The following is a 57,671-nucleotide window of genomic DNA, read 5'->3' on the forward strand; positions in this document are numbered from 1 at the left end:
GCGTTCTACTTGCATGTATTAGGCACGCCGCCAGCGTTCGTCCTGAGCCAGGATCAAACTCTCATTAATGCTAGTTCGTCCGGCTAAGCACTTCTGGCTTATCCGTTTATTGTTTCTTGACAGGTTAATTCCTTAACCCGCACGCTTGGTTTCTTGTCTATTCAGTTCTCAAAGGTCTTTCCTGCCGCTAAAAGCAACTCTTATAGTCTACTACCTTTTTAATCACTTGTCAACACTTTTGTCATCTTTTTGTGATGTTTCTTGCATTGCTTTCATCAGCTTTATTAGTGTATCAAAGTCAACATATACTGTCAATACTATATCGTAAAAAAACTCTGGATAATCCAGAGTTTTTAATTTATTTTGCTTCAATCAGCCCATAGTCTCCATCTTCACGCCGATAGATAACATTAGTTGTCCCATCATCAGCATCCGTATAGATGAAGAAATCATGGCCAAGTAAATCCATTTGTAAAATTGCTTCTTCAGCGTCCATCGGTTTTAAATCAATATTTTTGGTACGTACAATCTTTGCTTCTGGTACTTCTTCTGCTTTTTCAGCTGAAAATTCTGCCGAAAAAACTTCCCCTGTTGCAACTTTTTCCCGATGCTTTTTAGCAATCTTTGTTTTATTTTTACGAATTTGTCGTTCAATTTTATCTGACACTAAATCAATTGAACCATAAAGATCCTGCGATACATCTTCTGCACGCAAAGTAATGGAGCCTACAGGAATTGTTACTTCTACTTTAGCTGTTTTTTCACGATAAACTTTCAAGTTAATTTTTGCATTTAATTCTTGAGTTTGGTTAAAGTATTTTTCAATTTTAGCTAATTTTGACTCTACATAAGTACGGATAGCTTCTGTGACTTCAATATTTTCACCACGGATACTAAATTTAATCATAGACTACCTCTTTCTTGCGTTAAAACGCTTTCTTCTATTTCATTTTACTATATTTGAAATATTTTGCAAGGTTTTTTAGCGTGCTAATGAAAAGCTTTTAATAGTTTTCACACCCTTTTCACTTAATGCTTCCTTGGCTAGCATTAGTGTTTTTCCGGTAGTATATATATCATCCACCAATAAAATATTTTGAGGCAGTTTGCTCTGTCCCTTGAGAGAAAAAAATTGCGGTGTCTGCAATCTTTCCTTCCGTGACTTATCAGATTGTCTGGCCTTTTTATTTTCGGTTATCAAAAGTAAATCTTTGTAAGGCAAATTTGCCGCGTCCAACAACCCTTGTACCTGATTAAACCGTCTTTCCTTATAACTCATTTGACTCAGAGGAATTGGCACAAAAATATAGTTTCGATACTTAGCCAATCTTGTTCTAAGAATTTCCGAAAAAACTTTTCTTAATAAATAGTCTCCCTGAAATTTATAAGCAGAAAAATAATCTTTCATAGCTTGATTGTATGTAAAAATGGCCTCATGGCTGACCTGTTGCCCTAAATTTTGCCAATACTGACAGTCTTGACAAATACTATTTTCTCCTGCTTTCCAACATAGCGGACAGTGACAAGAGCTGATTTGTTCAAAGCTAGACCAACAAGCCGTACAAAGCCCACTTTTTTCATTTGGTAGTAAAAGTAAATCTGTAAATTTTCTTTTTTCCACCGCATTGTTGCCACATATTAGGCAAAGCATCAGAAGTCACCCCTCTTGTTCATTTTTTTGATTTCTACTATGGATTTTTTCATCTGTTTAGTGACACCATCATGGTAGAAGACTAATTCACCTGTTGGACGTTCCTTACTTCTACCAACGCGTCCACTTATTTGGATAAGAGAAGAGCTCGTATAAAGTCGATGATTTGCCTTTAGAATAAAGACATCAACCTCTGGAAAAGTAACTCCCCTTTCTAAAATGGTTGTGGCTACCAATATCCCTATGTCTCCATCGCGAAAAGCTTGTACCTGCTTGAGCCGATCGGCTGTTTGACTAGATACAAAGCCGATATTTTCTTTGGGAAAATAGTGTTTAAGCAATTTGGAAACCAGCTCTCCTTCTTGGATAGTAGGATAAAATATCAAGAGCGGATAGTGACTTTGTCTTTGCTTTCTAATGTCGGCAAGAAATTTTTGAGGTAATCGATTTTTAGTCAGCATTTTTTCCAATCCTGACAACCAAACTAATTTAGGAACGACTAAAGGATGAGCGTGAAAGCGTCGACTTAGTTGTAGTTTTTTCAATCTCTTTTTCCTAACTTGTTTCTCCAGATTATTTGTCGCCGTCGCAGTTAAAAAAATTCTTGAGCCATTTGGTTTCAAGGCATTCGTCACAGCTTGATAAAGAATTGGATTATCAACGTAAGGAAAAGCATCAACTTCATCAATGATAATTAAATCAAAGGCTTGGTAAAATCTAAAAAGCTGGTGGATCGTTGAAATAAGGAGGGGAGCTCTTTTGTAAGGGGCAGAATCCATGTGGAGCAAGGTAATAGGACAGGAAAAATCTCGGCTAAAGCGCTGATAGAGCTCTTGACAGACATCTATTCTAGGACTGACAAGCGCAACTCCCTGCCCTTGACTTAGGGCCGTAGCGACTACTTGATAAATCATCTCTGTTTTGCCTGATCCTGTAACAGCATGAACCCAGACATCTTCTTTTTTACCAACAGCAGTTACCAGGTTGTCAGAGATTTCTTTTTGCTGAGGAGTCAGTTGACCTTGCCACTCTAGATAGTTTCTTATTGAAAAATCGTTTTGGGGAAAATAACATATTTGATCATTAGTCGTTATACGTCCAAAAACCAAACAATTACGGCAATAATAAGAATTATCCGGCAGTCGCCAAGCTTTGTGCAAGCGACTTTGACAGCGGCGGCAATAATATTTTCCTTCCTTTTGGTAAGTAGCTGGAATACTGGTTGCTTCTTGCTTTATATCAGCAGGCAGCTGATAACCTAAAAATTGGCGGCCATAGTAATTTTTTAAATACTTCATTTATTTATCTATTCGCAGTTTCAATGAAATATGGTAGAATTTTTTTATGAATTATAAAACTATTGCTAGGGATAATATTATTGAAGATGTCATAAAAAAATCACGCTTTATCTGCCACGTTAAACGTGTCACCAGTGAGAGCGAAGCTAGAGATTATATCGCCCAAATTAAAAGAAAGCACTATAAAGCCAGCCATTCTTGCTCAGCAATGATTCTTGGCGAAAAATCTGACATAAAACGATCAAGTGATGATGGTGAACCTAGCGGAACTGCTGGCATACCCATGCTAGGGGTCTTAGAAAAACAAGAGTTGACTAATATTGTTGCCGTTGTTACTCGTTATTTTGGCGGTATTAAACTGGGGGCTGGTGGACTGATTAGAGCTTATGCCGGAATTGTTGCTCATACGATTTCTGAGACTGGGCTAGTCCAAATTAAAGAACAAGAAGGGCTGCAACTTGAATTAAGCTATCCACAGTACCAGACTTTCGCTAATTTCTTAGCCGCTGAAGGTTTACAAGAATTTCATACAAGTTTTTCTGATAAGGTAGAAACCGTACTCTACGTTGACCCTGAAGATCTGGCAGACTGCCTCGCTCATTTGCGGGAATTTTATAGTGGTAAGGTAATCGCTAACAGAGCTGGCAGACAAGTGGTAGAAGTTCCTATAAGTTGATAATGATTGCCTATCAACTTATAAACAATTTGTATTTTACAGATAAACGCTGGAAGTCTATACTAGCCATATACTAAACTTAATGATTTTTAGAGGTGGATTTATGGTAGCAATTTACAACAACATTACTGAGTTGATCGGACGTACCCCGATTCTTAAGCTAAATAATAGTGTACCAGAAGGAGCGGCCGATGTTTATGTAAAGCTGGAATCTTTTAACCCAGGCTCTTCTGTAAAGGATAGAATTGCTCTGGCTATGATTGAAGATGCCGAGCAGCAAGGACTTATCAAGCCTGGTGACACCATCATTGAGCCGACTAGTGGCAATACCGGTATTGGTTTAGCTTGGGTAGGAGCAGCCAAGGGTTATAAAGTTATTATCACTATGCCTGAAACTATGAGCGTTGAGCGTCGGAAAATTATTCAGGCTTATGGCGCTAAGTTGGTCCTGACCCCTGGCAGTCAAGGAATGAAGGGAGCTATTAGCAAGGCACAAGAGATTGCGCAGGAAATTGGCGGTTGGGTTCCCCTTCAATTCAATAATCCAGCTAATCCCGCTATTCATGAGAAAACAACTGGAGCTGAAATTATTGAAGCTTTTCCAGATGGACTAGACGCTTTTGTAGCTGGTGTCGGAACAGGCGGAACAATCTCTGGTGTTTCTCATGCACTTAAAAAACGCAATCCCAGCATAAAAGTCTACGCAGTAGAAGCCGATGAATCTGCGGTCCTATCCGGTGATAAGCCAGGTCCTCACAAGATTCAGGGTATTTCGGCTGGTTTTATTCCGGAAACTTTAGACACTAATGCTTACGACGAAGTTGTTCGTGTGAAGTCCGATGATGCGATTGCTACCGGACGTATTATTGGCGGACAAGAAGGTTTCTTAGCTGGCATTTCTTCTTCTGCCGCTATTTACGCTGCTATTCAGATTGCTAAAGAATTGGGAGCCGGCCAAAAGGTTTTGGCTCTCCTGCCTGATAATGGGGAACGCTACTTATCAACAAGTCTATATGATTTTGATTAAACCATTGATAAGTAAGGACATCAACATTAACGATTATAATTAGGAGCCGGACACATTCTGGCTCCTAATTTTTTAGAGCTCATTGTCAACTGTAGTGGGTGAAATCCCCACTAGGAGTTTATAGAGCCTTTTTAGGCACCTGATTTCCGTAACCCTGCTTGCGATTGGACTGGAAATAAGCGGTACCGCTCCTCATAAATGTCATTACAAAAAAGCGCAGAACAACAATACACATGTACTGAGTACCACGCTTTTCAGCTATTTACTTTAAATACTCTAGCCCTTCTTTAACCCATTGCTCCATATTATCTGCCAACGGCTTGAAACCAATTTTATAGTGACTGTTTGAGAAACGGTACCGATGGGAAAAGTGGTGCCTTTCTTCCTCCAAGGTTCGCATAGAAAGACTGGCTTTGTGGCTAAATTCATCATAATCAAGAACTTGAACTAAGACTTCTTGCCCCTGTTTGAGGACTTGGTAGATGTTTTCAATAAAGCCTGTCTTTATTTCAGAAATATGAATCAATCCTGTTGTTCCATTTTCTAAATTGACAAAAGCACCGTAGGGCTTAATGCCTGTGACAGTTCCTTTATACTTTTCTCCAATTTTCATTCGTCAAAAACCTCAACCGTTTCGATGACAACATCTTCAAGGGGCCTGTCTTGGGCTCCTGTTTCGACTGCAGCAATCTCATCCAAGACTGCAAACGACGCCTCATCTGCTAACTGACCAAAGACAGTGTGACGACGATCCAAATGAGGAGTCCCTCCAGCTACGTAAGCTTCAGCAATCTTTTCTGGCCAGCCACCCTGCTGTAATTCTTGAGTCGAATAAGGAAAATTCTTATTTTGAACAATAAAGAACTGACTTCCGTTCGTGTTAGGACCTGCGTTGGCCATGGAAAGAGCGCCGCGTAAGTTGTAAAGTTCTTCGGAAAATTCATCTTCAAAACGATCGCCATAAATGGATTCACCACCCATACCTGTACCAGTCGGATCACCACCTTGGATCATAAAATCTGGGATAATGCGATGAAAAATAATGCCATCATAATAGCCTTTTTTAGCTAAAGCGATAAAGTTGGCTACCGTTTTAGGGGCCTGTTCTGGAAATAGCTGTAAAACCAAATCACCATGATTGGTTTTTATCGTGGCGACTGGTCCTTCAACATTTTCTAAATCCAATTGTGGAAAGTATAATTCTTTTTCTACCAAACCTAACTCCTCTAAGGCATATAAAATGCCATCTTCCTCTACATTTTTTGTTACAAAATCTGCCTTTTCTTTTAATTCAGGGACGGCATTTCTCATTGCTACTTTAAGCCCGGCGTAATCAAAAATTTCCATATCATTAGGACCATCGCCAAAAATTAATAAATTTTCAGGAGTAAGTTCCAGTTTTTCCATGATATGAGCGACACCGGAGGCCTTTGATGTATTATAAAGAACAACATCTGATGAATGAGGGTGCCAAGGTACTAAGCGCAACTTCTCAGCAAGTTCATCAGGCAAAATCAAATCAGAGTTTCTATCTGCAAATGTCCACATATGATAAACATCATTATAACGGTAAAAATTAGGATCTACACGACAGCTTCCATAAACAGGGACTATCGCTTGCTCAATGAGTTCAGAACGCTCTGACACAATTGCTTCATTTCTACCAGCAAAACCGTAGGCGATTCCTTGTTCCTTCGCCCAAGTCACGTAGGCTTCCTTCAGCTCTTCCGGCATAGGATTGTCATAGATAATCCTTTCTTTGTTATCAAGAACGTAGGCGCCATTGATAGTGACAAAGAAATCAGGATTGAGATCTCTGATTTCAGGCACCACACCATACATAGCACGGCCAGAAGCGATACCTGTTATAATTCCTTTATCCTTTAGTCTGCGAAAAACCTTTGTAACAGAGGGCGGCATATAGCCTGTCTCTTTAATCCTTAGTGTATCATCAATATCAAAGAAAACTACCTTGATTTTTTTCGCACGATACTTTATTTTAGTATCCATACCTCATCATAGTCTTTCTATTTTTAATTTGAATTAACAGCCACTGGATGCCTTAGCATTCAGCTAATTTACTGATCACCTTGATATTATTATAGCATTATTGTTCATTCTGCGGAACAAGGTTGTGTTGAAAAGCGTAAACAACAGCCTGAGTGCGGTCTTCGACATTTAACTTGGATAAGATGTTAGAAACATGTGTTTTGACTGTTTTAAGCGAAATAAAGAGCTCGTCAGCGATAGTCTGATTATCATATCCTTTTGCTAAAAGGCTCAGAACATCACGTTCACGTGCTGTCAAGTCATCATGTAAATCCGGATGCTGGTCATGGTACTTGATCTTTTTGTCAACCTCAGTTTCAATCGCAACATCCCCTTGTGCGACTTTACGGATACTATTAAGGATTTCGGCTGCGCTGGAAGTCTTAAGCATATAGCCTTTGGCACCTGCTTCAATAACTGGATAAATTTTTTCATTATCCAAATAAGAGGTCAAAACCAAGATTTTAGCCTGCTTCCATTCTTTTAAAATGGCTAATGTTGCCTCTACTCCATCCATCTCAGGCATGACTAAATCCATAACCACGACATCAGGACGTAGAGCTAAAGCCATTTCAACGCCAGTACAACCGTTATCAGCTTCACCTATTACTTCGATATCTGGCTGCATGTTAAAAAAACTTTTCAGACCTAAGCGAACCATTTCATGATCATCTACTAGAATAATTTTAGTTTTCTCTGTCATTTTCGTCCTCATCTTTCTTTTCTTCATCATAATCATCTAAAATTGGCAAACGAATATCCATCGAAACCCCCTTGCCTTTACTGCTAAGCATATTGACCGTCCCAGCTAAATCATCAACCCTGTCTTGAATATTTTTAAGACCATAGCTCAACTCTCGGCTAGCATCCATATCAAATCCCTGTCCATCATCAATCATTTTGAACTGGACCTCATTATCCACCTGATAGAGATAGACTTCCAAGCGGCTGGCGTGAGCGTGCTTGAGGGTATTAGAAATAAATTCTTGGGCGATTCTAAAGAGATTATCCTCTATGATTTTGGGTAATTGTACTACATCCTTCTTAAAGACAACTTCGATATTGCTTTTATCGCGCAGTTCCTTTAGAAGCATAGAGATTCCTTCCGCTAAAGTGCGATCTTGAAGCTCTGTCGGCCGCAAATGCAAGAGCATAATTCGCAAATCATTCTGAGCACTAATCAGAGTTTGTTCTATTAAAGTTAGTTGTTCTTGCAGCTGCTTAGCATCCAAATGTTCCAAATTCTGGGCTACGCCTGATAGCATCATAGAGGAGGCAAAAAGCTCCTGACTAACAGTATCGTGCAAATCACGAGCAATTCGTTTGCGCTCCTGAGTTACAATAGCTCGGCTGTTAGAAATGTAGGCGTTCTCTGTTTTTTGCAAATTGGCTGTAACTCGGCCCATCTTTTTAGACAGGCGTTCAAGATTCTTTCCTACTTCAGTCTCAGCCTGCTTACCGACAGGCTGATTATTGATAATGCGTCGCAAGCTCTGATTAATATGGCGCTTACTGTTGTCATCAACAACCAGCCAGACTAAAATCAAGAGAAAGCTGACTGAAAACATCAAGAGAATAACAGAAAAAAGAAACTGCTCTAAGACAATCGGATTGGCAAAAACAGCTCGAGTATCGAGATTTAAGCTGTCAAAAATGATAAAGATGATGAATCCAACAGTGACACTAACATATAAAAAGATTAGCAGGAAATCGTTACGTTTCATGAGCGCACCACCTCAACAGAACCTGCAAAAATATTGATAACAACCTTAACTGAGCGCAAAAGTTCCTTATCATCTTCTTGCTTTAATTTGATCGACTGATTGCGCAAGTCATACTCAGGAAATCCTAGATAAGAGACACTGGCATAGATGGCGCTGACATCTAGTTTAACAGCCACATCTCTAGGAACTAGAATTTTAGTAGGGCCGTAGATTTTCCGAATAATAACGACATTATCACGACCCGATACAATGACCTTGGTCAAATCAATGGTATCAGAACCACTAACTCTGATGACATTGATATCATCGAAGGTATAAAAATCCTGACTGATATGACGGCTGGCCCCTAACCATTGGTTGGGAAGCGGAGTTACAGATAAGTTATCCTTTTCAAACTCTAATACGGCATATTGGTTGCGATGCTTGACCTCAGAAAAATGGTTAATGACAGTGTAAGCAACAGCTAATAATACTGCTGCAATGATATATGGATTGAGCATAAATACTAAAAAGAGAAAGAGGGAGCTGACTGTCAGCAAAAAACTGCCACGGTTATCCTTATTATAAAAGAAGAGAACCAATAGAGTCAGTGCTAAAATTAAAATAAAAGCAGTCAGACTATCCGACAAGATGGTCACTAATGCCATTGTTAGTAGGCAGGCCTCGACTAACAAGAAAAATTGAAATTTTTTCATGGTTTCCTTTTGAGAACCCTCCTTTTGGGAGCAAAAGAGGTCTAATTTTCATTTACCTGCTCATTGTATCAAAAATCCCTTGAAATTTCAGCTGCCTTGGCCTTAGCAGTGAATAAGATAGGCCTTAGGACCTAAGAAGGACAAGATATAAAGCAAAGAAATATCCATCCTATTCTTATTTCAAACACATCCGACTCTTAATACTGGAAGACTTTAAACATCAATTATAACCATTCTTTTAACGGATAATAGCTTGCTAGCAAGAGGAAGCGAGAGTGAGCTCCAAAAAAGGATTGAAGCGGCGCTTCAATCCCTTAATATTTATTATTCCTCAGAGCTCTGATCAGCCGTTCCGCCGTCAGAACTACTGTCCGGTTGCTCGGAGCTCGATGTAGAAGAGCTTGACGAACTCGACTCAGAACTTGAGCTTGAATCAGAATCTTGACTGTACCATTCAGAAGTTGAGCTTGAGCTATAGACAGCTACCGTAAATTCAATTTTGTCTTTACCAGAAGGATCGAACTCAGAACCCTCTGTAGGTGTCTGTTCGATAATCGTCCCTTCAGTATAGTAGGCAGTTTCATATTCGGTAATTTCAATCTGTGACTTGGAGACGCCATAGCGTTTGGCTAAATCATCAATGGCATCCTCGTAGTTTTCACCAGTGTAGTCTTTCATTTTGAAACTGCCTTTACCGGTAGATACATAGATATTAACTTTTTGCCCCTCTTTTTTAGATGTCCCAGCTTCAGGTCCAGTTCGAATGACCTGTCCCTCATCTACCGAATCACTTTCCGATTTGATGACCTCTCCGACTTCAAGTCCGGCATCCTCAATAGTTCTCCTAGCTGTAGCTAAGTCCTGTCCAGAAACGTCCGGCACTGTAATCGTAGAGGGGTGACGCAGCATGAGAAAGGCAACAATAACAATAATAGCTAATAAAAGTGCAACAGCGATCTTGCCGAACACACCTGCCTTATGCTTACGCTTAGGTTTAACTTTCTTAGGGGCTTCAGGCTGGGCGGTTACTTCCTGTTTTTTGGTTTTATCTGTCGCTTTCAAAAGTTGTTCCGCAGAAGCGTTGGCGGTGCTGCTGTCGATTTTTGGTAAGGTCTTAGTATCCGCTACATCCGAAAAAATTAACTTGGCTTCACGACTGCGATTATAGCTCAAACTAGACATGAGATCACGACTCATTTCATAGGTTGATTTATAGCGGTCATCGAGACGTTTAGCCGTTGCTTTTATAACAACATTTTCCAAGGCCTGGGGAACATCTGGGTTAATTTCCAGAATAGATGGCAAGGGTTTCTGAAAATGCTGAAGGGCAATAGTAACAGCACTGTCACCATCATAAGGAATATGCCCTGTCAGCATTTCAAACAGCATGATCCCCATAGCGTAGATATCAGATTGAACTGTCGCTTTAGATCCACGCGCTTGCTCGGGGGATAGATAATGAACACTTCCCAACATGGAATTGGTCTGAGTCAAGCTGGTCTCCGCAAAAGCTACCGCTATTCCAAAATCTGTAACCTTAACTGTTCCATCTTTAGTTAGGAGAATGTTTTGTGGTTTTAGATCGCGGTGGATAATTCCTTTTTCGTGCGCTAATGTCATGGCTGACAGTACTTCTTCCATGATACGCACGACTTCGCTATTGGATAAAGGGGCATTATCTTGAATATAGTGTTTTAGGTCTGAACCATCCACATACTCCATTACAAGGAACTGCTGGCCATCTTCTTCACCGATGTCCCTGATTGAAACGATATTAGTATGGCTGAGCTCTGCCATGGCTCTGGCTTCCCGCTGAAAACGGGTAACCGCAACCTGATCGGTTTGATAGTTGGTTCGAAGTACCTTGATGGCTACTTCTTCTCCCTCTAAAATCAAATCATTAGCCAGATATACATCCGCCATACCGCCTCGTCCTATGGACTTAAGAATACGATAGCGACCAGCAAATAGTTTGCCAATCTGAATCATGATGCTGCCTCACCTTCTACGTGTAGCAGTCCCACGGTAATATTATCTAGGCCACCAGCTTTATTAGCTTCGGCGACAAGCTGCTCAGCTTTGTCAGAAAGATTCCCATCATCAGCCAACAGGATATTAACGATGGTTTCACTAGAAATCATATTAGTCAGACCATCGCTATTCATCAGGATGAAATCGCCAGCTTCCAGCTGTTGTACACCCAAGTCTAACTCAATTGGGCTTTGTTGGCCAATTGATTGCGTGATGATATTGCGCTGGGGATGGGTAGCCGCTTCCTCTTCAGTAATCTGACCAGCTCTCAGCAATTCATTGACTAAGGAATGATCCGTTGTCAATTGTTGGTACTGGCCATTTCTGATAAGACCGATACGAGAATCCCCCAGATGAGCATATAGGGCAGCATTATCAACAACAGCGACAGCCTCAATAGTTGTTCCCATGCTGCGGTACGATTCCTCTTTGCCCAGCTCGTGAATCTTTTTATTTTCCTTTTCAATGATATCAATCATCCAGTCACGGATTTGGCTAAGATCGGTGAAGTCTAACGCTTCCCACGCCTTACCTAAATCGGTTACCGTCAACTCGCTCGCGATATTACCGGCACGATGTCCTCCCATACCGTCCGCTAAGATGATAAGGGGAATATCTGCCTGATTGTAATATTGATTGATGAAATCCTGATTATCAGAACGTTTCTGCCCGATATCAGTCCGTAAAGCAATTTCCATGAATTGTTTAACTGTCCTTTCACGCTAATACATACGCTTCACTTGAGCAATAAAGAATCCATCGGTCTGATGGCTCTCAGGAGTGATGCATATAAAACCATCCTCCACAATATCTGTCTGCTCATGTTCCAGTTTTACCTGTTCAAAATTAGGATGGGTATCTAAGAAAGCTTGAATAACTTCTTGATTTTCTTCCTGAAAAATAGTGCAGGTACTGTAGGTTATTATACCATTTTTACGCAGGGTTTGACAAACACTGTCTAAGATCTCTAGCTGTATGGTTTGCAGCTGTTCAAAGTCCTGAATGTCCTTATTATATTTGATGTCGGGTTTACGCCGGATCAAACCGATTCCCGAACAGGGGGCATCAACCAAAATTTTGTCAAAACTATCAGGAGCAAACTGCTGGTGGACTAAACGGGCATCCAGTTTTTGCGTATCTATTTTATCAGCTAGGCGGAGACGCCGAGCATTCTCTTTCACCAAATCTAATTTATGATCATAGAGATCTAAGGCAGTGATGTGTCCTGTCGTTAGGTAGGCTGCCATATGAGTAGTCTTTCCGCCGGGAGCAGCACAAGCATCAAGAATTTCTTCTGTCCCTTGAATTTTTAAGGTTGGTGCAACCAGCTGACTGGATTCGTCCTGAATGGTGATATCCCCGTTTTTAAAATAATCTGTTCCTGCAAAGTAGCCCGACTCTTTTACCAGACCAACTGGAGATAACTTAGAGATGTTAGCACCTGTTGAGATCCTAATTTCGTCGAATTTCAGCGGAGTCGTCACTCGAACGCTGGCTTTATTACGAATAAAAAGACTTTGGAAGATTTTTCTTGCACGTTTCTCACCATATTGGTCAATTATTTTTTTAACCAGCCAGACAGGTAGGGAATATTCAATCGAATAGCGCTTATTCTTACGCTTAATATCTGCTGGTTTTGGCAAGGAATCTTGCGATAATCTACGCAAGACAGCATTAACCAGCTTATCTGCTCCCTTATGGCTACGTTTCTTAGCTAATTTTACTGCCTCATTCACGATAGCATGCCGAGGCAGCCTATCTAAATAGAGCAACTGGTAAAGACTAAGCATAAGTAGAATATAAACCCAAGACTCCAGCTTGTTTCGATCATCAACAACATGAGCCAAATGCCATTCCAATGTAATCTTTCGTGCAACTGTCCCGTAGACAATCTCAGTAGCCAATCCCTTGTCTTGATCGGATAAAGGTGTAGATGACAGCACCCTGTTGAGGGCGACATTGGAATAGGCCCCCTGATTGAACACCTCCTCCAATACCTGCAAAGCAGCGCTGCGGGCTGTCCCTCGAAACTTAGTCACCAAAATAATCACCTACTTCAAGCTGACGTCCAACACCATTAAGAAAATCCCTTACAGACATTTTAGGTTTACCAGCTGGTTGAACTGTTTTGAGCGACAGAGCCCCCTGACCAGCGGCAACCACCAAAGTCTTTTTGGTTTTTTCAATAATTTCTCCTGGCTGCCCTTGACCAGTTACCGATTGAGCTTCGTGGATTTTAAAACGCTGACCCTTGAGCAAGGTATGGGCAATCGGCCAAGGATACATACCACGCACCTGGTTAAAAAGCATCCGAGAAGACTTAGTCCAATCCAGCCGTTCTTCCTCAGGCTGAATATTAGGGGAAAAAGTTACCTGAGTGTTATCTTGAGGTTGAGGTTTAATTGTACCATTCAGGTAATTCGGTAAGGTCTCCAACAATAAATCGCGCCCTAGCACGGCTAACTTATCAAAGAGGGTTCCTACATTATCACGATCTGTAATAGGCAGGCTGTCCTGACTAATCATATCGCCAGCATCCATCTCCTTAACCATTTCCATGATGGTTACACCCGCTCTCTCATCACCGTTAATAAGGGCATAGTGGATAGGGGCGCCGCCGCGATACTTAGGCAAAAGAGACGCATGAACGTTAACCGCAAAGCCAACCTTATCTAGGAGCTTGGTCGGCAAAAATTGACCGAAAGCGGCCGTCACAATTCCATCGGCACCAAGATCCATCAGCTGCTCCAATTCCTTTGATCCTGACAACTTTTCAGGCTGATAAATAGGTAAACCATAGGCTAAAGCAACCTCTTTGACTGGTGTCAAATGGATTTCTTTTTTACGGCCGACAGCTCGATCGGGCTGAGTTACAACTGCTAAAATCTCGTAATTTTCACTGGCTAATAAGCCTTTGAGGACTGTCGCCGAAAAGTCGGGGGTTCCCATAAAAATTATTTTTGTCATCTATTTACCACGATTGCTCAAAACTCAGAGCAATCTTTCCTTTACTTAAATTTCACAACAAGCTTCCAGTCTTAGACAAAACTTTGCGGCTCATGATCAATGATCAGACGTAAATCCTTATTGTCTTTTTCTTGCGTCAAATCTAAAATCTGATTAAGCACCGTTTCTAATCTGTCTTCAAACCGATACTTGATAATAATTTGATAATGATAGAGGTTGTGGGTACGAGCAATAGGCTTAGGTGTTGGCCCCAAGATTTTTATCTTGTTGCTCAGCTGCTTCTTAAGCAGGTTAACAACTTCAAAGGACTTCTGGATAACCCTCTCTTCATTTTTATGAGACAGGGTTAAACCGACAGTATAGTAATAAGGCGGATAGGCTAATTGCCTGCGAACTGCCATTTCATAGGTATAAAAGGCTTCATAATCCTGTTGTTGCGCCAGCTGAATAGCGTAATTATTAGGATTATAGGTTTGAATCAGGACTTCGCCAGCTTTTTCTGCCCGACCAGCTCGTCCCGCTACTTGGGTCAAGAGCTGAAAGGTTCTTTCAGCTGAACGAAAATCTGGAAGATTCAAGGACGTATCTGCATTGAGTACCCCCACTAGGGTAACATTAGGAAAATCTAGCCCCTTGGCGATCATTTGGGTTCCCAGCAAAATATCTGCCTCCCCTCGACCAAAAGACTCTAAAATCTTTTCATGCGCACCTTTTTTCCTAGTTGTATCGACATCCATGCGAATAATACGGGCTTCTGGTAGTATTTCCTGAAGCTCGTCGAAGGCTTTCTGCGTACCTGTTCCATAGTAACGAATGCTGGAGCTGCTGCAATTTGGACAGGTGTGAGGGATTCCCTTTTGAAAGCCACAGTAGTGGCAATTCATTGTCTTAGTGTCCATGTGCAGGGTCAGAGAAATATCACAATTAGGACAATCATCGACATAGCCGCACTCTCGGCACATAATAAAACTTGAGAATCCGCGGCGGTTAAGCATGAGGACAATCTGTTCTTTTTTGTCCAAGCGATCCCTGATTTTATCCAATAGAAGCGGGGTGAAATTGCTAATTTCTTGCTTACCTAGATAATCCCTAAAGTCAATAATCTCGACCTTGGGAACTTTTGCTAAAGGATTAGCCCGCTGGGTTAAACGAATAAAATGATAAACCTCACGGCTAGCACGCGCCCGACTCTCAATGCTAGGAGTAGCAGACCCCATGACCAAGACAGCCTTATGATAGCGGGCACGCAGGAGTGCTACATCTCGAGCGTGATAGCGAGGATTAGATTCCTGTTTGTAGGTTGCCTCATGCTCCTCATCAATGATAATCGCTCCGATATTAGTCAGCGGACTGAAAATAGCCGAACGGGCACCAACTACAACCTTAGCCTGACCCGATTTAATCTTGCGCCACTCATCGTATTTTTCTCCATCTGACAGTCCCGAATGCATGATTGCAACCTGCTCACCAAAACGTGAGATAAAGCGGTTAGTCATCTGGGGGGTCAGAGAAATTTCAGGCACTAGGACAATAGCCGTTTTTCCTATCTTCAGGACATGATCAATAATGTGGAGGTAGACTTCTGTTTTTCCAGAACCGGTAATCCCCTCCAGCAGGTAAGGCTTATTATCTCGTCCTATGTCAGCTGTAATGCTCTCAACAGCATAGGCCTGCTCGGCATTAAGCTTTAGAAAGTCGCTCTTTTCAACATGAGCAAAATAGGACTGACTGCGGTTCACCTCAACCTCCTCAATTGCGAGTGCACCAGCGTCCCTAAAAAAGTTAATTTGATCACGCGAAAACTGTTTCTGTAAGTCAGAAAGTAAGGCTGAGTTCGGGTGAGTCAGTAAAAAATTCTTAAGCTCTTGGCGTTTTTTAGCTCTCTTGGCAATTTCCAACTCTTTAAGCTTATCAAAGACAGGACGATAGTATTTCACTGTCTTTAGAGTTTTTTTATCCTTAGCCGAATAACGAATCCTAATCTGCCCTGCCCTAACCAACCTAGTCACCTGACCTTCTAAACTGCTATCCAAAGCAGAATAATAAATTTGATCTTGCTTACCAAAAATAAGCTCTCTATCCAAATCAGACAAGGCATCAGTTGCCTCCAAAATACGGTCATAGTCAGAATTGAGGAGACTCGGAATCATAGATTTGAGAATAGAAATTTTGTAGGAAAAAACAGTATGACGCATGTAATCCGCCAATTCTAGCTGCTCTTGGTTGAGAACTGGTTCAAAATCCAAGACAGCTACTAATTTTTTCAAATCTTGAGGATCGCCTTCATCAAATCCAACAACAAAACCTTGCAGGAGACGATTGCTCCTACCAAAGGGAACATGCACCCGACTGCCTAGGCTGACCAGGTCTGTCAGTTCGGCTGGGATTCGATAGGAAAAAGGTTTATCCGTCTGCATCAAAGGTACATCAACAATGACCTTGGCTATCTTTTCCATACTGCCCCTCCTTTAGAATGCTTGACAACAGCTGAAAAAATTAAGGAAGCTGAGATTACCAAATCCCAGCTCGTGCTTTTTCTTTGATTATCTGGCAAAATCTTAAATCTTTTCACCTTCTTCTTCTTTTTCCTTAGCAATTTGTTCTTTAATCTTACGTTCTTCTTCTTCCTTAGCCCGACGCTCGGCTTCTGCACGTGCAATAACAGCAGCACGCTTGGCAGCAGGATCTGGATGAATCGTCACTTTGCCAGCTTCAATTTCTTCTAAAGCCTGCAAGGTTGCTTTAACAGATTTAAAGCTTTGAGTTGGCTTGGCTCCTTCTTCTAGTTCATGAGCACGTTTGGCCTGTAAAATGCAGAGAGAATATTTTGAAGGTATCTTATCCAAAAGGGTATCAATAGAAGGTTTTAACATCATAAAGCAGTATCTCTTTTCTAACTTAAATATCTTGAATCATCTTATTATAGCGGCCAATAACCCGATCGACGCGACAGTGCTCCGCTTCAATAATACGTTTGACACGTTCTGCTGCTGCAGGTACTTCATCATTGACCACTGCGTAGTCGTACTCACGCATAAGGGCAATTTCCTCTTTGGCCCGTTCAATACGCTGAGCAATAATTGTGTCGCTATCTGTTCCGCGACCAACCAAACGATCTTTTAGTTCCTCTAAATCAGGCGGTGTCAGAAATATAAAAACCCCGTCTGGTACTTTTTTCTTAACTTGGAGCGCTCCTTGAACCTCAATTTCCAGAAAAACGTCAATGCCTTTATCTAGCGTTTCATTAACATAGGTTAGGGGAGTACCATAGTAATTACCGACATATTCAGCGTACTCCAGCATCTGTCCTTGGCGAATCAACTCTTCAAACTCTTCACGGGTTCGGAAAAAATAATCAACACCATTCTGTTCTCCAGGGCGTTGAGCACGGGTCGTCATCGAGACCGAATATTCAAATTTATGGTCTGGCGTTGAAAATATTTCCTGACGAACCGTTCCCTTGCCGACCCCAGAAGGTCCAGAGAAAACAATCAACAATCCGCGTTCGGACATAGCAGGCTCCTTATCGTAAACTATCAAGGACATTCAACCAACAACAGAATCCGCTACTTTCACTTGATAAAACTATCAGTCAAAAGTCGTATCACTCCGCATACGTTCGTCCCGATTCTCATGCTTAAGTTTAACAAAAATAGAGGCTTTTATCAAGAGGGGTATCATAAGTTTACCTGTTAACAACTGAACCAACTTTCCTCTCAAGAGCTAAGAATTTTTTATAAAAAGCTACCCACAAACCCAGCTAATTATAGTATAATGGTAAGGTGTGCCTTGGAGCAAATTATCACTATGAGGAGGGGTTCTTATGGAACAAATGTTTCTTTCTGCCAATAATCAACTCAACGAAATAGAAACATTCGAGCCTGGGGCTTGGATCAATCTTGTGAACCCTTCCCAGGAAGAATCTGTCAAACTTGCTGAGCAGTTCAGTATTGACATTACCGACCTAAGAGCACCCCTAGATGCCGAAGAAAGTTCGCGGATCAGTGTTGAGGACAACTACACCCTGATTATCGTTGATGTGCCAACTCAAGAAGATCGCAATGGCAAGAGCTACTATGTGACCATCCCTTTAGGGATTATCGTCACAAACCAAGTCGTTATTACTACTTGTTTGGAACCATTGATCCTCTTTGATAATTTTCTTAATCGACGAGTACGAGGCTTCTACACTTTTATGAAGACACGATTTGTCTTTCAACTTCTCTATCGCAATGCCGAGCTCTTTCTAACTGCCCTGCGCTCGATCGACCGCCAAAGCGATCGTATCGAAGCCCAACTAGAGGATGCAACAAGAAATGAGCAGCTTATTGATATGATGGAGTTGGAGAAGTCTATCATTTACCTAAAGGCTTCGTTGAAAATCAATGAACGTATTGTCAAAAAGCTGACAGGCAACGCCTCCAGTTTGAAAAAATATATCGACGATGAAGATTTACTAGAGGATACCTTGATTGAAACGCAACAGGCCATCGAGATGGCCAGCATCTATGAAAATGTCCTCAATGTCATGACTGAAACATCAGCTTCTATTATTTCTAACAACCAGAATTCTATTATGAAGACACTGGCGCTAATGACCATGGCCTTAGATATCCCAACTGTTGTCTTCTCGGCTTATGGGATGAATTTTAAAAACAACTGGTTGCCTTTAAATGGTCTGCCACACGCCTTCTGGTTTATTGTTTTTATTGCTTCAGTCATGAGTTTGACTGTCGTTATCTATTTCATTCGTAAGCGCTGGTTCTAATTTCAAATATTTCAAAACTTATCAAAACAGGAGACTACCACCCTATGGATTTACAGGAATTGACCAAAAAAAATCGGGAATTTATTACGATTGCCAGCCATCAACTTCAAAAGGATGGCAAAAGTCAAGAAGAGATTGAGGCTATCTTGGCCGATGTCCTTCCAACTATTATTGAAAATCAAAAGGAAGGACATACAGCCCGTTCTCTCTTTGGAGCGCCTACTATCTGGGCTAAAACATTTACAGAGTCCAGCTCTACCCAAGCCAATCAAGCGCAGAGGGATGATACAAATAAGAATCCTTGGCTGATGTGGCTGGATAGCAGTCTGATGCTTCTAGGATTTTTCGGTCTTATCTATGGTCTCACATCTCTTGCTAACAAACATTACTACCAGCAAGGTTATGGTATTGTGACCACTATTGTTACTGCCCTGACTGGCGGTGCTGCTCTTTATGCTCTTTATCACTTTGTTTACCGATATGCAGGAAAACCTAAAAGCGAGCGGCCTAGTCTATGGAGATCCCTAATGTATATGGCTGTCTTTACGCTGATTTGGATTGGTTTTGTTGGAGCTACAGCCTTGATTCCTAAGGCATTAAATCCTGTTCTCCCTGGACTTGTTATGATTGTTATCAGCGGACTTAGTTTCGCTCTTAAATACTTCCTTAAGAAACAATATAATATCCAAAGTGCCTTGGCAACTCAGAAGCCCTAGTCCTGCTCAAAAATAAAATCTTAGAAATTTCAGTCTGCATAAGCCTGGGATTTTTTCTTAGTGAGATGAATAAGGGCACTTATTTGTCTTCCTGTTTCACACAAAAGAGAATACTCTTATTCTTCTGTTTTTAAGGGTAAAAAAAACGACCTCTTTCGGTCGGTTTTTTGCTAAGCGGTCAATAGACCCGATTAGTCTTCGTTTACAAATGGCATAAGAGCCATAACGCGAGCACGTTTAATTGCTGTCGTTACCTTACGTTGGTTCTTAGCAGATGTTCCAGTTACGCGGCGTGGCAAAATTTTCCCACGCTCAGAAACAAAGCGGCTAAGCAGTTCAGTATCTTTGTAATCAACGTATTCAATCTTGTTAGCTGCGATATAATCAACTTTTTTACGGCGTTTGAATCCGCCACGACGTTGTTGAGCCATATTTATTCTCCTTTATATTATTTTTTGACTTGTCTGCAAGCCCTTGTCTTTTTTCACTTAGAATGGAAGGTCGTCGTCAGAAATATCCATTGGGTTAGAGTTGCCAAATGGACTTTCATCACGGCCGAAGTTTGGTGTTGGCTGCGAATCCTGTGAAGCAAAGCCTGAGGGATTGTTACCACCAGCATTGTAAGAACTACTGCTATTAGCTTCACGCGTTGCACGACTTTCCAACAGTTGGAAATTATCAGCGACTACTTCAGTTACATAAACCCGTTGACCTTGCTGGTTCTCATAATTACGGGTCTGGATACGACCAGTAATCCCAATCAAGGCTCCTTTTTTAGCCCAGTTGGCCAAGTTTTCAGCTTGCTGACGCCAAATCACACAGTTAATGAAATCAGCCTCACGCTCACCATTTTGGTTTTTAAAATTACGATTCACAGCTAGGCTGAAAGTCGCAACGGCTTGATTAGACGGGGTGTAACGAAGTTCCGCATCACGGGTCATGCGGCCAACTAGTACGACGTTATTTATCATAAGCTACCTTCTTAAGCGTCAAGCTTAACAATCATGTGACGAAGAATGTCGTTGTTGATTTTTGACAGACGATCAAATTCATTAAGAGCATGAGCGTTATCAGATTCAACATTAACGATATGGTAGAGACCTTCTGTGAAATCTTGGATTTCATAAGCCAAGCGACGTTTTTCCCAATCTTTTGATTCAGCAACAGTTGCACCGTTGTCTGTCAAGATAGCGTCAAAGCGTTCTACCAAAGCGTTCTTAGCTTCTTCTTCAATGTTTGGACGAATAATATAAAGAATTTCGTATTTAGCCATTGATGTTTTCCTCCTTTTGGTCTAATGACCCCCAGTCTCTGCAAGGGGTAAGTGAGGGATACTCACAAGGTAATATTATACAGGAATATAACTACCAATGCAAGGAAAAACGGTCAATTTTCACTGTTGATTTTCTCTATAGGGTAGGCTGTCCGATTCAGCTCCCCACCTCAAAAAGTCAACTTAGAATAATACTAAAAAGCCTGTCTATCCCTAGTAAAGAATAGATAGGCTTTGAGTATCTCAATAGAAAGTTGTTTAATCACTAGTTTTTAATGATTTAGTCTTAAAATCAGTCAGACTACTGAAATAAATCCGCGCCAGACTAACCTTGTCTTAGCTATTGACTCTTAATAGTCTGAAAGAGCTCCGACAGCAGCTCCTACCTCTGCACCTACACCCACTGGTGGCAAAAGAGCGCCAACAGCTGCGCCAGCAACTGCTCCAATACCAGAATATGGATCTAGACCTGAACCTGGATATGGAGGAATTGGTGGGAATGGTAAAAACCCTCCTGAAACAGCTGTCAAGCTATCTGCCTTCATTGTTTCAAATTCTTCAAATGCAATTGTATTCATGTTGAATACCTCCTTATTTTAACTTAGTCTTTCATTACTCCGTGTAAATCTGACCTGATTTTACTCATCAATCGAAAATCTTTTCAATTGACAGTAGTCATTGTAAAGGATGAAAAACCTAGAATCAAGCGATTTTTAACGATTTAATCAGATTAAAAGATCTCTGATAACACTTGTTAAACTTTCTATTTATTTTCATTTGAATATAAATAGAAAATTCGATCCTAGGAATCTAGAATCGAACTTAGCTATTTTTTAGTCTTATTTTGATCAATTACTGAAAGCATGATTTCAGAACTAACCTTCAAGTTTCCTTAGCCAAATGCACACTGATCTATTACGAAATGATGATTGCATCTTTTGCAATTGAATATGCATTTTCAACAGCGGTAATAACTGTATCAACTGTATTAACGAAATCTGTGACACTATCAAAGAGGCCGCCGCCGGTGATTTCTTGAAGCTCCTCATCTGTTAACTCAGCATAATTCATCATTGCAGTATTTGCTTTCATGTGAATATCCTCCTCATTTTTTACTTGATCATCTACTGCTTCACGTAAATCTGAGCAGTTTGTTTATTTGTCAATCGAATTTTTTCAACTGACAGTGACCATTGTAAAAGATAAAATGCTTATAAGCAAGCGATTTCTAGCGGTTTAATCAAATTATAAGACCCCTGATAACAGCCACTAAATTTTCTATTTATTTTCATTTGAAAATAAATAGAAATCCAACTCAGTTGGAGTTGGATCAATGATGCTCAGAGTAAATTTTATAGAATCACAGAGTATTGAGTTTGATTAACAAACCTCTTGTATAGCTATCCTGGGACTGAAGAGCAAGCATCTGCACTACCAAATGCCAACGAACCGCCACCAGCAGCTCCCAGCAAGGTAACTCCTGCAATAAGAGCTCCAGCACCCCAACCAACTGGTCCGCCTGCAGCAGCCACTAAACCAGCTGTCCCGAGGCCTGCTGCCAAGCCACCGCCAATTACGCCGCCTTCCGTAGCTGCCAAGCAACGACCGTAGTCTTTATACTCTCCACCTGCAAAAGTTGTCAAGGCTTCTGTTTCTAAGTTGTCAAATTGTTCAAATGCCAATGAATTCATATAAATGGTCTCCTTATTTTTGTTTCGTCTCTTACTGATTCAGTAAATCGACCTGATTTTATTAACAATCAAATTTATCTTCAATTGTTAATAGTTATTTTAACAGGCATTGGTTTATTTTGCAAGCATTTTCTTAAAAGTTAATTAAATAGATAAAAAACAGACACCTTTTAAATTATTAGAATTTAAAAATAAAAATCCAACTCAGTTTGAGCCGGATTGTGAATTAAGCTTAATTTTCCATCTTGTGGAGCAATTTGTCCTTAAAATAGTCAAAGTAAGTCTTTTTATCGGTAACAGTAACGGTCTTACCAGTCATACCATACTTGACTAGTTTGCTGTCCTTTTTAGACAGCTTAGCCTTAGCCGTAACTTTGAAGACATTCCCCTTCTTGGTCGTTATAGCAGAGGAAGCTACATTGGTAATTTTTCCCTCAATAGTTACCTTATCATTGCCCTTTCTTTCTAGAGAGAGCCGGGTTTTTTGCCCTTTCTCCATCGAAACAACATCATCAGATGTGACATAGTAACTGATAAGAACGGTCTTAGTCTTTTTAATGTCGGGATAAATTTGACCGATCTCAGCTCCACTAGGCAGAAGGTTTGCACCTTCGTACTTAGGATTGATATGGATAATACCATCTTCAGGAGCAAAGAGCGTCACCTTCTTGGTTTCATTGCTGCTATCTTTCTTTTTGGACTTTTTATCTTTCTTTTTCTTGTCCTTAGATTTTTTCTTCTTTTTGGATTTCTTTTTATCCTTCTTATCTTTTTTCTTGTCTTTTTTATCTTTTTTGTCCTTTTTCTTGTCCTTCTTATCGCGCTCCTGCCTATCTTTGACAATCTTTTCCTGCTCTTCTTGCCGTTTAGGACTAGCGTCTTCTGAATAGCCAATCAGAAGGTCACCTTCCTTAACAGTCGCATTATTGTCTAGATTATTTTTTGCAACAGAAGCATCGCTGTAGGATTGAATAACTGACACAACCCTAGTCGGAGCCACTTCACCAGTGGAAATTACAGTAATTTCCTTTTTGGCAAAGCAGAGAAAGACCACAATAAAAATAATCAGGCAGACTACAGGGACAATCAGCAAGGTCGCAAAGTTGTGATAACGTCTCCTATAAAATTCGGCACTTTGTAAAAATTTCGGATCCATGTTTGTCCTCTCTTTCAATTAAACAGCTCAGCATAAAGGCCTTTATTAGCCAAGAGCTCTTTAGGACTTCCTTGTTCAACGACCTGGCCTTGCTCCATCACAATAACGGTGTTGGTGCGCTGAGAAATACTCAAGCGGTGCGCCACGAAGATAACAGTCTTATCTGTCATCTTCAAGAGATTATCGACAATTTTACGCTCAGTTAATACATCCAAGCTGCTGGTAGCTTCGTCGAGAATAAGTACCGGCGACTTCGTCAAGAGGGCACGAGCCAAGGCAATCCGCTGTTTCTGTCCACCAGATACACCAGCACCATCTGATAATTCTGTCTGATAACCAAGCGGCATTTGCTCAATATCCTTGCGGATTTCCGCAATCTCACAAGCACGGATAATGTCCTCTTGGGTCGTTCCCTCTTTGGCACCGAGGGTTAGATTATCCATGATAGAACCACTAAAAACATAGGCCTGTTGCGGCAAATAATTGATATGCTGCCGCAGAGCGGTCTTATCAATAACTTTCAGATCATTTCCATTGAGGCGGACAATGCCACGGTTAGGTTCGTAGAAATTGACGATCATTTTGGCTAAGGTTGTCTTACCCGAACCACTAGGTCCAACGATACTAACTTTATCACCTTTTTTGATAGTTAGGTTAATATTGGAAAGAGTATCGCGACCAAATCCATATTTATAGGATAGATTTTCAAAAGAGATATCCCCATCCAGGAAGGTCGTTTCGGACAGTTCCCCATTATTATCAAACTCAGAATCCACTAGGTAAACTTCGTTCAGACGCGTATTCGCCACGCGGGCTGATTGCAGTTTTGTCTGCAGACCAATAATACGCTCAATAGGGTTTGAGAAGTAAGACAAGAGAGCATTAAAGGTAATGAGCTGACCGACAGAGATTTTGCCATCCATAACTAAACGAGCACCATACCAGAGGATAACAACATTGAGGATCATCTTGGAGCCTGTTTTCAGGGCGTTTTGAATAGCAGTATATTTATGCAGCTTGAAGTTCTTTTCCAAGTAATCCACAAATTCACTGTCAACACTCTGATAACGTGCATCTTCACTAGTTAGTGACTTAATGGTTTCCATACCATTAATATCCTCGATGATTGATGAGCTGACAATAGCATTGCTTTCCATCATCTCATGATTCATCTTTTCAAAAGGCTTTAAGAAAGCAAAGATGATGATGGCATAGACAGGGACAGAAATCAAAGTCAAAAAGAAGAGGTTATTATTTTGAACCAGCAAAACCCCACCGACCAAGACGATCATAGTCAAATCTAGAAAGACCGAAAAAATAGTCGAAGCGACTGCATCAATAATCTGATTGGCATCGGTAAAACGAGAAGTAATCTCACCGGTTCGCCGAGTCGCAAAGAAGGACATAGGCAGGGTGAAGATATGCTTGATATAAGAGAGAATAACATCAATAACCAAGCGAATACTCAAGACAGCCAAGAGATATTCCTTGGCAAAATTCATCATCTGCTGAATAATGTAAGTTACAACCAGACCGATTGTGATAATCCCTAGGGTAGAGATTAATTGATCAGGAATGTAGGAGTCCAAAATCCCCTGCAGATAGTAAGATCCAACAATATCAATCAAGGTAACAATTAAACTAGCCAGAATGATATAGGTCATCAGCGCCTTCTGCTTAAAAATCAGCGGGAAGAAACTGGTTAGGCCATTCTTGTTGTCTTTATGCGGTTTATAGCTAGGCTGAGGGGCTAGGAAGATGGCGACACCGGTCCATTCTTTTTGGAATTCTTCCTTGCTCATCCGCGTAACCTTGACCGTAGGATCGGGGTCACCAATAATCAGATGATCCTTTTCATTGGCATAAACGACATAATAGTGCTGCATTCTTTTTCCCTTGACGACATGCACAATAAAAGGATATGTTAAGTCGTCGTAATCAAAAAGGGTCATGTCTGCCTTAATAGAGCGGGTCTCAAATCCCAGCTTCTTAGCAGCCTCAACGATACCTAGGGCAGTCGTTCCTTGCTTATCGGTCTTTGAGAGCTCCCGCAGATGGGCAATAGAATAGTCTGAGCCATAATGCTTGGCAACAGAAGCCAAGGCTGCCGGACCACAGTCTCTGGTATCAATTTGAGGAACAAACTTGTACTGTCTGCGCCAGAATAAGCGGCTGCGCCCCTGTCCTTGAGATTGCGAGGGGGCAGGCATTCCTCTGCCAGAGAGGCGCTTAACTACTTCCAAGAGCACATTAACCGCAATGACGATAAGAATAATGTAAATAACTTGTTTCATAAAATTGCTTTCCTAAATTTTATTACCGATAATATCCCTAAAAAGTGACCCGACTTTAAAGATAATAAAAGTCGAGTCACTTCTCTCTAAAACAGCAGAGTGATATTGAGTGCACATTTCTTATTATCCATTTTAAATTAATAAAACGAACATCAATAACTTGGTTCCAGATCTTAATCCAGCCCCCAAAATCCAGTAACTATAACTAGAATAAATAAAGTACACCACCTGTACACCAATCAGTCTAACAACTTTAGTTGCACTTGACAATATTGTTAAGCTTATTTTAATCAAATTTCAAGATTAGCGTCATAATTAAAATAATTTTCTGAATATTTAGTGGTATTGCCCTTCAAAAATCCCCCAAAATGAAGAGGGGGAGATCAATGTCCTCCTCATAATTTAATAAATTTGAGAAACTACCTCTTATATACCACTAAAACATACAGCTGCTGCGCCAGCTGCAGCAGGAATATAACCTCCACCATTTACTCCAGTCAATTCTTCTGGAGCGCATACAAAATTAATTTATTTGGGTGTCCAATCATTAATAAATATTCGTTATCTCTAAAACACTTGTATAAACATGCAATGAACAAATATCAATAATAACAGATTTTGCACAACTTCCAATTTAGTTTATTATCAGTCTTAGCGGGCGTTCATATAGCCTTGAATAAAGCCAATAATCATATTAACAGCTGCAATACCAATACCCAGACTATTTAAAATAATAGGAATCTTGTAATCAAATTCCTGACCTTTATTTTTACTGATTCCTAGTGACAGCCCAATAATTCCAAGAATAAGACCAATGATAGCAAACAGGACTGAAAAGATTAATGACAAGATGCCGAGCACCAAAGGCGCTACTGATTTCTTAGGTTGTGGATACATTAGTTATCCCCTTTCATTTTTATTTTTTGCTAGTTTAACAAATTAGATTTATAAAAAATATGGCTAACCACTAATGCATTAGCCATAAGCAATGAATAACTGAACAGCCTCATTTTATTACTAGGGAGCAAAACTAATAGAAGAAGAAATATTGATATCCTCCTCATAGTTTCATAAACTACTATAAGTTACTTTTTTACATCAAACCTATCTAACATCTAATGGAGACCACATTAACGCTAGCTCCAATTAGCAAACAAGCCTGGCTCCTTAATATAAAAGAAGTCAGGCTATCAAAAGGCAGAGGAACAGAAGCTTAAGTACTGGTGGAACATACCTAATTAGCTAAAATACTTACCTTTTAAATAAAGAGCTATAACTAGTAAATTTTCTACCAATAGTATAGAAAACACGATAAGCTTAATATTTTTTATCTGTGGAAATAACACAGGAATAAGTATCATAATAGGATAGCTGGCTAAAACAAACCAGCATAACTTAGGTGACAACATATGCATCTCCCTTTCTAGGGTAGATTAGATCCATTTACCCCAAGTGTTAACGCTAGCTCCAGCTAAACCACCAGTAACGGCGCCAGTTGCTGCTCCACCGATAGCTCCAGCTGTAGTTCCTGCAATTGTTCCAACAACTGGCAAAGTTATTGTTCCAACAGCTGCTCCAGCAACCCCTCCTGTGAAGAAGCCGCCAACTCCACCAGCTACTGCTCCTACAACACCTAAAAGGGCCCCGCCTGCTTCTACCTCAGAGAGACTATCTGTGGTTGCAACCTCAAATTCTTCAAATGCTAATGAGTTCATAAAATTCTCCTTGAATTTATTAATAGTTTATACTAATAGATCTAGCGGTACCAACTCATCTACTAATATAGTTTCATATTAATGTTTTTTTTAGTTTTTTTCAAGATGATTCTAATGTTGTTAGGTAATAGCAATCATAAAGTAAAATAAAACAAATCTTTTAGAAAATTTATCAAACATTATAAAAAAGTAATTATCTTACTAAAAACAGTGATAGATTGGCACTCTTAACGAACACTCATAGTTTTTCTTAGGTAAAGGTGACGCAGACTATTGACTATCAATGAAGGTATTAGACTGGCTTCATAACTTGTTAAGAAGCCCCATTTGAAAGCACAAAAAAATCCGATTCCTGCACACCTAGAATCGGATTTTAATAGTATGATTCAATATCTGTCACGGGCATCACGGCCTTTCTATTCTCATAAGGAGGTTAATAGAAATTCTTGTCACCGTTTTTATAACGGCTTAAATTCATCTTTACCATAGTATTACCTCTCTTGATAATAGTTGTTTATAACCTACTTTTTTCTGTATTACATCGGTTTCACCCCTTGCGCTATTTTATGCAGCGAACCCAAATGTCTCCGTTTTTGTAACGACTTTGATTATACATAAGCATACAACCACCTCAGTTTATCATAGGCTATACCCTCAATTTGGCATGGGAACCACTCCTTTAGCTATTCTACGCAACAACTAAGAAATCCCCATTTTTATAGCGACCTATATCAAACATCAACATAAGCCCTACCTCCGGCACTTTTGCAAGCTTTAAGCCTCCCTAACGCTCCTTGAATGCAAGTTAAATGTTTAGCTAGTCACCGTTTTTATACCGAGATATATTCATGTTAAGCATTCTAATCACCTCATAACACAACATCTCATACTTCCGGCTATAACTCTGTGTAAAATTATTTAGTCTGCCTACCATCTATAGGCAACTGTCACCATTCTTGTACCGTGAAATATTCAATCTAATCATAAGGGTTTCCTCCTTGATTAAGTCTTATCTCGCTTACATTTTAATTATAATGTAAGCGTTTTCTTTTGTCAAGTATTTCTTCGATTTTTATTATGTTTTTCTTTTTATTGAAGTACTCTATTTTAGAGACCAAAGAGAATTTTGCTATAATCTTTATATGGTTAAAAAACTTGATTTAAAAGATTACGGTATTGAGATGTGGGATCAACCTACGATTTCCGCCTTTAGACGAACCCTCCTAGAGTGGTACGACAGGGAAAAGCGCGATCTGCCTTGGCGGCGGACTAAGAATCCCTATCATATCTGGATCTCTGAAATTATGCTCCAACAGACTCAGGTTCAGACAGTTATCCCTTATTACTTGAGATTTTTAGACTGGTTCCCAAGAGTTGAGGATCTAGCCCAAGCTCCCGAGGAGAAATTACTCAAAGCTTGGGAAGGGTTAGGATATTATTCTCGTGTTCGTAATATGCAGGTAGCTGCCCAGCAGATTGTGGGGAACTTTGGCGGAGAATTTCCACAAAGTTACGATAAGATTGCTTCACTAAAAGGCATCGGCCCCTATACTGCAGGTGCTATTGCCAGTATTGCTTTTGACTTACCGGAGCCTGCTGTGGATGGCAATGTTATGCGAGTTTTGGCTAGACTTTTTGAAATTGATTATGATATTGGCAATCCCAGCAATCGTAAAATCTTTCAGGCCATTATGGAAGAACTGATTGATCCTGAGCGACCTGGCGACTTTAATCAGGCTCTGATGGATCTGGGAACGGATATTGAATCTGCTAAAAACCCCAGACCTGACGAGAGCCCCGTCCGAGCCTTCAGTGCTGCCTACTTGCATGGAACTTATGCCAAATATCCCATTAAATTGCCTAAGAAAAAGCCTAGGCCGCTGCTTTTACAAGCCTTTGTTATCCGGAATCAGCAAGGGCAATTTCTCCTGGAGAAGAATCAAGGAGCAGGTCTTCTAGCTGGTTTCTGGTCTTTCCCGCTGATGGAAACTCAGCTTCTAGCCAAGCAACTCAACCTCTTTGAAGACGATAGCGAGCAAGTTTTGGAAACTGTTTCTTTGCAGAAGTTTTTTGAAGAGGACTACGGTCTTAAGCCCGTCTGGTCTCAAGAAGAGTTTCCTCTTGTCAAACACACTTTTAGCCATCAAAAATGGCAAATCCAGTTGCTGGAAGGACGAGTTAACCAAGCAGACTTAAAGGGAGATAGAGACTTGTGTTGGGTAATTCCTCAAAATTTTGATAATTATCCTATGGCAACACCACAGAAAAAAATGATTCAAGCTTATGAGAAAAATACAAACTAAAGTGTTATAATACTGCCATATGATATAAAAACACGTTGCAGTTGGGTAGTCTGCAAGCACTTGTGTAATGATAAACTTGGAGAGTTTTCAAGTCAGATCTAGAAATTTCCAGCAGTGGGCAACCGTCATGCTTGGTCATTGCTTTTGCTTATCTTCAACAAGTGTCAGTAACCTTCCCTCCGGTCGTCCCTTATCAAAATTTATTTTTTGGAGGGCTGGCATGAAAATGACAGTATTTTTTGACGGCGGTTTCTGGTTTGGTTTGATTGAATATCAGGACAGACAGCTGGGTTATCAAGCCTTTCGCTATCCCTTTGGTAAGGAACCCAAGGACAGCGAGATTCTTGATTTTATCTATCTTCATTTGACCCAGTGGATGCAAAAACAAGAAAGGCTGGGCCTAGTTAACGTTGAACCAGATACATCTCTTGTGTATAAATCCATCAATCCCAAGCGAATGCAAAGGGAAATTAGCAAGCAGATGAAACAGCCTGCCCTATCCTCTAAGGCTCAACAGGCCATGCAGGCTAGCCATGAGCTGCTGAAACTGGAAAAGAAAGCCTCCAAACGGCAAAAGCGGCAGGAATATAAGGAGAGACAGTTTCAGCTCAAGCAGGAAAAGCGCCGCAAAAAGAAAAAAGGACACTGACTTAGTGTCCCTAAGAGGCTGAGACAAAAGTTCTCAGCCTTATTTATTTGTTAGGCGCAGTGATTGGAAGAAAGACTTGTTGACAAAGCCAAGAAGTCTTTCTCCTGAACAGTTCATTAGGTGCTTTAGCAGCAATGAACCACTGCTGGTGGGATATCTTTATCTTGGAAAGGAAGCGAGGACAATCAAATTCTTCGAATGATTGATTTCTGCCCGCTCTCTTGTTTCATTCCGCCACTACCAGCATTGATTTAACAGCTTTGCGATCCGCCATATCACGATAGGCTTGGTTAATGTCATCTAGGCTATAGGTGTCTGTGAAGACTTTACCCGGGTTGATATCGCCATCCAAAACAGCCTTGAGCAAGATTTGCTTGTCATAGGTCGTAACAGATGCTGAACCACCTGCGATTGAAATGTTTTGAGCAAAGGTTGAACCAATGCGATGATCGCCATAATGAGGCACGCCGACAGCGCCGATACGGCCGCCATTATGTAGGACACCGAGAGCTTGCTCGAGTGCACCTTCTGTACCGACACATTCCAGAGCAACGTCTGCACCGCCACCAAGAATTTCACGAACCTTAGCAATGCCTTCTTCTCCGCGTTCCGCAACAATAGCAGTTGCACCGGAAGACAAGGCCATTTGTTGACGGTCTTCATGACGGCTCATCAGAACAATCTGGGAAGCTCCGCGCATTTTAGCAGCAATAACCGCACATTGACCAACAGCACCATCACCAATAACAACAACTCTATCACCGAGAGCGACATGAGCAACCCGTGCTGCGTGGTAGCCTGTTGGCATAACGTCAGCAAGAGTCAAAAGTGACTTAATCATGCCTTCTGAATAGTCTGATGGCTGACCAGGCACCTTGATGAGAGCCCAGTTAGCATAGTGGAATCGAAGGTATTCAGATTGAAAACCGCCGCCCCAGTTAGTTGGTGCTGGATGGTTATCACAAGTACCATCAAATCCAGAACGACAAGCATCACATTCACCACAGCCATGGGTAAATGGGACGATAACAAAGTCACCTGGTTTGACATTAATGACATCAGGTCCTACTTCTTGGACGATGCCAAGTGCTTCGTGACCACTGTTTACAGAGTGTTCCTCGCGTTCATCGCCGTGTGAATATGACCAAAGATCTGAACCGCAAACACAGGCACGAACAATTTTAATAATGGCATCATCAGTGGCCTGAATCGTTGGCATTGGTGCTTCTTCTACGATCATTTGACCGGCTTTTTCAAAAATAGCAGTTTTCATGTTTTACTCCTTAACTATGTTAGTTTTCATTTAGTGTAACAGTTTGACCAGCCATAATCAAATACCTAATGTTTATAGATATTATACTTGCTAAGTATAACTGGCAGTTATACACGTATGTGGTAGAATTTTTTAGAAATAACCCTGAAAAGAGGCTCTTTTAGAACCGAGACATAAAAACTGAACAAATTTTACTTTGCTCAGCTCTTGACATTTTTCAGGTTATCCCTTAAAATTTATTAAGCTGAGCAAGGGTGTGTTTTTGAGGAGTTCTTGCTCGGTGAGCGATGGTTACCGCCATCGCTCTTTTTTGTTTCTCATTTAATATGAATATATTATAGCATACCAACCGCACCATTGCAAGTATTTCGAGCATTTTTTTCTAGTAATTATAGACTTTTTATCACCGTTTGGCAAGATTTGTTTTTAAGCTGGGTAACTGGCTCTTTTTACGGCCATCCAACAAGTGATACGATTTAGGAATCCGTTGCTGTCTTTCACGGATATCTCCAGGGGTATCTAAGTCCTCAGCCAGCATAGTTTCATACTCTGTCCGCCAAGTACCAAAAAACAGATCTTCCAAACTATTCTCGTACGTTAAAACGATCACCTGACTCATGGTTTTAAGTCCTTTAGGAGTCCAATACATGCCTCTTTTTTTCATGCGATACGTAATCTTGCGATGCTGACTTTCCATAATCCCTATCCCGGCTGAGTCCAATCCTCTCAATTTAGCAGACTTTGTGTATTTAAAACGACTGAGAAAACGGGTTTTAAAACTATCAAAAACAGCTTGGTCATCTTCTTGTGTAATGAGAGACTCAACCGTATCCAAAACCATTTTAAATTGTTCTCGGTCATGTTTTTTTATAGCCTGAAAAGCCTTCTTTTGTAAGTCATCTGGGTATCCCCTAAAGAAACTCCGTAACTCCTTATGAACATGGTAAGCATCCCAGAAGTGTTCATGGCGATGAATTTTCAATGCTCTGGCAATCCCCTCAAAGACCTTAGGGGAATAACCCGCTCCACAGTCAGAATTAGTGATGAGTAAAGTAGTCTCCTTAATCGTATAGGTATTATAGAGATAATCCAACAATTGCTGTCTGGCCGCATAATGACTGGGAGAAACAAACTCCTTTTTCTCCATCAGTTCAAAACGATTGGGACCAACTTGCCGACTGCCCGTATGAACAACAAAATGGGTGAGGTCGGTATTGCGTTTCTCTGGAACGTCGGACTTCGTTTTAATCAAAGCGCCGTCTCCTTCAATATAGATCAGATCAATTGGCTTCTTTTGAGGCTGGCTGTTTTCTGTATAGAAACGATATTGTTCCTTTTCTTCCAGCAGATGATGTGCCAAGTCTATAGCTTTGACAACGGTCGGTTTAGTAATAGCTACTTGATAAAGAAGGGCAATCACCTGAATCACCTTATCATAGGGCATCATGGTTGACAGTTTGACAATCTGATAAAGAAATTCATACGAATAGCGAGAATTTTTAGGAAGTCCCAGCATATCATCAACAGGTACGGCCCACTCGTTACCCTTTTTCCAACGTTTGCGACTGAACGTGACTTCCCCAAAGGTAAAAATGACTGTCCGCTCCATAGAATGAATACACCGATAGCCTCTAGAGCGCATACTCACAGACACCTGTTCATCATAACGGGCTAACCAAGACTGGAAATCTTCTTTTATCGTCTCTGCATAACTGGCTTTGAGTGACGTTTCATCAATCATATTAATCCCCTTTACTATTTTTTGTGGGTATTGTATCAGGTGACAAAAAGATGAAGCAACTATTTTGACCAACAAAAAAGCCCTGAATTAATTAGGACCTTTTAATGACTTATTCGGTTTTATGAGAAAAAGTTTTACGCAGATTTTTTAAAAAGGTTTTCGTTCTCACAAAGCAATGTTCCTCTTTCCAAAGGAGAATGATCTCCAAAGCTAAAATGCCGATCAAAGTCCAGTTAAGAACGGTCACAGCCGTCTGGAAACGGGTCAATAAAAGATAACCCAGCCAACAGACGGTAAACACAAAACCACCGCTTGGCCAAAATCGCAGCAGAACCAGAGCCAGCAACAAGCACATCATCTGATCAATGCCAAAACTAGCAACGCCCCAGTTCCAGCCAAACAGAAGAAAGAAAATGAATGATAGATAGTAAACGCCTCTAAATAAATAGTACATACTGCCACCTCCAGCAGAACCAGTTATATGTATTTTAATCATTATTTAAAATATCATTAAAATACATGTTTTAATTCTTAGTTATCTAAATCATACTTTTCAATCCAGTCGTCAAGAAACGTTGACGCTCCATTAAACCCCTCTTTAGCTGCGATAAGGTCTAGCTTATCCCGATTTTGAGGTTTCAACGTAAACGTCCAAGGTTTCCTAGTTTTCCCAGAAGGACGACCTGGTTTTCTTTTTTTGGTGTCTCTAACTGTTATTGGATCACTCAAGGCTTGAGCGATTTTATTTTTTTTAGATTCAAAAGCCATAAGCCATAACACTCCTTATTTATTATAATCCATATTTATATAAGTATTATAATATGAACATTAGAGAGTGTCAAGTGCCACCATCATATCATCCAGCGTCTGGCTCAGCCTTGAAAAGAAAGAACGATGCTGGCTGAGAAGATTGGGATCCATCATCATATCAATCATAGTCTTCTCTTTTGTTGAGCGATTAAACAATTCCTTTTGAGGGATTTGTCCAATAATATTAGGATCATCAGCTAAAGCGGCTACCAGAGCTTTGGAAACCTTGGTATTATGAGCAATTTTATTCAAGAGGAAATAAAGTTTGGCAGTAATCAAACTTTCACGACTAGGTCTAATAATTTCCTCTTGACGGTAACGAGATAAACGCAGTTCCAAGTTTGCTTTAGCTTCAAAGGAAAATTCACTGGGAATAATTGGGCTGATAATAGCATTGCTAATCGCTATAGCATTTCTGGTTGCAATGCCAAAATCAGGACGACAATCTAAGATGACGTAATCATACTGTTCCAGATTACGATCTTGATAATGAAGATCAAACCAATCATACAAGTATAGATTCTTATTGGAATCTGTTTCTAACATCCGCTCTGCTTCATCCAACCGCATCGATCCAGGAATTAAATCAATATGAGGAGCAACATTGAGAATATCAACATCTCCTCCATTAGTGTAGATATTAAGGACAGTTCCGCTATCTTGGTAGACATCATAGTAATGAGTTAAATTACACTGATGATCTTCATCAAAAAAGAGAACATTCTTTCCTTTATAGGCTAAACGCTGACCAAATAAAAGAGCTAAAGTTGTTCTACCAACTCCCCCTTTCAAGGCTACAAAGCTGATAATTTTCATAGGTTTTCTCCTTATTATTTACTTTGTAAGTATTTTAATACATATTTATATGTGTGTCAATATAAAAAACATTATTTATAAAAATATTTTTATAAGTATTTATATATATCTTTTTATTGTGATAAAAAAGGCAGCCGCTAAGCTGCTGCTTTCCGTTTATTAGCCATAGAACCCGCCTAGGTTACTACCGCCAGAAAACTGAGAGAAGGCCAGCTGATCGGCTGCGATATTATAGTTCCCAGCAAAATAGACATTATCCTCACCTGATTTTGTCAAGGTAACGATGAATTGGACAACATCCTTATTATCAGATTTTGACACTTCAACGGTTTCAAAGTGATAGCCATTGGCTTTGACCACCATTGCCAATTGCGTCAGATTAACACCGCTGGTCATCCCTAGATGATGATCCGTTGACGGCTCAACTTTAGACAGCCCCTCAACTGAAGACAAATAATTCAGAGCATCCTTAATAGCGGCCTGACATTTTTGACTGTCTTCAGCTGAGGCCTTCTGGTAGGGATGTTCCAGCTTGTTTCTAAGTTTCAGGTGATTGCGTTCGTTTCTTGTCAGTCCTTTTGAGGAATGAGAAGAACTGGTTTGACTAGTTTTGGGTTGATGTATTTTATCAGCTGGCTTTTGCTGCACAGCCACAATAATCATCAAGGCGCCAACCAGTATGCAGAGAGCTCCAATAATAATCGGGGTCATTTTCTTTCTTCCTTCTTTCATGATCGTGTCCTTTACTTCTTCCATTTGGGTTTCTTGTCGTCGGGATAAGCGTAAGTATACTGATTGTCCGTCTGGAATTGCTTGGTTGCAATTCGATAGTTCCAAGTATCATTTTTGCCATAAAAATCACTGCCTGAAATCGGAGTATTTTGCTCAATTAACAAGATATCACCATTCTCAAAGACATGGCAGACAATCCCAGTATGACCGTTTCCACCACCGCCGACTGGGGTTGAAAAGATCGCTCCAGCTTTTGGAGTAGTCTTCACGCTATTATGAAAGACTTGACTGGCCCATGCTTGTGCTTGTGCCATTCCATTCCCTTTAATACCTCCTGTATGTCCCCAAATCAGATTCCCAAGGCTTTCGGTCAGGTCAACACATTGTCCAGAACCTTCTACCCAGTTATCAGGGCCACCATACTTAAGTCCCAAATCTTCTGGATTATGGATATAGTCTTTTAAGCTCTTTGGAACTTCATCGGGTTTATACCCCCAAGCTATAGCATCACTAGGAACCGTACCAGAACCATCAGTTGCACCATCGTCAGAATCCGACTCGCTATTGTCACAATCTTCTTCGGGTTTAGCACTGGATTCCGAATCGGAATCCGACTCTGTCCCAGAATCTGAAGATTCATCAGAGGAACCGTCGCCTTTACCAATTTTAGAGGTTTTCACAGGCTTCTCCCCATATTTTTTGATAGCTTCCTTATCTAACCAAGCATAGCGTTTTCCAACAGACTCATAAAGGGTTTCAAGACTGGTTTTATAATCAGGGGCCGTTGCCCATCCGCCGTCCGCAATCGCATCAAGGGTGCTTTTTCCATCACTATTATTAATAGCTTTACTATAAAGCGTTTGGTTTCGCATAAACTCAGCTTTACCGACTATCCCAGCATCAAAGTTTTTAAAATAGGCATAACCACCGCCCGTATTATCACCAACGGTCGTTCCACTACCAGTCGCTGCTACGGCATCACTCCCATACAGCTTGAGCGTATCGGGATAGTCCGTTGCAGTTGACCATTTGACACCGCCCATATTATGGGCCTGACCAAATGACGGAACGCTGGAGTTAAAGCTGGTCTCTTGCATGGTCTGCGTGATAGATGCCGATGGCAAGAATCCCCCAACCTTCCAGCTATTGAGATAGGCCTGCTTATGATCTTTGACGAATTTGTCCACCGAAGCCGCATCTGAAGAGATGGAGGGACTGTCGGCCGCTGGTGTGGTTTCCGTGACCTCATCATCCGTTGAACAATTAGATCTGGAACCAACCGCCCCTGAAACAGCGCCTAAAATAGAAACTGCTAAGACAAGAGCGACAAAAACGCCGCCGATGAAGGTGCCTATAAAGAGCCATCTCCCAATTTTACGCAAAACATCAGACATAGAATCCCCCTCACCAAAGGCCAGCCATAGTTTTTAACAATAGGTAGAGAAGAATTAACGGGATACCAACCCAGATGCCAGCCTTCTTAAGAAATCGAATAAAAGCCTCATTCCTTTCGGCCTGAGCTCGTAACCGTTCAGGATCAGACTCACCCTCAGAAGCAAAATATTCTTTTTGTCGGCGGCCCATTTCTTTACGAATCACAACATAGTCATGGAATTTAGCTTTCTGCTTCTCAATAGGTCCCATTCCATAGTAGGGATCATTGTTTCGTCGTCCTCTAAACATCATTTATCCTTTCTTTAATACATTTGACCGTAGCGATACTGATCATAATCCAAATAACTTTGGGTAAACACGATATTCCCGACGCCAGCGATATTTAAGAAGAGCTCTCCTCGATCTAACTCAGGCAGGGATTCCAGTTCTGACTCTGTCATAGATCCTGCTAGAGCATTCGCTAACAGTGGGACAGTCGTTTCATCTGTCTGAGCCATGACCCGGTACTGCATCATTCCAAATATCCGTCTGACTGCGATAACATAAGGGTCTCTCTCAATACCCCCGCCAGACTCAAAGATAATCCCTTGAAGAGAATTAACGGAGAGAACAACGCCGGCAAAGTTATCTCCCATATAGCCGATAACGTTCGCTAAGGTCTCAACACTCATTTCAAAACGAGGGTCAAGTAGGGTTTGGGCATCACTAATATTAACAATATAGTGGGGCATATCTTCTTCCTGCAGCTGAGGATCATCCCGCATGGCCTGCTTGCAGCGTTTGCCGTTGTTGACAACATCCGCAGAAATAATAGAGAGCACATTAAAGACTTGAGCATTAAAAAGATTATCGTCACTTTTTAACTTAGAAAAATCAAAGGTCACAACCTGCTCTTGAGAAATATCCTCAAACTCCGTAGTGCCTTCAAAGATGGCCCCGTAGGAGCTAAGCATTAATTTAAATGTTTTTTTAATGCGTTTCGTTGAGGCCAGCTCAACTTCATCAACATTTATTTGAGCCTTCAACGAGCGCTCATAATCTTCCAGATAAGGAATAAAGTCTGATAAAACGGGGTACTCATCCCGTTCTAATTTGGTAGCGCGCAGGGAGTTTTTATGAAGACTTGGGTTTTGAACCCAAATATTTTCATCAATATAAAACTCATTAAGGATTTCTTGGAAAGTGGCGAGATCATCATTGGTCACATCTTCATTCATGAGCTTAAGAATATTCTTAAGCTTATTGATATGGAGGTTATAGGACTCCTCTTCATCAACATCAAGCCCATTTTCTTCAGTAGCTTGAGGAAACACTTGAAAGATATTAATCCGATTTTCACCACCAGATAAATCAAGAATTTTGCCCTGTTGTTTTCTGGTCAATTCTTTAAAAGCGCCAGAAGCATCAATATTTCTAATAAAGTTTCCTCGGTGGTACATATCATCAGTATGCCGCAATAGGAAAGTGGTTTGTCCCATCCGAGGATTCCCAGAAATAATCATAAAAGACCTTGTCCGCTTATCATCCCGTGTTAAAAAATTAAAATTAACTACGCCTTCTGTCCTCGTTAGCCCGTAAAACGATCCCCGTTCATCTTCTAGCTTCGTGTGATTAAAAAAGTAACCACCCGCCAAGTCATGAGCACGGACGGTTTGCGGCTGACGGCTGTTGGGCAAGAGAATTTGTTTAGACGTTGGAATAAAAGGGGCCTGAAATTCCAATTCCTGTTCCCCTAAAAGAATCGTAGACTTATAAGCGGACGTTTTATCCTTAATCTCATCAACCTTCTTAAAGAGGTCTTTTTCTGTCCAAGCTGATACATAAACCCGAACATAAAAGGCAAGTACCCCAATGTTTTGCTTATCAATTTCTCGGAACATTTGACGAAGATCAGCCACCTCATCAATTTCTTTCATGTTCGTCGTGGTTTTATTCTTTTCAGAAATCCGAGTCATTTTTTCTTCAATGGACTTTTCTAGTTCTTTTTTAACCTCATCGCTGTCTCGATGTAAGATAGACACAAAGGATTGTGTGTCTTTCAGCTGGGTCAAGTCTTGAAGCCAAAATCGTTCTAATCCTTCTGAAGGAAACATATAAAAATGCAGGCAGGTATGATAGCCATCTCCGCTTTTCCAGTAATCATCTGCAAGAAATATAATCCCACCTTGCGGCTGTACCTGCCAAAGAAAATCCAAGTCGTAACCATCTTCTTTTAACTGACGTTGACGTTTTAATGATAGTGTCGGCATTTTCTCCTCCTAGATCTTTTCGTTCATGTTGTAAAATTGTTTTATAATCTGGAACTTTTTCCAGCGGGGGATGTCTCTAGGCAGCAAACCGCCATTACCATAGCGCTTAGCTTTAGAAACAACGTCATCTAGCTTATCGGTGCTTTCTCCCCACAGCCATAAAATAAATTCATGATTATAATTTTTCTTTCGGACAACCTGTTCAACAGAAATCCGAACCTTCAAGCCATCTTCACGGTCTTTCAGCTGAAGATACCGCTGACTGCCTTCTGGAACTAGCTTTAGTTCCTGACGGACCTCAGATAGGATATGACGTAAATGTTTAATCTGAGGATCCGTATTGGTTGGCAGTGTAGTGGTCTCAATTTGACAATCAGGAGTAAACCGAGTCAGCCAGAGCCGAAAATTTAAGAGTGTCCGAAGTGTCTCTTTTTCCGATAAAGAGTCTAAGTCCTTCCCCTGAATTTCCATCAACTGGAGATAGCCATTGTTGACTAGGTCAATATAGCCTTTACGGGTGAACATAATGCTTTTGGTGGGAAGGCCCTCTACCGTTGAGTGAAGATCAAAATAGGTTTGATTATCAATCTTGGCATTCCGCCAAACCTTGGAAAGCAAACGAGAAGTCTGTCTCTCCTCTTGACTACTTTTTTCAATTGGCATGCGTTTTCTCAGCCTCCTTTTTTTCCATAGAATTAAGAGCAATATAGCGATGGCGTCGAAGTCTAATCGTCAGCCAGACCGCATGATAGTTGCGTTTTCCGCCGTTATAGGGTAGTAATAAATAGACAGCCAAACTGGGAACCAAAAGCATAAAGAGCAGCATTTGAGCCCACATTGACGGCGGAAAATAATTCAGCGCAAACATAAAGGTGATGGTCACCGTTACGGCAATGATGAGGAAATCCCTCATCAGGAACATCCACATTTTGGTAGCCGTCTTGGTATCTTTAACGATCCCAAAGGTGTCAAAGTTCTCGTTCATAGAGCACATCCTTTCTGTAAGATAGTAAGAGTTTAAGGGATAATCATTTTTTAACCAATTTACCGACAGTTCACGGACAAAACAAAAAAGCCTCACGCATGGTGAGACTTTTTCATCAAGCTGAAGAAATCATCTTCTCCTAAAATTGTTAAGGCTTGGCCAGAGGCTTGTCTGGCTTTAGCAGCGGTATATTTCAGCGAGCGTTTATCTGGATTAAAAAGGTCTAACTGCTTATGTCCAGCAATAAGGAGGGTCGTCTTATCAGAGACAAATCCCTGGTAAGTTCCCCCTTGTTCCTGAACAAAGCGGATAGCCTGCTCTCTCGTAACTGGCCGTAAACTTCCTGTTATAGCCACGACCTGATGGTGAAAAACTCCCATACTTTAATCCTCATCACTTGTATAACCTTTAATATGGTTTTGTCCGCTGCTCAGCTGTTGACTGCCTTGTTGCAAGTTACTCTTAGCCTGACCGAGGTTAGAGCGAGCCTGAGAGGCGTGACGTTTCGCATACCCCTTGGTTGGGTCATAAGCCAGTCCAGCCGTCTTAGGTGGACGATTTTGTTTAGCTTCTTGACTCAAGGCATTGTCAAGACCGCTATTGTCCATACCTGAGTTTTCTCGCATTTCAGATATCGTTTGACGTTTATCCATTGGGTCAGTGGTTAAAGCATTGTAAGCCCCAACCTGACCACTGTCAAATCGATCCGCTCCTTTATCCAGAACCCCATTGACCTTATCTGTACCCCAATCTAATCCTGACTGAATGGTATCAGAAGCCTTTCGAACACCGTTAGTCATACCATTTTTAAAGGCACCGCCAACACCTTGATCCCGCACGGCCTCATTGATACCCTTGAGAGCACCCGCCACTTGAGTCGCTCCGCTAGCGGCCTTCTTAGCCCCACGGCCAGCCGCTTTAGTCCCTGTCCAAGCTGCTTTACCGCCAGCTGCAGCAGCGGAAGCGGCTCCATGGCCAAAAGCTGTAGCACCTTGTGTTAAAGCACCCGCCATCAGCAAGCTGCCAGCCACTTGTTGCATAGCATCAGAATGACCTGTAGAGACACCCAGCCAGCGTTCAATCGCCGAAGAGCCTTGCATAGCCGCCAGGAATGTTCCGAGATAAACCAGAGCCGCAGCCAGGACTTGTTCCCACATGGTCAGTCCGCTGAAGAAAGAGTCCCCCAGGCCTTTGACAGCCGCTAGGCTGAGACTTGGGAAATCTCGACAAATCTCTAAGACCACTCGCATGATGATAACTTCAAAGAGAATCCCCATAAAGGCACTAAAGATCGTCATGAGCAGCTCTTTATTCTTTTTAGCACTGGAAGCCGCTGTAAAGTAACCCTGAATCGGGAAAATCATGCCCTGCAGCACAATATCAACCACAGACTTACCCAGTTTCACCGCCATAAAGAGGAACAAGAAAATCAGAAGCCCGTATTGTAAGAACATCCCGATCCAGTTCACCTGATAGCGCATGTAGGTGGATTCCATGGCATTGAGGCCTTTGGCGAACCGATGCTCATCAATAGTTTCAAGGCCTGAACTGTTAGCGTCCAGCTTATGCAGAAAAAGGCCCTTGACACCTTTATAAGCCCCATTGTTTTCGGAATCCATATCTTCTAAAACTTTAGTATTGGTTGCCCCGTAGTTAGCCGTGAAATCAAGATTGGTCACATAATTGCCACTTTCCCGTTGTTTCTTGTTATCCGTGATGTAATTTAGCTCAACTCCCGACTTCTGAATCGGTTTGAGGTTGCCCTGATCATCCAATTCAAACTTGGAGGTGTCCCAGTCATTGTTGATAAGAACTTTCAGGTCCACCACATTAGACTTTAGAGGCTGAAGGGCGAGAGAACTAAAGCCCTTCCCATTGGAGGTCATGGTTCGGGCTGTTTGCGCATCCTGAGCAATAGCTGTCCCAAAAGTAGTAATCCCCAAAGGGAGGACAAAGATGACAAAGGTCACTAGAAGAAAATTACTAAAGTATTCGCCATACTTAGGCTTTTTCCCCCAAGCCGTTGAGATCATTTTCCAGGTTAACACTAACAGGAAGCCTGATAATCCAAAGAGCTGGCCATAATGGTAAATCTGACCGATAATCGTCTGTTGATCCCCCAAATACCCAAAGAGGCCAAACAGTTTAAAGAGATTATTATAGACATGTTCCAGAGCAGCCGTAATCTGGTAGAGCGACTTGGCAATGCCTCCCGGCAACATGTAAATAAAGGCCCAGAAGGCCCCCTGAGGGTGAAGGTATTGAGACCAGTAATGATAGAACTGGACCAGCTTATTAGCTGTATCATCATCAAGATTCTTACCATCTAAACCCGGAACATCCTTCACCAAGTCAGAGAATTTTTGATAATCCATAGACTTATCCTTTCTATTTTTGATGGCTCAAGAATAAGGGATAATGGATTTTTACAAAAATTACCGACAGTTCACGGACAATTAAAAAAGAGCCTCACAAGGTGAGACCCTTAGTCAATTTATAAAATTTCTAGTTAGCAGTACCTTTGAAATCAAAATACTCATACTGAGCATCATTTTCCAATTGAAATAGGTGCATACTCTTACCATTATCCGATAAAACGATGCAGTAAACTTCTATACCAGCACGGTCATTTTTCAAATCTTCTTTATGTGGATCTGCCTTAATCAGAAAATGAGTCTTCCCTTCATAATCTGATTTATGGCTATTGTATACCTTCTTATAATTTTTAACATTATCAATTTTACTAAGATCTTTTTCAGTAATGACTTTAAAATAGATACGCTCACCATCTGAATTTGTTATGATATGTTTCTTAGTATTGAACTTTAGAGTATCTTTACCACTGTCATCATTAAAAGCTGAAGTAGTGTAGCCTATACCCTCAGTCGTCCCGCTATAAGATTCCTTCAAATCCTTAGGAATGCCTTCCTTGGTATACTTGGAACAAGCTGCTAAAGTAAGGACAGTGACAAGAGACAGCGCCACTAACAATAGCTTCAGACTTTTTTTCATCTTACTTCTCCTTTTTTACGTGTTTGTTTACCGTCAGTATAACAAAGATAAGGATTAAAATCAATAGCAAAATACTTTTTTATCCCTATTTTAATCCTTATTGATATAACTATTACAATAAGGATATTTATCGTTAGAGCACATTACTCTTATCAAGAGAGACTTACCCTTTATTCCTCCACAGGCACAGCGAACGGCCACGCCCATTCAAATTCTTGTTTAATTTCCGCTTCAGTCAATTCTGTGCTATCTCGATTAAAGTAGTAGGCTTGTTTACCTAAGCGAGATATAGAGATTCCAAAAGCTGTTCGTATCAATGCAAAAACTCGCTTACCCTCTCCATGAGGATTAGGTAATACAACTCTATATTTTTTCATTTTTTATCCTCCATTTAATGTGAGTCTTTTGGTTAAAGGACATCACTCATATCCTCTAAGTCCCAATCGTCTTCAAAGTTTGGATCTTCAGCTGAGGAGAAATCCTCACCGCCCAAGACTTCAGCCACATGAGCCGACAGTTGTTCCTCGTAGGTGTTATACTGCGTTTTGGTTAAGGGACGCTTGCGAGGAGCTAATTTAGGGGCTTCTCCCTGCCGCATCGGGTTCGTCAGCAGCATTCGCCAACTGATCAAATTATCCAAAGCCTGATCCGCTGGAACCGCAATATCCTGCAAGTTAAGATAACGGTGCGGACTGTCCACAGGAATGTCAAAGAAGCTCTTGGACTGATCAAATTCGTCCTGCAAGAACATATACCGCATGGGCATAGCCGTCTTACCCGTTAGGAAAATGGGATAGGTAATAATTTTAAATCCGTGATTATCCCGTGCTTTAACCCCACGCAAAATCAGAGCTTCTCCTTCCTGCAGTTTAGACAGCTGGCTCTTATCCAGCAGTTCCTGCTTTTCTTGGTTGACGGTGACATTGGGATTGGCTTCATCCCCCAGAATATTACTGGAGCGGTTGCGGACGGTAATCGTCTTGTTCCCTGATTCACGGCTGAAGTATTCCGTCGTCTTCCCCTTTGATTTAATATAAACCTGTATTGAACAGTTATCTTTAATGGTCTGGGCAACCTTTTCACCATATTCCTTATCCAATTGTTCAAAGTTTTGAACCCACAGATAAAAGACGATATTCAGTCCCAGATTAATTGAAATTTTAGTGTCCATGGCAGGAATGGCAGGAAGATTGGTGAACTCATCCAAGATATAAGTTATGCGATTGACACACTTACGGCCAGGAGCTGTCCCAGCCAGCTCAGCATTGACATTAAAGAGTTGGTCCAGAAACAGAGTGACCAGCGCATTGTACTCTTTCTTATTGGGCGGCGTCACCAAGAAGATCGCCTTTGGTTTATCCGAATAAACCAACTCAATATCTGACGGTTCTAAAAGACCGCCGTCTGGCTGAGAAACGATAGACAGGGCAATCGTATCCAGAATCGGTTTCTTGGTATACTCATCCAAAATATAGCGTTTGGTGCCCTCATGACAGCGATAAACCTTTTCAGCCGCAATCTCAAAAGTTTCGTCTTCAAAAGCAACCTCAATGGTAAAATGATTAGGCAGCTTCGGTTCAATAACCATATTCAAGTAACCGTAGCCATCGACATCAGCCGCCTGATGATCCACATAAATCGTTTCTTTCGTCAGGCCTAGGAAATGATTAGTCCCCTTAATAGTGACCTGAGCCTTTTGAAAGGCATAGCTATTAGCCAGCTCTTTGTTTGTGCTGGATTTAAAAAAGATCGACAGCCGACGCGGAAAGCCAAAGGAAGCCAATTCCACAGAATTCATTGACGTGAGCTTAGCAATATTATCTTGAAGATACAGGTTGATCCCTGACATCATACTGGAATAGATATTTCCTTGTGTTTCTCCAGCCGCAAAGTTTGACGACGCAAAAGCTAAGATAGCCTGCTCTCTAAACTTAGAATACTGAACCTGATTTACGCGTTGCAGGTTATTAAAGTAGGCCGTAATTTTCGAGCACCGCTCCACAATCATATCTTGAGTCGGATGATCAATCAGATTGCCGTCAGGATCTTCATAAACTGTTTCAGACCCTAGGTTAATCATAAATTTAGCGATATTACGGATGGTGATCGTTAACCAAGCATCCTCTTCACCATTTTGGACCGTTTCATGAGCTCGGTCCAGCAAAGCCATAGCGACAGCTGTAAACAGAGCGATAGAGCTGTCTTCAAAATACTTGGCATTGCCGTTGCCTATGCCTGATTTGGTATGGCGGTAGATGGCTTCTGCCGCAGCATTAATATAGCTCTGTGTTTTTTCATAATACCCCTTTTTAGCTGCCTCTATCGCCAATTGAAGCGGCTGATAGGCCATAGAGTAATCAATATTTAAATAAGAGAGCACCTCAACATCATAGTTGCGTTTCCGCAAGGTTTCGTACTCTGATTGGTAATGTTCCCCTTTCGGGTCTCCCATGATCAGAGAAGGCTGAACTTCTGCTCGACTGTTCATTTCAATCGTGGTCGTGATCCAGCCTTCCCCTTTACCCGAGCGAGTCATCCCAGCCGATAAGGCATTAACGGTGCCATCGTCAATATAATAGGTGCCCGACGGCGTCGCAAAATTATTCAAAAAGCGTTGACAGTCGCTTAGCCAACGGCTAACCGTGCGATTTTGCCAAAGCATTTGACTGCCTAAAGTGATCCCTGGTAAAGAGGCCTTTTTCAAGTGCATCACAGGAAAGCCGCCATTCCCAGGATAGGTTTTGGTTTTATTCGAAATGGCCTTATATTGTCGCTTTACTTCCCTGATAGTCGCAAAGCGATCATTGCCTTTTTCATTGTTGTTATAGTCTCGATACTGTTCGAAATTGACCCAAGCTGAGCGCCAAGCGATAGAAAGACCCATCCCAAACAACGGTAAAGCTAATACGGGCGCAATCTTAAAGGCTTCAAAGTAAAAGAGCCGTCGGATCAGAATACTGGACCAATTGAAGGTGATCAACGTCAAATGGCTAGTGACCGATTGATACAAGAAGTGATTGATGGCCCGAATGACAGAGACCAAATAATTGGTCAATAATAGGGCAATGAGGCTAAAAGCCAAGCCCATAGCTCCAAAAGAGCGGTAAGTACGAAAACGTAAAAAAGGTTTCATTTCTCGCTCAAAACGCTTGGCTTCCCTACCGTCTTTAGAAAAGGTATGGTAAAAGAACTGGAAGATCCGATAAGCCAACCGCACAAAGCCATTTAATCCCAGTAATAGCAGCCAGGCCAAAGGCCAAACGATTAACCGCCCCACTTCTTTAGGACCTTTGCGCTTCAGCTCTTGACGGATACGTTTAGGGGATAGCTGTTTCTTCAAGGCTTGCGGATGTTTCATCCAATCCCCTATCTGTTTGGCGAACCTGATGACAGGCTGTTTATAGTGACCATAACCTTTATAAGCGAGATACCCAATCCCAGTCAAGCTCAACAAGCTATTCAGCCAGCTGGAAAAGGCAAAGTTCAGCAATCCATCAAATAGTAGTCGAATACTAGACATAGCTGTCCTCCTCTTGATGTTGGCTCAGGTAGCGTTCTAGCTGCCCAATATGCAGACTGGAATAACAAAACAGCTGAAACTGGGTGGATTTCGTGAGTGATTGAAAAACTCTGCGAAATTGCTGGACAAGACTGCTTAAATCTCCTGAACAAAAGAGCTCTTGTTTATCGTCTTGTCGCAATTGATATTCCAACTGCAGCGAATCCGCCAATAAATCATCTAGGCGTTGAGGTTCCATTATCATACTAAATGCTCCTTTCTAATGGTTGGTTTGTCCTCATCATAAGGGATAACGTTTGTTTCTCAAATTTACCGACAGTCTAAAACGACTAAAGCCACCTCAGCAATACTGAGATGGCTCCAGCGGTCTTATCAACAGTCCTTTCTAATTTTAGTTGGTTTCCTTAATTTTCAGCTTGAAACGAGCCGCTCCCAGAGCTGACAGACCGACAAAGATAGCGCCAAGACCAGCTAAGCCAACGGACTTCTTATCCCCTGTCTGAGGTAAGGCGGCCGCCTTAACGGGTTCTGCAGGTGCCTGCTGCGGACTTGGTGTGGTCTTCTCTGGCTGAGGCGCTGGGGTTTCAGGAACCTTCACGGCTAGTTGATAGCTGTGATAGCTAGCCTTGACAGGCTCAGGCTCCGCTGGAGTCGTCAGCTTGACTAGAGTAATCTTATCAGGCGCCTTGTTGTCCGTCTGGAACTGAACTTGAACCTGACCGTGCGTATTGATAATCCAATTATCATCCACCTTCAGGACTTCTAACAGCTCACTTTGAGCGCCATTGCCTGCCACTTTAACCGATTTGTTAATAGCTGTATTTGTATTAATCGTTTGAGTGAGGTTATTATCGACATTATAGATACCTGAGCGCCAGATGATAGTGCCATTGAGATCTTTCACGACCATTTCAGCTGATTTATTGACTGCGGTACTTGGACGGTGATTCGTATAGACATACTGACCAAGGTCTACACTGTCAATCGTAATGGTTTGGCTGCCATCCCCGTTAGACGCTGAATGCCAGTTTAGCTTACCATTGAGAACACCTGTCCCAAGGTTGCCTAATCGGTCATTATCCCCATCATTCATATCATGGGTTAACTCAAAGACTCCCGTAGCTGAGTCCACGGTGGCGTGCATTTCTGAATTCCCATATTTTAGGCTATCCACGTTTTGAGTGGTTTCTGTCATGCTGGCTGTAAAAGCGGTTGAGTTGAGATAATCTGTCAGCTGCTTGTTAAGCTGATCAACAGCAGTTTGATTTTGTTTTTGAACACCTCTTGCTTGTGCCCTTACCGAGTGATAGTCTTCAACCGTTTTCCCTTGGCTGACAGGCTCTGTCTTAACGTCTGCGACATAGTCCTTATAGTCTTGAGCTGCTTGATCCACCGCTTGGTTGGTCGTCTCAACAGCCTGTTTGGCTTCCTGGTAAGCCTGATGGGTTTCGGTAGCTTGAGCTTGAGCAGTCTGCAGATTCTGAACTTGGTTAGCCTGATCCGCTGCAATATCCGCTTGCTTAGTGGCCAAGTCTTGATCATTCTGAGCCACCCCCATGTCCTGGGCAGGGGCTTGCGTCACCTCCACCCCTGCCTGTTGAGCATTAGCGGCCGCTGCTTCAACGGACGAATTATCAACCGTGACAGCCTGAGTATTTTGGTCTGCCACTGAGGCTTGTTCGATGGTTTGGCCAGTTTGAGTTGATTCAGCTGGGGCTGCTTCATCGGCAGAGACAACTGTCCCAGCTCCTAGAGCCATCACTCCAGAAACAACCAGTGTTCCCAGCAGCTGTTTGCCACGTTTACGGTAAGACCCATGGCCATTCAATTTTTCTGTCGCATTCAATAAAATAGTTTTATTAGTTTTGTTCATCTGTTTTTTCTCTCCCTATACTGTGTGTTTTAATCCTTTTTACTAAAATTGAATTTGGTTTTTATGAAAAGCAATACGGCGCTAAGTACAGTTCCCAAACCAGAAACCAGGACAGCCGAGCTGGAGCTATCCCCTGTATGTGGCAAGGTTTTCATTTGGCCATCATCCCCCTTAACACTTAAGGTCTGATCGGAATTAACGGTAGCACCAACAGATCCAGGATCAACCGTCTGTGTTGATCCGTCTGCTTGACTGACGATAGGTTGACCGTCTTGAACAGAGACGATCGTTGTTCCATTGTCAGTGGTAACTGGCTCCTCTGGAGTGACATCTTGGACCACTTGACCGGTCACTTCACTGATCAAGCCAACTTGACTTTGCCCTTGGTCATACGCTTGCCCAGCCGTTGGCTGATTACTAGCAGGCTGAGATGGTTGGTTATTTTGACCCGTTGAGCCATTTTGGCCCTGCCCCTCAGTTTGAGATGGGCTATCAGGTTTAGAACCTTGGTCCGATCCGTTTACACTAGGGGTAGACTGATCCGATGGAGCCGCTTGAGGTTGACTGTCATTATCCTTATCAGTCGATGCGGAAGGCGAGGATGACTCTGGCGCAGAGGCACTCGGTTGAGAACTATCTGGAGTTGCAGAACTTGGGACTGAGCTATCTGGTGCTGACGTTCCAGCACTGTCTCCGCTTGGAGCTGGCGTTGCCTGTCCCCCTTGTTCTGACGGCTGCGTTTGGCTCGAATCTGGTACACCTGGCGTATCCGACGAAGCGGGAGCAGATGGAACTTGTGAAGATGGCTGACTGGCCTGATTCTGACTGGTTCCTTCGCTCGACGGTGCAGAAGCACTTGGTTGATTGGCTTCAGCGCCCTGTCCTGTGTCTTGACCAGAACTAGGAGGGTTCGGAGTGGTATTGTCCGCTGCTGGCTGAGAAACGACTGTAGCCGCTGACGTTTGCGGCGCAACAGCTGTCACCTCATCCGCAAAAGCCGTGCCAGTACTGGCTAGAGCCAAGCCTGATAGTGTCACGAATGTTAGTACTTTGCTTTTTGTCATGTTTGATTTCCTTTCTAGTTAGCCTTATCTTTTGGATAAGTTTTTTCTGTTGGTTCTGCTGTTAAAACAAAACCATAATCACTATGCTTGTTTTCCTTGACCTCAAAGGTCAAACGAGACTGCTTGGTATCGTCCTTGGTTTTAAGACCTAGGACATAGTTAAGGGTATAGGTTTTTGAGTCCGCATCATAGCTAATGCCTTCCAGAATTGTGGAGGTAATAGTGGCATCCTTTGGAGCGGTATACCGGGCATCGCCTTTATCTAGGAAGGGTTTTAGAGCAGACTTGTCATTACTGTAATAAGCTGCGAGGAAGTATCTTGAGAAGGTATCTACCTCATGCTCATGCGTTTGGACCTGCTTCAGACTAGTCGTTTGCGTATAAAGATAATGAACCTGATTGGCTAACCGATTCGCACGACCGAAAGATACAAAGCCAAAAAACAGCCCCAAAATACCAGTTACAAACCCTGTAATAGCCACAATTTTCAGCCAGCTCGGTGTTTTTGCGGCCGCAGCTGAGGGCAGCCGAGCTTGTGTTTCCCTAGTTTCTTCCTTCAGCTGATCGGTTTCTGCAGCTTCAGGAAATTCAGGTAAATCTTCCTCACTGACAGCCCAACCATTTTTGTTAAGGCTCTCAATATAGGCAGGAAAAACCTGATCGGTAAAGTAGGCTTTCTTTTTACTATAAGGATAGGATTTAAAGCTATCCTGCACTAGCACAGCTTGCATCAGCAAGCCCAATAGATCATTAAAGCCATTATCAATGACCAAAGGCCTTATAAATACCTCATCTTGACTCGAAACCTTACCGTCTGTTTTATGGCAGATTCTCAACGCTTTCAGTTGGAAAGAACCAAATTGACGCTTAAGGTTTTCTAACAAGACCATGGTCTGGTAAAACGTTAGATAAGGCAGCGTTTCCTCTAACAAAAAGCTGGTTTCAGGCATAGCCGTATCAATTCCTTTGATCAAGCCTAGCAGTGGCTCATTAGTTTCAGGGGAGTAACCGTCTTCCCATTCAATCTTAATAAAGAGATTGTCAGAAATTACGGTTTTCTCTCCTGAAGAAAAGAATGGAAAAACCATGAGTTAACCTCCTTAAAATCCTTGTTGGGTCCACGTATAACACCACATGATGAACCCAGGAAGTATGCCAATTCCCATAGCCGCTAAAACAATCCGGCCAAGTTTCATCTTCATTTTCTCCTTTAGCTCTTGGCCAGCAAATCCATAAATGATTAACGTCACAACCCCAGCCAAACCCAGACCTGCGAGCCCGACAAGAACGGCCTTGCCTCTTAGCTCATCAAGTTTATTTTGAGTGCCACTAAATGGATCGCCAGCTGCTATAATCAACCCAGCTTTTTGAGCTGTAAATAGGCCTGTTGTCAAAAGTTCTTTCATCAATAAATATCTCCTTTACTTAATTATTTTGACTATCCTAGCATAAGGGATAATGGATTTTTCTCAAATTTACCGACAGTTCGCGGAACTAAACTAAGCAGCTTTTACTAACTGTGCCTGAAATTCCAAATGTTGTCGTTCTTTTTTATGAGAAGTATCCTGCAGTTCCCCTACAGCTGTAATCACGATATGATGGCCACTCACTGAACCATATTCTCGTCTCAGCTGCCGTTTCAGATCTGCAATTGGCGCAAGAACTTGATTTAAAATCAAACGAGCCAACGGACGAGCTCCATTTTTACTGTCAGTTCCGTTTCTGGCTAAGTAGTCTGCAACAGCCTGGTCATAACTAAGACTCATGCCATACTTAGCTAAGCGCTGTGACACGAGGGCCATATTTTTATCGACAATTTCTAAAATAATTTCGGTTGTTAAGGGGTTGAAAATCAGCTTGTGGTCAAAACGGTTAATGAATTCGGGACGTAAATCATCGGATAAAACACTAGTCATCCGCTTTTGAAATTTCAAAAGACGGTCAGGATCCAATTTATAAATATCCCCTTTAATATCAAACTGATCCAGCACAGCTTTAGCTCCTAAGTTCGTCGTCATTAAAACTAGAGTATTTTTAAAGCTTACCAGCCGGCCAGTCGCATCCGTTAAACGCCCATCATCCAGGATCTGCAGGAACAAATCCAAAATGTCCCGATGAGCTTTTTCAATCTCATCAAAGAGCAAAACACTATAAGGTCTGCGTTTAACGCTTTCCGTCAGCTCTCCCTTGGAACGTGTCTGGGTATCCCCAATGAATTTCTTAGCATCTTCTTTTTGCCCATACTCAGACATATCAAAACGAATGAGTGCGTCCTCAGAGCCAAAGAGCCCTTCTGCTGTTGCTTTAGCAAACTCGGTCTTTCCGACACCAGTCGGGCCTAGTAACAAAAACGTCCCATAAGGCTTTGTTTCATCCTGCAGCCCTTCTTCCCCGACAGAAACCGATCGTAACATAGCTTGGATGGCTTCATCTTGGCCTTTAACCCGTTGATGGAGAATCTTATCAAGATTAATTAGGCGGTCATCATTCCCTTCGAGAATCGTCGTGACAGGAATTCCTGTTTTTCGTTTGAGGATTTCTGCTATCTCAACTTCCGTAATGGCTGTTTGACCTCGGCTGGCAGCCAGACTCCCAGCCTCATCCATTAAATCAAAAGCCTTATCAGGAAGGTACTTATCGGTAATGTAGCGAACAGACAAACTGACTGCCTGCTGAATCGCTTCATCTGTATAAGTCACTCGGTGAAAGGTTTCATAGGGACCTTTAGCCAACTGAAGAATCGCAACAGCCTCATCCTCGGTTGGCTCATTAATCATAATGGGCGGCATCCGTCGTTCTAAGGCTTTATCCGTCTCAATATAGTCGTGATACTCATCCAGAGTTGTTGCTCCAATCAGCTGAATTTCCCCGCGAGCCAGGACTGGTTTGATGACATTTCCAGCATCTAAGGCTTGGCCGTCTTGACCGCCAGCCCTGACAATCGTATGAATTTCATCCATAAAGAGAAGGACTTCTCCTCGCCGCTCCACGAGTTCAGTAATGATTTGCTTGAACTTGGCAATAAAATCCCCCTCTCCTGTCAAATTAGACAGTTCTAGATTATAAACGGTTAACCCTTGTAACTGAAGAGGGACTTGTCCCCTTGCAATTTTCAAGGCCAGTCCTTCAACAACAGCTGTCTTTCCGACACCCGGCTCCCCAATCAGAACCGGGCTATTTTTGCCTTTACGCAGTAATGCGAGGATGACATCTTGAACCTCTTCGTCACGGCCGTAGACTTCATAATCATCAGGCTTTGACAGAACTTTAGCGGATAGATTATCGGCCAATTCCTCTAAAGCACTCAGATTTTTTGCGGATTCATCTGCCATAAAGACCTCCTTTGCGTGTCATCTGTTGGGTCAATTTTTCTTTAATCCCATCAACAAATTCTCCAGGAGACAATTCTCCTTTTCCAATCTGTTCCAAGAAACTTTCCCAGCCTGCGGTGGTCGTAGGATCCGAAAAATCATTATCCTGAAGAGCTGAAATTAAGAGATACCCTTTTTGAGTTGGGTAAAATTGACCTGTTTGCTTATCCAGTTGAACATAGCCAGCCTCCTGAATCTTCTTCAGCATCGCCGCTCGGGTAGCTGAGGTTCCTAAGCCATAGCTTGGCAAGACCTTCCCCATTAGCAAGCTTTCAGTCAATCGCCTTGGCGGTTTTGTTATCTCCGATCGGACAACCGCTTTGGTTGGGATCAGACTATCCAGTTGATAGTCAGGCAACAAATGATCTCTTTTGACCTTTTTCTCCATCAAGCCCCGCCAGCCTTCTTCTAAAATACGGTAACCTGACGTTTTAAATTCAAGACCCGCATTTAAAAGGGTGACTTGCGTTGTTTCATAGCTGTAGTCTGGAGCAAACATCAGCAAGCTCCGTTTGACAATTGCTTGATAAATCAAGTGCTCCGCTGAAGACAGACCACCTAGGTCAGGTAGCTTTTGGGTGGGGATGATTGCATAGTGAGACTCAACCTGTTTAGGGTCAACATAAGCCTCCCTAGGTTCAGGATGGGCCACTTCAAAATGGCAATCAATGAAATTTTGGTAGTCAGCTACTAAACTCTTAAGATAGTCAAACTCCTTGAAGGTGATATGCGTCACATCTTGATTTCGAGGGTAGGAAATATACCCTTTCAGATAAAGACTTTCTAAATATTTTAGCGTCTCATCTGCTCGAAAGCCAAAGCGGCGAGAAGCCAGAGCCGTGAGACTGGAGTAAGAAAATAAATCTGGCGCCAGTTTGGTAACAGTTTTTCCTTTGATACCAACAACTCGGCTGGCAGGTTCTAACCCTCGTAACAGTGTCAAGGCTTCTTCACTGGTCACCAACGGATCCTTATAAGTAAAGGTCACTTGATGAACCATATCCTGCAGATCCAGCTTATAGTAAGGCTGCGGCTGGAAGTTCTGAATAGCCAGATCGTTTTCACAAATCAGGCGCACAATGGGCGTTTGGACACGACCGACAGATAAAGCGCTCCCTTTTCCCCGTCGCAACTTGAGTGTTGTGAAGGGAGATAAGTTCATTCCCACCAGCCAATCGCTTTGACTTCTGGCCTCTGCTTCTAGGAAATAGTTATAGGTTTCTTCTGGGGCTTGCAACTGCTGAAAGGCTTCTTTAATGCCGTCTGAGCTCATAGAGTGGACCCAAAGCCGTTTGGAAACCTTATCTAAGCCTGCTGGAATATGGGTAAGAATCGTATAAGCAATCCGTTCTCCCTCACGGTCCGCATCCGTTCCAATAATCACCTGATCCGCAGCTTGTACCTCCTGAGAAATCTGTTTAAAGAGATCCCGAGATCGCTTATCCTTTTTCAGCTGAAGATCCTTAAAAGAAATATTCAATATTGGGAGCTTGGATAAATCCCAATTATCCTGAGGTAAAGGGTACTCAAATAAATGCCCCTCGGGAGCAATTAAACGGACTTCTCCCTCAAAAAAGGGGCTTGATTTGACGATAGAAACGGCCCCCTTATGGGTAGCCTGACCTAAAGCCTTAGCGTAGGCTTTGCGTTGATCAGACTTTTCAGTTAATATGACGGTTCTCATTCATAAAATGTTTCCTTTCTGTTTAAGATAATAAGAGTTTAAGAGATAATGGTTTTTTCTCAAATTTACCGACAGTTCACGGACATGAAAAAAAGCCTCACGCATGGTGAGACTCTTCCTCAAGGATTTAAAGCATTAGGGACAGTCGGTTTTGGACTTGGTGACAGCCCTCTGTCCCTTGTTCTGGGGAGCTGGGGATTGGTTTGCTTTTCTACACATTTCACCACTTGATCCGCTGCTTTGTGCACCCGCTTCATGGAGTAATCCAATTCCTGATCACTCATTTTAGTCAGATTATCGGTCCAATTGGCCATATAAGGGATGGCCTCTTCACTGGTATCTAAGCCAAAATGTTTAGAGACAATATAAGCGGTCATCTCTGCTTCCAGCTCTTTATGACTCCTTGATAAGTCAATATCTCCCTTATTCATAAACTTGGGATTATGCAAGGTCGCATGAGCTAACTCATGGATGCTGGTTGTAATTTGTTCTCCTGGCGTATTTTCAGGATTGATTAAAATCATTTGCTGGTCACGGAAATAAGCCCCTTTAGCATTTCCCAGCTGGTGAGACTTATCAAACTGCATACCAACTCCTATTTTTTTACCGTAGTCACACAAGCCTTTTAAAACCTTATCTGTTTGGACTTTATCCACATCAAAATCAAAGTGACGGTTGGGCATAGCCTTAGGATAGTTTTCAGGCTTTAAAGTAGTTTGTGAGAGTTCAAAAACCTTATAAGTCGTAAATTTCCCGCTCATAAACTCTTTGACAGGTAACTCTTTGGACTTAATCTTGGCTTTTTCAGCGGCAGAGGCTTCTGACCGAGGCTTATACTTGGTCCGACCGTGCTCGTTTTTGACAGGCTTTCCAGCCGCATCCAAAACAGGAATCATATCAACCATGACTGGCCGCAGCAAAGTGATCTGTGATTTTTCTCCTGCCTTAACCGATAGCTGATCATAGGTCTTTGTGACGGTTTCTCCCGTCTTTTTATTGATAAAGGTTCGGGTTGAGTGATAGACATCGGCTGATTTAATGCCTAGTTTTTCCCCCATTGCCTGCCACTGATTAAAGGTGGCTACTGCTTGAGCTCCTGGCCATTGTTCCTGCACTAGGGCAGCATTTCTCGGAGACATGGTAGGAAAATGGCTCATAAAGTCCAAATAGTCCTTCATCGCTTGTGGATCAGCAGAATACTTTCTAATCTGGTCCAAAGCATGAGCGCTCAATTCTTCAGCGCTTGCCTTACCAGGGTCAAAGTTTTTTTCATCTGAAGAAACTGAGGCTTTCTGCTCAGCCTTTAGGCGGTCTTCTTCCATTATTTCAGCCGCACGCTGCGACAGACTTTTTGTAGAGGCGGGGGGAACCACATTAAATTCAGGTGGAACTTCAGTAGTCAGAGCAGGAGATTTTCCTATTTCCTCAAACTGTTTATTTTTGAGCACCCTCAGCATATCTTGACCGCCGTCTTGAATATATTTTTCATTGACAGATAGCTGTTCAATTTCTCCGCCACGCTCACGATAAATCCCTAAAACAACTTGTTTATCAAGTCCTTCTAGGTTCGTGCTTAACTCTCCTTTAATCCTCATCAAAGAGGCAGGAATTAAGCCTTCTTGCTCGGTATCCCTAAATAGAATCAGTAAATCACTATCTTCTGGGTTAATGGCTTTGGACATATCAATGTTGTGAAGTTTTTCTACTTCTGATAAGTCATTAAAAATAAAGGTTCCAGTTTCAGTAATTTCAGGCAGCAAAGGCAATACTTTCATCTTGTCTCGACTCGCATTAGACAACAAGATATTATCATAGTTTCCTCTACCGTAAGCAAAGTCTTCTAGTGCCTCTTCCATAGTCCTGCCAACTGGAGAAATGCCCGCTAAATGCGCAAAATTTTTCTTCTGGAAATTCATTTGGACAACTTCTTTGTTCCCCGTCTCGTCAGCAAACACATAGGAAATCTTACTGTCGGCCAGTTCTCTTAAATACCATTGAGCAGTGGTCTGGAGTGTTGGAGCAAACCGATTCAGACGCCGTAATTCTTTAGCTTCAATAGGATGATAACCTGATTTTCTAGTTGACACGTCCGCTCCGTTAGTGGTAAACTGTAACTGAGCGATGGCAGGAAAATCAGGTTGAGGATAATCCTCAACAGGCTGCGATGCTGTCCTAGGAGACAAGTCTCCTGAATAATCGGAAGTGCGATGAAATTCGCCCGCATCGTTAACTGAAGGCTCTTGAGTATTATTCTCAAGGGCTTTTTCTTGTTGTATTGGGACAGAAGAAGAAATCATTTCCCTCATTTTCAATCTCTCACTGTTCAATCTTTGAATAATCTCATCTTCCTTTAAATTGCTATCGAAAGTCCAGTAATCCAATTCAAAACCATTCGATTCTTGTAAGAAATTCTCCAGATCTTTAAAAACATAATTTTCTCTCAATGATGCTTTATCGGTATCC

The 57,671-nt window shown here is 41.8% G+C and carries 55 protein-coding genes and 1 rRNA gene (1 of these 56 running past the window's edge); 6 read left to right on the forward strand and 50 right to left on the reverse strand.

Annotation, left to right across the window (positions count from 1 at the left end):
* The 4 genes from ACVR1G_RS07930 to ACVR1G_RS07945 all read right to left on the reverse strand — a co-directional run.
* Window positions 1–69 (reverse strand): 16S ribosomal RNA (locus ACVR1G_RS07930); the annotation flags it as partial.
* 289 nt (window positions 70–358) lie between these two features.
* Window positions 359–907, reverse strand: a complete 549-nt coding sequence (gene hpf / locus ACVR1G_RS07935; RefSeq protein ID WP_447452640.1) for a ribosome hibernation-promoting factor, HPF/YfiA family — start codon at window positions 905–907, stop codon at window positions 359–361.
* A 75-nt stretch (window positions 908–982) separates the two neighbouring features.
* Window positions 983–1,651 (reverse strand): ComFC family protein, encoded by a 669-nt coding sequence (locus ACVR1G_RS07940; protein WP_447452641.1) that lies wholly within the window; start codon window positions 1,649–1,651, stop codon window positions 983–985.
* Complete coding sequence (locus ACVR1G_RS07945) at window positions 1,651–2,949, reverse strand: ATP-dependent helicase ComFA (protein ID WP_447452642.1); 1,299 nt, start codon at window positions 2,947–2,949, stop codon at window positions 1,651–1,653. Before ACVR1G_RS07945 ends, ACVR1G_RS07940 begins: the two co-directional genes overlap by 1 nt.
* A gap of 46 nt (window positions 2,950–2,995) precedes the next feature.
* On the opposite strand from ACVR1G_RS07945, the gene ACVR1G_RS07950 reads away from it, so the two are divergent.
* Both ACVR1G_RS07950 and cysK read left to right on the forward strand, forming a co-directional pair.
* The gene (locus tag ACVR1G_RS07950) at window positions 2,996–3,625 is read left to right on the forward strand and encodes a YigZ family protein (protein ID WP_447452643.1); all 630 of its coding nucleotides are present in this window, start codon (window positions 2,996–2,998) and stop codon (window positions 3,623–3,625) included.
* 103 nt (window positions 3,626–3,728) lie between these two features.
* Complete coding sequence (gene cysK / locus ACVR1G_RS07955; protein WP_447452644.1) at window positions 3,729–4,652, forward strand: cysteine synthase A; 924 nt, start codon at window positions 3,729–3,731, stop codon at window positions 4,650–4,652.
* Between the two features lie 262 nt (window positions 4,653–4,914).
* Here the strand turns inward: cysK and ACVR1G_RS07960 are convergent, their stop codons facing one another.
* The 12 genes from ACVR1G_RS07960 to gmk form a co-directional block, all read right to left on the reverse strand.
* A complete protein-coding gene (locus tag ACVR1G_RS07960; RefSeq protein ID WP_447452645.1) occupies window positions 4,915–5,265 on the reverse strand; it encodes a S1 RNA-binding domain-containing protein in 351 nt (116 codons plus the stop codon).
* A complete protein-coding gene (locus tag ACVR1G_RS07965) occupies window positions 5,262–6,662 on the reverse strand; it encodes a bifunctional Cof-type HAD-IIB family hydrolase/peptidylprolyl isomerase (RefSeq protein WP_447452646.1) in 1,401 nt (466 codons plus the stop codon). Before ACVR1G_RS07965 ends, ACVR1G_RS07960 begins: the two co-directional genes overlap by 4 nt.
* A gap of 97 nt (window positions 6,663–6,759) precedes the next feature.
* Window positions 6,760–7,404, reverse strand: coding sequence for a response regulator (locus ACVR1G_RS07970; protein ID WP_447452647.1), 645 nt, complete (start codon window positions 7,402–7,404; stop codon window positions 6,760–6,762).
* Window positions 7,388–8,425: an envelope stress sensor histidine kinase LiaS gene (locus ACVR1G_RS07975; protein WP_447452648.1), complete on the reverse strand. Its 1,038-nt coding sequence runs from the start codon at window positions 8,423–8,425 to the stop codon at window positions 7,388–7,390. The genes ACVR1G_RS07970 and ACVR1G_RS07975 overlap by 17 nt, the downstream gene beginning before the upstream one ends.
* The gene (gene liaF / locus ACVR1G_RS07980; RefSeq protein ID WP_447452649.1) at window positions 8,422–9,120 is read right to left on the reverse strand and encodes a cell wall-active antibiotics response protein LiaF; all 699 of its coding nucleotides are present in this window, start codon (window positions 9,118–9,120) and stop codon (window positions 8,422–8,424) included. The genes ACVR1G_RS07975 and liaF overlap by 4 nt, the downstream gene beginning before the upstream one ends.
* Window positions 9,121–9,444: 324 nt before the next feature.
* On the reverse strand, window positions 9,445–11,109 hold the full coding sequence (gene pknB, locus ACVR1G_RS07985; protein WP_447452650.1) for a Stk1 family PASTA domain-containing Ser/Thr kinase: 1,665 nt from the start codon (window positions 11,107–11,109) through the stop codon (window positions 9,445–9,447).
* Window positions 11,106–11,849: a Stp1/IreP family PP2C-type Ser/Thr phosphatase gene (locus ACVR1G_RS07990; RefSeq protein ID WP_447452651.1), complete on the reverse strand. Its 744-nt coding sequence runs from the start codon at window positions 11,847–11,849 to the stop codon at window positions 11,106–11,108. Before ACVR1G_RS07990 ends, pknB begins: the two co-directional genes overlap by 4 nt.
* A gap of 24 nt (window positions 11,850–11,873) precedes the next feature.
* Window positions 11,874–13,199, reverse strand: a complete 1,326-nt coding sequence (gene rsmB / locus ACVR1G_RS07995; RefSeq protein WP_447452742.1) for a 16S rRNA (cytosine(967)-C(5))-methyltransferase RsmB — start codon at window positions 13,197–13,199, stop codon at window positions 11,874–11,876.
* Window positions 13,183–14,118, reverse strand: a complete 936-nt coding sequence (gene fmt, locus ACVR1G_RS08000; RefSeq protein WP_447452652.1) for a methionyl-tRNA formyltransferase — start codon at window positions 14,116–14,118, stop codon at window positions 13,183–13,185. Before fmt ends, rsmB begins: the two co-directional genes overlap by 17 nt.
* Before the next feature lie 71 nt (window positions 14,119–14,189).
* On the reverse strand, window positions 14,190–16,574 hold the full coding sequence (locus ACVR1G_RS08005; RefSeq protein WP_447452653.1) for a primosomal protein N': 2,385 nt from the start codon (window positions 16,572–16,574) through the stop codon (window positions 14,190–14,192).
* A gap of 102 nt (window positions 16,575–16,676) precedes the next feature.
* Window positions 16,677–16,994 (reverse strand): DNA-directed RNA polymerase subunit omega, encoded by a 318-nt coding sequence (gene rpoZ / locus ACVR1G_RS08010; RefSeq protein WP_447452654.1) that lies wholly within the window; start codon window positions 16,992–16,994, stop codon window positions 16,677–16,679.
* Between the two features lie 22 nt (window positions 16,995–17,016).
* Window positions 17,017–17,631 carry a guanylate kinase gene (gene gmk, locus ACVR1G_RS08015; protein ID WP_447452655.1) on the reverse strand — a complete coding sequence of 205 codons (615 nt, stop codon included), beginning with the start codon at window positions 17,629–17,631 and terminating at the stop codon, window positions 17,017–17,019.
* Between the two features lie 310 nt (window positions 17,632–17,941).
* On the opposite strand from gmk, the gene ACVR1G_RS08020 reads away from it, so the two are divergent.
* Together ACVR1G_RS08020 and ACVR1G_RS08025 are read left to right on the forward strand one after the other, a co-directional pair.
* Window positions 17,942–18,886: a magnesium transporter CorA family protein gene (locus tag ACVR1G_RS08020; protein WP_447452656.1), complete on the forward strand. Its 945-nt coding sequence runs from the start codon at window positions 17,942–17,944 to the stop codon at window positions 18,884–18,886.
* A 44-nt stretch (window positions 18,887–18,930) separates the two neighbouring features.
* On the forward strand, window positions 18,931–19,602 hold the full coding sequence (locus ACVR1G_RS08025) for a DUF1129 domain-containing protein (protein ID WP_447452657.1): 672 nt from the start codon (window positions 18,931–18,933) through the stop codon (window positions 19,600–19,602).
* A gap of 191 nt (window positions 19,603–19,793) precedes the next feature.
* Here ACVR1G_RS08025 and rpsR read toward each other — a convergent pair whose 3' ends face one another.
* The 10 genes from rpsR to ACVR1G_RS08075 form a co-directional block, all read right to left on the reverse strand.
* On the reverse strand, window positions 19,794–20,033 hold the full coding sequence (gene rpsR / locus ACVR1G_RS08030) for a 30S ribosomal protein S18 (RefSeq protein WP_000068664.1): 240 nt from the start codon (window positions 20,031–20,033) through the stop codon (window positions 19,794–19,796).
* Between the two features lie 57 nt (window positions 20,034–20,090).
* Window positions 20,091–20,573, reverse strand: coding sequence for a single-stranded DNA-binding protein (locus ACVR1G_RS08035; RefSeq protein WP_447452658.1), 483 nt, complete (start codon window positions 20,571–20,573; stop codon window positions 20,091–20,093).
* Between the two features lie 11 nt (window positions 20,574–20,584).
* A complete protein-coding gene (gene rpsF, locus ACVR1G_RS08040) occupies window positions 20,585–20,875 on the reverse strand; it encodes a 30S ribosomal protein S6 (protein WP_447452659.1) in 291 nt (96 codons plus the stop codon).
* A gap of 350 nt (window positions 20,876–21,225) precedes the next feature.
* Window positions 21,226–21,453, reverse strand: a complete 228-nt coding sequence (locus tag ACVR1G_RS08045; RefSeq protein WP_447452660.1) for a bacteriocin — start codon at window positions 21,451–21,453, stop codon at window positions 21,226–21,228.
* 337 nt (window positions 21,454–21,790) lie between these two features.
* Window positions 21,791–21,967: a bacteriocin gene (locus tag ACVR1G_RS08050; protein ID WP_447452661.1), complete on the reverse strand. Its 177-nt coding sequence runs from the start codon at window positions 21,965–21,967 to the stop codon at window positions 21,791–21,793.
* 308 nt (window positions 21,968–22,275) lie between these two features.
* Window positions 22,276–22,566, reverse strand: coding sequence for a hypothetical protein (locus tag ACVR1G_RS08055; protein ID WP_447452662.1), 291 nt, complete (start codon window positions 22,564–22,566; stop codon window positions 22,276–22,278).
* A gap of 232 nt (window positions 22,567–22,798) precedes the next feature.
* The gene (locus ACVR1G_RS08060; RefSeq protein ID WP_447452663.1) at window positions 22,799–23,722 is read right to left on the reverse strand and encodes an HlyD family efflux transporter periplasmic adaptor subunit; all 924 of its coding nucleotides are present in this window, start codon (window positions 23,720–23,722) and stop codon (window positions 22,799–22,801) included.
* A 14-nt stretch (window positions 23,723–23,736) separates the two neighbouring features.
* Window positions 23,737–26,016 carry a peptide cleavage/export ABC transporter gene (locus ACVR1G_RS08065; RefSeq protein ID WP_447452664.1) on the reverse strand — a complete coding sequence of 760 codons (2,280 nt, stop codon included), beginning with the start codon at window positions 26,014–26,016 and terminating at the stop codon, window positions 23,737–23,739.
* Window positions 26,017–26,667: 651 nt separating this feature from the next.
* Window positions 26,668–26,913, reverse strand: a complete 246-nt coding sequence (locus ACVR1G_RS08070; protein WP_447452665.1) for a hypothetical protein — start codon at window positions 26,911–26,913, stop codon at window positions 26,668–26,670.
* A 536-nt stretch (window positions 26,914–27,449) separates the two neighbouring features.
* Window positions 27,450–27,731, reverse strand: coding sequence for a bacteriocin (locus ACVR1G_RS08075; protein WP_447452666.1), 282 nt, complete (start codon window positions 27,729–27,731; stop codon window positions 27,450–27,452).
* 1,142 nt (window positions 27,732–28,873) lie between these two features.
* Here ACVR1G_RS08075 and mutY point away from each other — a divergent pair.
* Together mutY and ACVR1G_RS08085 are read left to right on the forward strand one after the other, a co-directional pair.
* The gene (gene mutY, locus ACVR1G_RS08080) at window positions 28,874–30,034 is read left to right on the forward strand and encodes an A/G-specific adenine glycosylase (RefSeq protein ID WP_447452667.1); all 1,161 of its coding nucleotides are present in this window, start codon (window positions 28,874–28,876) and stop codon (window positions 30,032–30,034) included.
* A gap of 220 nt (window positions 30,035–30,254) precedes the next feature.
* Window positions 30,255–30,683, forward strand: a complete 429-nt coding sequence (locus ACVR1G_RS08085) for a YjdF family protein (protein WP_447452668.1) — start codon at window positions 30,255–30,257, stop codon at window positions 30,681–30,683.
* 226 nt (window positions 30,684–30,909) lie between these two features.
* Here ACVR1G_RS08085 and ACVR1G_RS08090 read toward each other — a convergent pair whose 3' ends face one another.
* The 24 genes from ACVR1G_RS08090 to ACVR1G_RS08205 all read right to left on the reverse strand — a co-directional run.
* Window positions 30,910–31,956, reverse strand: coding sequence for a zinc-binding dehydrogenase (locus ACVR1G_RS08090; RefSeq protein WP_447452669.1), 1,047 nt, complete (start codon window positions 31,954–31,956; stop codon window positions 30,910–30,912).
* Window positions 31,957–32,359: 403 nt separating this feature from the next.
* Entirely contained in the window at window positions 32,360–33,697 is a 1,338-nt protein-coding gene (locus ACVR1G_RS08095; protein ID WP_447452670.1) for an ISLre2 family transposase, read from the reverse strand.
* Window positions 33,698–33,806: 109 nt separating this feature from the next.
* Window positions 33,807–34,151 (reverse strand): hypothetical protein, encoded by a 345-nt coding sequence (locus ACVR1G_RS08100; protein ID WP_447452671.1) that lies wholly within the window; start codon window positions 34,149–34,151, stop codon window positions 33,807–33,809.
* Window positions 34,152–34,228: 77 nt separating this feature from the next.
* Complete coding sequence (locus ACVR1G_RS08105) at window positions 34,229–34,465, reverse strand: hypothetical protein (protein ID WP_447452672.1); 237 nt, start codon at window positions 34,463–34,465, stop codon at window positions 34,229–34,231.
* Window positions 34,466–34,525: 60 nt separating this feature from the next.
* Window positions 34,526–35,323: a ParA family protein gene (locus ACVR1G_RS08110; protein WP_447452673.1), complete on the reverse strand. Its 798-nt coding sequence runs from the start codon at window positions 35,321–35,323 to the stop codon at window positions 34,526–34,528.
* A 159-nt stretch (window positions 35,324–35,482) separates the two neighbouring features.
* Window positions 35,483–36,055: a hypothetical protein gene (locus ACVR1G_RS08115; RefSeq protein ID WP_447452743.1), complete on the reverse strand. Its 573-nt coding sequence runs from the start codon at window positions 36,053–36,055 to the stop codon at window positions 35,483–35,485.
* 11 nt (window positions 36,056–36,066) lie between these two features.
* Complete coding sequence (locus tag ACVR1G_RS08120; RefSeq protein WP_447452674.1) at window positions 36,067–37,449, reverse strand: CHAP domain-containing protein; 1,383 nt, start codon at window positions 37,447–37,449, stop codon at window positions 36,067–36,069.
* Between the two features lie 10 nt (window positions 37,450–37,459).
* Complete coding sequence (locus ACVR1G_RS08125) at window positions 37,460–37,738, reverse strand: hypothetical protein (protein ID WP_447452744.1); 279 nt, start codon at window positions 37,736–37,738, stop codon at window positions 37,460–37,462.
* Window positions 37,739–37,752: 14 nt separating this feature from the next.
* Window positions 37,753–39,699, reverse strand: coding sequence for a virulence factor (locus ACVR1G_RS08130; RefSeq protein WP_447452675.1), 1,947 nt, complete (start codon window positions 39,697–39,699; stop codon window positions 37,753–37,755).
* A 9-nt stretch (window positions 39,700–39,708) separates the two neighbouring features.
* Window positions 39,709–40,362 carry a hypothetical protein gene (locus ACVR1G_RS08135; protein ID WP_447452676.1) on the reverse strand — a complete coding sequence of 218 codons (654 nt, stop codon included), beginning with the start codon at window positions 40,360–40,362 and terminating at the stop codon, window positions 39,709–39,711.
* Entirely contained in the window at window positions 40,352–40,684 is a 333-nt protein-coding gene (locus ACVR1G_RS08140) for a DUF5592 family protein (RefSeq protein WP_447452677.1), read from the reverse strand. The genes ACVR1G_RS08135 and ACVR1G_RS08140 overlap by 11 nt, the downstream gene beginning before the upstream one ends.
* A 92-nt stretch (window positions 40,685–40,776) precedes the next feature.
* Window positions 40,777–41,064, reverse strand: coding sequence for a BRCT domain-containing protein (locus tag ACVR1G_RS08145; RefSeq protein ID WP_447452678.1), 288 nt, complete (start codon window positions 41,062–41,064; stop codon window positions 40,777–40,779).
* Window positions 41,065–41,067: 3 nt separating this feature from the next.
* Complete coding sequence (locus ACVR1G_RS08150) at window positions 41,068–43,059, reverse strand: pLS20_p028 family conjugation system transmembrane protein (RefSeq protein WP_447452679.1); 1,992 nt, start codon at window positions 43,057–43,059, stop codon at window positions 41,068–41,070.
* Between the two features lie 130 nt (window positions 43,060–43,189).
* Entirely contained in the window at window positions 43,190–43,696 is a 507-nt protein-coding gene (locus ACVR1G_RS08155) for an amino acid transporter (protein WP_447452680.1), read from the reverse strand.
* A 170-nt stretch (window positions 43,697–43,866) separates the two neighbouring features.
* A complete protein-coding gene (locus ACVR1G_RS08160) occupies window positions 43,867–44,073 on the reverse strand; it encodes a hypothetical protein (protein ID WP_447452681.1) in 207 nt (68 codons plus the stop codon).
* A 32-nt stretch (window positions 44,074–44,105) separates the two neighbouring features.
* Complete coding sequence (locus ACVR1G_RS08165; RefSeq protein ID WP_447452682.1) at window positions 44,106–47,216, reverse strand: type IV secretory system conjugative DNA transfer family protein; 3,111 nt, start codon at window positions 47,214–47,216, stop codon at window positions 44,106–44,108.
* Entirely contained in the window at window positions 47,209–47,460 is a 252-nt protein-coding gene (locus ACVR1G_RS08170; protein WP_447452683.1) for a hypothetical protein, read from the reverse strand. Before ACVR1G_RS08170 ends, ACVR1G_RS08165 begins: the two co-directional genes overlap by 8 nt.
* Before the next feature lie 147 nt (window positions 47,461–47,607).
* Complete coding sequence (locus ACVR1G_RS08175; RefSeq protein ID WP_447452684.1) at window positions 47,608–49,089, reverse strand: LPXTG cell wall anchor domain-containing protein; 1,482 nt, start codon at window positions 49,087–49,089, stop codon at window positions 47,608–47,610.
* A 29-nt stretch (window positions 49,090–49,118) separates the two neighbouring features.
* Window positions 49,119–50,153, reverse strand: a complete 1,035-nt coding sequence (locus ACVR1G_RS08180) for an LPXTG cell wall anchor domain-containing protein (protein ID WP_447452685.1) — start codon at window positions 50,151–50,153, stop codon at window positions 49,119–49,121.
* Between the two features lie 14 nt (window positions 50,154–50,167).
* Window positions 50,168–51,241, reverse strand: coding sequence for a hypothetical protein (locus tag ACVR1G_RS08185; RefSeq protein WP_447452686.1), 1,074 nt, complete (start codon window positions 51,239–51,241; stop codon window positions 50,168–50,170).
* A 12-nt stretch (window positions 51,242–51,253) separates the two neighbouring features.
* On the reverse strand, window positions 51,254–51,559 hold the full coding sequence (locus ACVR1G_RS08190; RefSeq protein ID WP_447452687.1) for a hypothetical protein: 306 nt from the start codon (window positions 51,557–51,559) through the stop codon (window positions 51,254–51,256).
* 93 nt (window positions 51,560–51,652) lie between these two features.
* Window positions 51,653–53,485 (reverse strand): AAA family ATPase, encoded by a 1,833-nt coding sequence (locus ACVR1G_RS08195; RefSeq protein ID WP_447452688.1) that lies wholly within the window; start codon window positions 53,483–53,485, stop codon window positions 51,653–51,655.
* The gene (locus tag ACVR1G_RS08200) at window positions 53,475–55,208 is read right to left on the reverse strand and encodes a type IA DNA topoisomerase (RefSeq protein WP_447452689.1); all 1,734 of its coding nucleotides are present in this window, start codon (window positions 55,206–55,208) and stop codon (window positions 53,475–53,477) included. Before ACVR1G_RS08200 ends, ACVR1G_RS08195 begins: the two co-directional genes overlap by 11 nt.
* A gap of 119 nt (window positions 55,209–55,327) precedes the next feature.
* Window positions 55,328–57,671, reverse strand: partial view of a PBECR4 domain-containing protein gene (locus ACVR1G_RS08205; RefSeq protein WP_447452690.1) — the 3' portion only. Its footprint extends 1,637 nt past the window's final position; 2,344 of the gene's 3,981 nt are visible here — the last part of the coding sequence; the start codon falls outside the window, past its right edge; its stop codon occupies window positions 55,328–55,330.

The organism is Streptococcus dentasini (assembly GCF_053206945.1).

Excerpts from the sequence above, each read along its gene's own strand:
- ACVR1G_RS08120 (WP_447452674.1), bottom strand. The coding sequence starts at position 37,449 with ATGTCTGATGTTTTGCGTAAAATTGGGAGATGGCTCTTTATAGGCACC.
- ACVR1G_RS08025 (WP_447452657.1), top strand. The coding sequence starts at position 18,931 with ATGGATTTACAGGAATTGACCAAAAAAAATCGGGAATTTATTACGATT.
- ACVR1G_RS08045 (WP_447452660.1), bottom strand. The coding sequence starts at position 21,453 with ATGAATACAATTGCATTTGAAGAATTTGAAACAATGAAGGCAGATAGC.
- ACVR1G_RS08070 (WP_447452665.1), bottom strand. The coding sequence starts at position 26,913 with ATGTATCCACAACCTAAGAAATCAGTAGCGCCTTTGGTGCTCGGCATC.
- ACVR1G_RS08005 (WP_447452653.1), bottom strand. The coding sequence starts at position 16,574 with ATGGAAAAGATAGCCAAGGTCATTGTTGATGTACCTTTGATGCAGACG.
- rpsR (WP_000068664.1), bottom strand. The coding sequence starts at position 20,033 with ATGGCTCAACAACGTCGTGGCGGATTCAAACGCCGTAAAAAAGTTGAT.
- ACVR1G_RS08110 (WP_447452673.1), bottom strand. The coding sequence starts at position 35,323 with ATGAAAATTATCAGCTTTGTAGCCTTGAAAGGGGGAGTTGGTAGAACA.
- ACVR1G_RS08130 (WP_447452675.1), bottom strand. The coding sequence starts at position 39,699 with ATGCCGACACTATCATTAAAACGTCAACGTCAGTTAAAAGAAGATGGT.
- ACVR1G_RS07990 (WP_447452651.1), bottom strand. The coding sequence starts at position 11,849 with ATGGAAATTGCTTTACGGACTGATATCGGGCAGAAACGTTCTGATAAT.
- ACVR1G_RS08190 (WP_447452687.1), bottom strand. The coding sequence starts at position 51,559 with ATGAAAGAACTTTTGACAACAGGCCTATTTACAGCTCAAAAAGCTGGG.
- ACVR1G_RS07940 (WP_447452641.1), bottom strand. The coding sequence starts at position 1,651 with ATGCTTTGCCTAATATGTGGCAACAATGCGGTGGAAAAAAGAAAATTT.
- rpoZ (WP_447452654.1), bottom strand. The coding sequence starts at position 16,994 with ATGATGTTAAAACCTTCTATTGATACCCTTTTGGATAAGATACCTTCA.
- ACVR1G_RS07960 (WP_447452645.1), bottom strand. The coding sequence starts at position 5,265 with ATGAAAATTGGAGAAAAGTATAAAGGAACTGTCACAGGCATTAAGCCC.
- ACVR1G_RS08145 (WP_447452678.1), bottom strand. The coding sequence starts at position 41,064 with ATGGGAGTTTTTCACCATCAGGTCGTGGCTATAACAGGAAGTTTACGG.
- rpsF (WP_447452659.1), bottom strand. The coding sequence starts at position 20,875 with ATGGCTAAATACGAAATTCTTTATATTATTCGTCCAAACATTGAAGAA.
- ACVR1G_RS08125 (WP_447452744.1), bottom strand. The coding sequence starts at position 37,738 with ATGTTTAGAGGACGACGAAACAATGATCCCTACTATGGAATGGGACCT.
- ACVR1G_RS08095 (WP_447452670.1), bottom strand. The coding sequence starts at position 33,697 with ATGATTGATGAAACGTCACTCAAAGCCAGTTATGCAGAGACGATAAAA.
- ACVR1G_RS08020 (WP_447452656.1), top strand. The coding sequence starts at position 17,942 with ATGGAACAAATGTTTCTTTCTGCCAATAATCAACTCAACGAAATAGAA.
- ACVR1G_RS07975 (WP_447452648.1), bottom strand. The coding sequence starts at position 8,425 with ATGAAACGTAACGATTTCCTGCTAATCTTTTTATATGTTAGTGTCACT.
- ACVR1G_RS08100 (WP_447452671.1), bottom strand. The coding sequence starts at position 34,151 with ATGTACTATTTATTTAGAGGCGTTTACTATCTATCATTCATTTTCTTT.
- ACVR1G_RS08170 (WP_447452683.1), bottom strand. The coding sequence starts at position 47,460 with ATGATAATGGAACCTCAACGCCTAGATGATTTATTGGCGGATTCGCTG.
- ACVR1G_RS08065 (WP_447452664.1), bottom strand. The coding sequence starts at position 26,016 with ATGAAACAAGTTATTTACATTATTCTTATCGTCATTGCGGTTAATGTG.
- ACVR1G_RS07965 (WP_447452646.1), bottom strand. The coding sequence starts at position 6,662 with ATGGATACTAAAATAAAGTATCGTGCGAAAAAAATCAAGGTAGTTTTC.
- ACVR1G_RS08195 (WP_447452688.1), bottom strand. The coding sequence starts at position 53,485 with ATGGCAGATGAATCCGCAAAAAATCTGAGTGCTTTAGAGGAATTGGCC.
- ACVR1G_RS08140 (WP_447452677.1), bottom strand. The coding sequence starts at position 40,684 with ATGAACGAGAACTTTGACACCTTTGGGATCGTTAAAGATACCAAGACG.
- ACVR1G_RS08035 (WP_447452658.1), bottom strand. The coding sequence starts at position 20,573 with ATGATAAATAACGTCGTACTAGTTGGCCGCATGACCCGTGATGCGGAA.
- ACVR1G_RS07950 (WP_447452643.1), top strand. The coding sequence starts at position 2,996 with ATGAATTATAAAACTATTGCTAGGGATAATATTATTGAAGATGTCATA.
- ACVR1G_RS08160 (WP_447452681.1), bottom strand. The coding sequence starts at position 44,073 with ATGAAAAAATATAGAGTTGTATTACCTAATCCTCATGGAGAGGGTAAG.
- ACVR1G_RS08155 (WP_447452680.1), bottom strand. The coding sequence starts at position 43,696 with ATGAAAAAAAGTCTGAAGCTATTGTTAGTGGCGCTGTCTCTTGTCACT.
- ACVR1G_RS07945 (WP_447452642.1), bottom strand. The coding sequence starts at position 2,949 with ATGAAGTATTTAAAAAATTACTATGGCCGCCAATTTTTAGGTTATCAG.
- gmk (WP_447452655.1), bottom strand. The coding sequence starts at position 17,631 with ATGTCCGAACGCGGATTGTTGATTGTTTTCTCTGGACCTTCTGGGGTC.
- ACVR1G_RS08050 (WP_447452661.1), bottom strand. The coding sequence starts at position 21,967 with ATGAAAGCAAATACTGCAATGATGAATTATGCTGAGTTAACAGATGAG.
- ACVR1G_RS08060 (WP_447452663.1), bottom strand. The coding sequence starts at position 23,722 with ATGGATCCGAAATTTTTACAAAGTGCCGAATTTTATAGGAGACGTTAT.
- ACVR1G_RS08175 (WP_447452684.1), bottom strand. The coding sequence starts at position 49,089 with ATGAACAAAACTAATAAAACTATTTTATTGAATGCGACAGAAAAATTG.
- ACVR1G_RS08075 (WP_447452666.1), bottom strand. The coding sequence starts at position 27,731 with ATGAACTCATTAGCATTTGAAGAATTTGAGGTTGCAACCACAGATAGT.
- ACVR1G_RS08135 (WP_447452676.1), bottom strand. The coding sequence starts at position 40,362 with ATGCCAATTGAAAAAAGTAGTCAAGAGGAGAGACAGACTTCTCGTTTG.
- ACVR1G_RS08085 (WP_447452668.1), top strand. The coding sequence starts at position 30,255 with ATGAAAATGACAGTATTTTTTGACGGCGGTTTCTGGTTTGGTTTGATT.
- ACVR1G_RS08180 (WP_447452685.1), bottom strand. The coding sequence starts at position 50,153 with ATGACAAAAAGCAAAGTACTAACATTCGTGACACTATCAGGCTTGGCT.
- ACVR1G_RS08150 (WP_447452679.1), bottom strand. The coding sequence starts at position 43,059 with ATGGATTATCAAAAATTCTCTGACTTGGTGAAGGATGTTCCGGGTTTA.
- ACVR1G_RS08105 (WP_447452672.1), bottom strand. The coding sequence starts at position 34,465 with ATGGCTTTTGAATCTAAAAAAAATAAAATCGCTCAAGCCTTGAGTGAT.
- hpf (WP_447452640.1), bottom strand. The coding sequence starts at position 907 with ATGATTAAATTTAGTATCCGTGGTGAAAATATTGAAGTCACAGAAGCT.
- ACVR1G_RS08165 (WP_447452682.1), bottom strand. The coding sequence starts at position 47,216 with ATGTCTAGTATTCGACTACTATTTGATGGATTGCTGAACTTTGCCTTT.
- ACVR1G_RS08055 (WP_447452662.1), bottom strand. The coding sequence starts at position 22,566 with ATGAATTCATTGGCATTTGAACAATTTGACAACTTAGAAACAGAAGCC.
- liaF (WP_447452649.1), bottom strand. The coding sequence starts at position 9,120 with ATGAAAAAATTTCAATTTTTCTTGTTAGTCGAGGCCTGCCTACTAACA.
- pknB (WP_447452650.1), bottom strand. The coding sequence starts at position 11,109 with ATGATTCAGATTGGCAAACTATTTGCTGGTCGCTATCGTATTCTTAAG.
- ACVR1G_RS08200 (WP_447452689.1), bottom strand. The coding sequence starts at position 55,208 with ATGAGAACCGTCATATTAACTGAAAAGTCTGATCAACGCAAAGCCTAC.
- mutY (WP_447452667.1), top strand. The coding sequence starts at position 28,874 with ATGGTTAAAAAACTTGATTTAAAAGATTACGGTATTGAGATGTGGGAT.
- cysK (WP_447452644.1), top strand. The coding sequence starts at position 3,729 with ATGGTAGCAATTTACAACAACATTACTGAGTTGATCGGACGTACCCCG.
- ACVR1G_RS08090 (WP_447452669.1), bottom strand. The coding sequence starts at position 31,956 with ATGAAAACTGCTATTTTTGAAAAAGCCGGTCAAATGATCGTAGAAGAA.
- ACVR1G_RS08185 (WP_447452686.1), bottom strand. The coding sequence starts at position 51,241 with ATGGTTTTTCCATTCTTTTCTTCAGGAGAGAAAACCGTAATTTCTGAC.
- ACVR1G_RS07970 (WP_447452647.1), bottom strand. The coding sequence starts at position 7,404 with ATGACAGAGAAAACTAAAATTATTCTAGTAGATGATCATGAAATGGTT.
- ACVR1G_RS08115 (WP_447452743.1), bottom strand. The coding sequence starts at position 36,055 with ATGAAAGAAGGAAGAAAGAAAATGACCCCGATTATTATTGGAGCTCTC.
- fmt (WP_447452652.1), bottom strand. The coding sequence starts at position 14,118 with ATGACAAAAATAATTTTTATGGGAACCCCCGACTTTTCGGCGACAGTC.